Origin of the sequence: Haemophilus sp. oral taxon 851 str. F0397 (genome assembly GCF_000242295.1) — a bacterium.
Lineage (GTDB): Bacteria > Pseudomonadota > Gammaproteobacteria > Enterobacterales > Pasteurellaceae > Haemophilus.
This window is the reverse complement of the sequence record NZ_JH591072.1, coordinates 57,672-115,342: the sequence shown is the minus strand read 5'-3', so window position 1 is coordinate 115,342 and position 57,671 is coordinate 57,672. Positions and strand designations below refer to the sequence as shown.

General features: G+C 38.1%; 53 protein-coding genes, 1 pseudogene and 1 riboswitch (2 of these 55 cut by a window edge). Of the genes and pseudogenes, 35 read left to right on the top strand and 19 right to left on the bottom strand.

Features of this window, described 5'->3' with window-relative positions; genetic code table 11:
- The 5 genes from ileS to HMPREF9096_RS05765 all read left to right on the top strand — a co-directional run.
- Nucleotides 1-900, top strand: the 3' end of a protein-coding gene (gene ileS, locus HMPREF9096_RS05745) for an isoleucine--tRNA ligase (RefSeq protein WP_009500184.1). Its footprint begins 1,926 nt before the window's first position; the window shows 900 of its 2,826 coding nt (coding positions 1,927-2,826); the start codon falls outside the window, past its left edge; the stop codon is at nucleotides 898-900.
- 76 nt (nucleotides 901-976) lie between these two features.
- The gene (locus HMPREF9096_RS05750) at nucleotides 977-2,536 is read left to right on the top strand and encodes a phosphoethanolamine transferase (protein WP_009500183.1); all 1,560 of its coding nucleotides are present in this window, start codon (nucleotides 977-979) and stop codon (nucleotides 2,534-2,536) included.
- A 69-nt stretch (nucleotides 2,537-2,605) separates the two neighbouring features.
- The gene (gene lspA, locus HMPREF9096_RS05755; protein WP_009500182.1) at nucleotides 2,606-3,121 is read left to right on the top strand and encodes a signal peptidase II; all 516 of its coding nucleotides are present in this window, start codon (nucleotides 2,606-2,608) and stop codon (nucleotides 3,119-3,121) included.
- Nucleotides 3,118-4,062: a 4-hydroxy-3-methylbut-2-enyl diphosphate reductase gene (gene ispH / locus HMPREF9096_RS05760; protein ID WP_005634483.1), complete on the top strand. Its 945-nt coding sequence runs from the start codon at nucleotides 3,118-3,120 to the stop codon at nucleotides 4,060-4,062. Before lspA ends, ispH begins: the two co-directional genes overlap by 4 nt.
- 170 nt (nucleotides 4,063-4,232) lie before the next feature.
- On the top strand, nucleotides 4,233-4,580 hold the full coding sequence (locus tag HMPREF9096_RS05765) for a helix-hairpin-helix domain-containing protein (protein WP_009500181.1): 348 nt from the start codon (nucleotides 4,233-4,235) through the stop codon (nucleotides 4,578-4,580).
- Nucleotides 4,581-4,621: 41 nt separating this feature from the next.
- Here the strand turns inward: HMPREF9096_RS05765 and HMPREF9096_RS05770 are convergent, their stop codons facing one another.
- Nucleotides 4,622-4,993, bottom strand: a complete 372-nt coding sequence (locus HMPREF9096_RS05770; protein ID WP_009500180.1) for a DUF305 domain-containing protein — start codon at nucleotides 4,991-4,993, stop codon at nucleotides 4,622-4,624.
- A 107-nt stretch (nucleotides 4,994-5,100) separates the two neighbouring features.
- Between HMPREF9096_RS05770 and HMPREF9096_RS05775 the strand changes: the two genes are divergently transcribed.
- The 5 genes from HMPREF9096_RS05775 (at nucleotide 5,101) to bioB (ending at nucleotide 9,896) form a co-directional block, all read left to right on the top strand.
- Complete coding sequence (locus HMPREF9096_RS05775; RefSeq protein WP_009500179.1) at nucleotides 5,101-5,346, top strand: hypothetical protein; 246 nt, start codon at nucleotides 5,101-5,103, stop codon at nucleotides 5,344-5,346.
- Nucleotides 5,347-5,384: 38 nt separating this feature from the next.
- Nucleotides 5,385-5,472, top strand: a riboswitch (TPP riboswitch).
- A gap of 51 nt (nucleotides 5,473-5,523) precedes the next feature.
- On the top strand, nucleotides 5,524-6,522 hold the full coding sequence (gene thiB / locus HMPREF9096_RS05780) for a thiamine ABC transporter substrate binding subunit (RefSeq protein ID WP_009500178.1): 999 nt from the start codon (nucleotides 5,524-5,526) through the stop codon (nucleotides 6,520-6,522).
- Between the two features lie 4 nt (nucleotides 6,523-6,526).
- Entirely contained in the window at nucleotides 6,527-8,143 is a 1,617-nt protein-coding gene (thiP, locus tag HMPREF9096_RS05785; RefSeq protein ID WP_009500177.1) for a thiamine/thiamine pyrophosphate ABC transporter permease, read from the top strand.
- A complete protein-coding gene (gene thiQ / locus HMPREF9096_RS05790; RefSeq protein WP_032803325.1) occupies nucleotides 8,127-8,762 on the top strand; it encodes a thiamine ABC transporter ATP-binding protein in 636 nt (211 codons plus the stop codon). Before thiP ends, thiQ begins: the two co-directional genes overlap by 17 nt.
- A 132-nt stretch (nucleotides 8,763-8,894) precedes the next feature.
- Nucleotides 8,895-9,896 (top strand): biotin synthase BioB, encoded by a 1,002-nt coding sequence (bioB, locus tag HMPREF9096_RS05795; RefSeq protein ID WP_009500175.1) that lies wholly within the window; start codon nucleotides 8,895-8,897, stop codon nucleotides 9,894-9,896.
- 124 nt (nucleotides 9,897-10,020) lie between these two features.
- Here bioB and tkt read toward each other — a convergent pair whose 3' ends face one another.
- The gene (gene tkt / locus HMPREF9096_RS05800; RefSeq protein ID WP_009500174.1) at nucleotides 10,021-12,018 is read right to left on the bottom strand and encodes a transketolase; all 1,998 of its coding nucleotides are present in this window, start codon (nucleotides 12,016-12,018) and stop codon (nucleotides 10,021-10,023) included.
- Between the two features lie 111 nt (nucleotides 12,019-12,129).
- Nucleotides 12,130-12,768 (bottom strand): YtjB family periplasmic protein, encoded by a 639-nt coding sequence (locus HMPREF9096_RS05805; protein ID WP_009500173.1) that lies wholly within the window; start codon nucleotides 12,766-12,768, stop codon nucleotides 12,130-12,132.
- Nucleotides 12,769-12,824: 56 nt separating this feature from the next.
- Between HMPREF9096_RS05805 and serB the strand changes: the two genes are divergently transcribed.
- From serB to HMPREF9096_RS05825, 4 genes are all read left to right on the top strand, one after another.
- Nucleotides 12,825-13,769 carry a phosphoserine phosphatase gene (gene serB, locus HMPREF9096_RS05810; RefSeq protein ID WP_009500172.1) on the top strand — a complete coding sequence of 315 codons (945 nt, stop codon included), beginning with the start codon at nucleotides 12,825-12,827 and terminating at the stop codon, nucleotides 13,767-13,769.
- 17 nt (nucleotides 13,770-13,786) lie between these two features.
- Nucleotides 13,787-14,278 (top strand): YajQ family cyclic di-GMP-binding protein, encoded by a 492-nt coding sequence (locus tag HMPREF9096_RS05815; protein WP_005629625.1) that lies wholly within the window; start codon nucleotides 13,787-13,789, stop codon nucleotides 14,276-14,278.
- A gap of 295 nt (nucleotides 14,279-14,573) precedes the next feature.
- Nucleotides 14,574-15,521 (top strand): magnesium/cobalt transporter CorA, encoded by a 948-nt coding sequence (gene corA / locus HMPREF9096_RS05820; RefSeq protein ID WP_005629627.1) that lies wholly within the window; start codon nucleotides 14,574-14,576, stop codon nucleotides 15,519-15,521.
- On the top strand, nucleotides 15,521-16,066 hold the full coding sequence (locus tag HMPREF9096_RS05825; RefSeq protein WP_032803324.1) for a YggT family protein: 546 nt from the start codon (nucleotides 15,521-15,523) through the stop codon (nucleotides 16,064-16,066). Before corA ends, HMPREF9096_RS05825 begins: the two co-directional genes overlap by 1 nt.
- Before the next feature lie 84 nt (nucleotides 16,067-16,150).
- On the opposite strand, the gene nrfD is transcribed toward HMPREF9096_RS05825, so the two are convergent.
- The 5 genes from nrfD to HMPREF9096_RS09495 form a co-directional block, all read right to left on the bottom strand.
- On the bottom strand, nucleotides 16,151-17,116 hold the full coding sequence (gene nrfD / locus HMPREF9096_RS05830; RefSeq protein WP_009500169.1) for a cytochrome c nitrite reductase subunit NrfD: 966 nt from the start codon (nucleotides 17,114-17,116) through the stop codon (nucleotides 16,151-16,153).
- Complete coding sequence (gene nrfC, locus HMPREF9096_RS05835; protein ID WP_032803322.1) at nucleotides 17,113-17,790, bottom strand: cytochrome c nitrite reductase Fe-S protein; 678 nt, start codon at nucleotides 17,788-17,790, stop codon at nucleotides 17,113-17,115. Before nrfC ends, nrfD begins: the two co-directional genes overlap by 4 nt.
- Nucleotides 17,787-18,437: a cytochrome c nitrite reductase pentaheme subunit gene (gene nrfB, locus HMPREF9096_RS05840; RefSeq protein ID WP_032803320.1), complete on the bottom strand. Its 651-nt coding sequence runs from the start codon at nucleotides 18,435-18,437 to the stop codon at nucleotides 17,787-17,789. The genes nrfC and nrfB overlap by 4 nt, the downstream gene beginning before the upstream one ends.
- A 76-nt stretch (nucleotides 18,438-18,513) precedes the next feature.
- Nucleotides 18,514-20,040: an ammonia-forming nitrite reductase cytochrome c552 subunit gene (nrfA, locus tag HMPREF9096_RS05845; RefSeq protein WP_009500165.1), complete on the bottom strand. Its 1,527-nt coding sequence runs from the start codon at nucleotides 20,038-20,040 to the stop codon at nucleotides 18,514-18,516.
- A 255-nt stretch (nucleotides 20,041-20,295) separates the two neighbouring features.
- Nucleotides 20,296-20,394: a DUF3418 domain-containing protein gene (locus HMPREF9096_RS09495; protein ID WP_156791780.1), complete on the bottom strand. Its 99-nt coding sequence runs from the start codon at nucleotides 20,392-20,394 to the stop codon at nucleotides 20,296-20,298.
- Nucleotides 20,395-20,441: 47 nt separating this feature from the next.
- On the opposite strand from HMPREF9096_RS09495, the gene HMPREF9096_RS09490 reads away from it, so the two are divergent.
- Nucleotides 20,442-20,585 carry a helix-turn-helix transcriptional regulator gene (locus tag HMPREF9096_RS09490; RefSeq protein WP_083817182.1) on the top strand — a complete coding sequence of 48 codons (144 nt, stop codon included), beginning with the start codon at nucleotides 20,442-20,444 and terminating at the stop codon, nucleotides 20,583-20,585.
- A gap of 183 nt (nucleotides 20,586-20,768) precedes the next feature.
- Here the strand turns inward: HMPREF9096_RS09490 and HMPREF9096_RS05850 are convergent, their stop codons facing one another.
- The 4 genes from HMPREF9096_RS05850 to HMPREF9096_RS05865 are packed head-to-tail and all read right to left on the bottom strand — an operon-like array spanning nucleotide 20,769 to nucleotide 26,984.
- Complete coding sequence (locus HMPREF9096_RS05850) at nucleotides 20,769-22,238, bottom strand: HEPN domain-containing protein (protein ID WP_009500163.1); 1,470 nt, start codon at nucleotides 22,236-22,238, stop codon at nucleotides 20,769-20,771.
- Between the two features lie 7 nt (nucleotides 22,239-22,245).
- Nucleotides 22,246-26,160: an ATP-dependent RNA helicase HrpA gene (gene hrpA, locus HMPREF9096_RS05855; protein WP_009500162.1), complete on the bottom strand. Its 3,915-nt coding sequence runs from the start codon at nucleotides 26,158-26,160 to the stop codon at nucleotides 22,246-22,248.
- Nucleotides 26,157-26,531: a DUF423 domain-containing protein gene (locus tag HMPREF9096_RS05860; RefSeq protein ID WP_009500160.1), complete on the bottom strand. Its 375-nt coding sequence runs from the start codon at nucleotides 26,529-26,531 to the stop codon at nucleotides 26,157-26,159. The genes hrpA and HMPREF9096_RS05860 overlap by 4 nt, the downstream gene beginning before the upstream one ends.
- Entirely contained in the window at nucleotides 26,532-26,984 is a 453-nt protein-coding gene (locus tag HMPREF9096_RS05865) for a DUF441 domain-containing protein (RefSeq protein ID WP_009500159.1), read from the bottom strand. It lies immediately after the preceding gene.
- 251 nt (nucleotides 26,985-27,235) lie between these two features.
- Between HMPREF9096_RS05865 and HMPREF9096_RS05870 the strand changes: the two genes are divergently transcribed.
- The 3 genes from HMPREF9096_RS05870 (at nucleotide 27,236) to HMPREF9096_RS05880 (ending at nucleotide 32,108) form a co-directional block, all read left to right on the top strand.
- Nucleotides 27,236-28,573, top strand: a complete 1,338-nt coding sequence (locus tag HMPREF9096_RS05870; RefSeq protein ID WP_032803318.1) for a hypothetical protein — start codon at nucleotides 27,236-27,238, stop codon at nucleotides 28,571-28,573.
- Between the two features lie 89 nt (nucleotides 28,574-28,662).
- Nucleotides 28,663-30,132, top strand: coding sequence for a surface lipoprotein assembly modifier (locus HMPREF9096_RS05875; RefSeq protein WP_009500157.1), 1,470 nt, complete (start codon nucleotides 28,663-28,665; stop codon nucleotides 30,130-30,132).
- A gap of 125 nt (nucleotides 30,133-30,257) precedes the next feature.
- Complete coding sequence (locus tag HMPREF9096_RS05880) at nucleotides 30,258-32,108, top strand: monovalent cation:proton antiporter-2 (CPA2) family protein (protein WP_009500156.1); 1,851 nt, start codon at nucleotides 30,258-30,260, stop codon at nucleotides 32,106-32,108.
- A gap of 69 nt (nucleotides 32,109-32,177) precedes the next feature.
- Here HMPREF9096_RS05880 and HMPREF9096_RS05885 read toward each other — a convergent pair whose 3' ends face one another.
- A complete protein-coding gene (locus HMPREF9096_RS05885) occupies nucleotides 32,178-32,684 on the bottom strand; it encodes a single-stranded DNA-binding protein (protein ID WP_005638876.1) in 507 nt (168 codons plus the stop codon).
- A 153-nt stretch (nucleotides 32,685-32,837) separates the two neighbouring features.
- On the opposite strand from HMPREF9096_RS05885, the gene uvrA reads away from it, so the two are divergent.
- The 10 genes from uvrA to secF all read left to right on the top strand — a co-directional run bounded on the left by uvrA (nucleotide 32,838) and on the right by secF (nucleotide 43,684).
- Nucleotides 32,838-35,669: an excinuclease ABC subunit UvrA gene (gene uvrA / locus HMPREF9096_RS05890; protein ID WP_009500154.1), complete on the top strand. Its 2,832-nt coding sequence runs from the start codon at nucleotides 32,838-32,840 to the stop codon at nucleotides 35,667-35,669.
- A 154-nt stretch (nucleotides 35,670-35,823) separates the two neighbouring features.
- Complete coding sequence (locus HMPREF9096_RS05895; protein WP_009500153.1) at nucleotides 35,824-36,267, top strand: hypothetical protein; 444 nt, start codon at nucleotides 35,824-35,826, stop codon at nucleotides 36,265-36,267.
- Between the two features lie 203 nt (nucleotides 36,268-36,470).
- Nucleotides 36,471-36,872: a YadA C-terminal domain-containing protein gene (locus tag HMPREF9096_RS09460; RefSeq protein ID WP_050541608.1), complete on the top strand. Its 402-nt coding sequence runs from the start codon at nucleotides 36,471-36,473 to the stop codon at nucleotides 36,870-36,872.
- Between the two features lie 118 nt (nucleotides 36,873-36,990).
- A complete protein-coding gene (gene queA / locus HMPREF9096_RS05900; RefSeq protein WP_009500151.1) occupies nucleotides 36,991-38,082 on the top strand; it encodes a tRNA preQ1(34) S-adenosylmethionine ribosyltransferase-isomerase QueA in 1,092 nt (363 codons plus the stop codon).
- Nucleotides 38,083-38,426: 344 nt separating this feature from the next.
- Entirely contained in the window at nucleotides 38,427-39,575 is a 1,149-nt protein-coding gene (gene tgt, locus HMPREF9096_RS05905; RefSeq protein WP_009500150.1) for a tRNA guanosine(34) transglycosylase Tgt, read from the top strand.
- Between the two features lie 64 nt (nucleotides 39,576-39,639).
- Nucleotides 39,640-40,158: a hemerythrin domain-containing protein gene (locus HMPREF9096_RS05910; protein ID WP_032803317.1), complete on the top strand. Its 519-nt coding sequence runs from the start codon at nucleotides 39,640-39,642 to the stop codon at nucleotides 40,156-40,158.
- On the top strand, nucleotides 40,155-40,376 hold the full coding sequence (locus HMPREF9096_RS05915; protein ID WP_009500147.1) for a sulfurtransferase TusA family protein: 222 nt from the start codon (nucleotides 40,155-40,157) through the stop codon (nucleotides 40,374-40,376). Before HMPREF9096_RS05910 ends, HMPREF9096_RS05915 begins: the two co-directional genes overlap by 4 nt.
- 109 nt (nucleotides 40,377-40,485) lie before the next feature.
- A complete protein-coding gene (yajC, locus tag HMPREF9096_RS05920) occupies nucleotides 40,486-40,779 on the top strand; it encodes a preprotein translocase subunit YajC (protein WP_005631054.1) in 294 nt (97 codons plus the stop codon).
- 69 nt (nucleotides 40,780-40,848) lie between these two features.
- A complete protein-coding gene (secD, locus tag HMPREF9096_RS05925; RefSeq protein WP_032803315.1) occupies nucleotides 40,849-42,699 on the top strand; it encodes a protein translocase subunit SecD in 1,851 nt (616 codons plus the stop codon).
- Nucleotides 42,700-42,709: 10 nt separating this feature from the next.
- Nucleotides 42,710-43,684, top strand: coding sequence for a protein translocase subunit SecF (gene secF / locus HMPREF9096_RS05930; protein WP_009500145.1), 975 nt, complete (start codon nucleotides 42,710-42,712; stop codon nucleotides 43,682-43,684).
- A 98-nt stretch (nucleotides 43,685-43,782) separates the two neighbouring features.
- Here the strand turns inward: secF and HMPREF9096_RS05935 are convergent, their stop codons facing one another.
- The gene (locus tag HMPREF9096_RS05935; RefSeq protein ID WP_009500144.1) at nucleotides 43,783-44,832 is read right to left on the bottom strand and encodes an AI-2E family transporter; all 1,050 of its coding nucleotides are present in this window, start codon (nucleotides 44,830-44,832) and stop codon (nucleotides 43,783-43,785) included.
- Between the two features lie 77 nt (nucleotides 44,833-44,909).
- Between HMPREF9096_RS05935 and arsC the strand changes: the two genes are divergently transcribed.
- The 4 genes and pseudogenes from arsC to HMPREF9096_RS08905 all read left to right on the top strand — a co-directional run.
- Nucleotides 44,910-45,260 carry an arsenate reductase (glutaredoxin) gene (gene arsC / locus HMPREF9096_RS05940; protein WP_009500143.1) on the top strand — a complete coding sequence of 117 codons (351 nt, stop codon included), beginning with the start codon at nucleotides 44,910-44,912 and terminating at the stop codon, nucleotides 45,258-45,260.
- 67 nt (nucleotides 45,261-45,327) lie between these two features.
- Nucleotides 45,328-45,573: an alternative ribosome-rescue factor A gene (locus HMPREF9096_RS05945; protein WP_009500142.1), complete on the top strand. Its 246-nt coding sequence runs from the start codon at nucleotides 45,328-45,330 to the stop codon at nucleotides 45,571-45,573.
- Nucleotides 45,574-45,596: 23 nt separating this feature from the next.
- A complete protein-coding gene (locus HMPREF9096_RS05950; protein WP_009500141.1) occupies nucleotides 45,597-45,893 on the top strand; it encodes a DUF5377 family protein in 297 nt (98 codons plus the stop codon).
- A 40-nt stretch (nucleotides 45,894-45,933) separates the two neighbouring features.
- A pseudogene (locus HMPREF9096_RS08905) lies at nucleotides 45,934-46,296 on the top strand (DUF1440 domain-containing protein); the annotation flags it as partial.
- 82 nt (nucleotides 46,297-46,378) lie between these two features.
- Here the strand turns inward: HMPREF9096_RS08905 and HMPREF9096_RS09295 are convergent.
- The 5 genes from HMPREF9096_RS09295 to pnp all read right to left on the bottom strand — a co-directional run bounded on the left by HMPREF9096_RS09295 (nucleotide 46,379) and on the right by pnp (nucleotide 53,268).
- A complete protein-coding gene (locus HMPREF9096_RS09295) occupies nucleotides 46,379-46,531 on the bottom strand; it encodes a hypothetical protein (RefSeq protein WP_005631066.1) in 153 nt (50 codons plus the stop codon).
- Between the two features lies 1 nt (nucleotide 46,532).
- Nucleotides 46,533-47,984 (bottom strand): membrane-bound lytic murein transglycosylase MltF, encoded by a 1,452-nt coding sequence (mltF, locus tag HMPREF9096_RS05955; protein WP_009500138.1) that lies wholly within the window; start codon nucleotides 47,982-47,984, stop codon nucleotides 46,533-46,535.
- Between the two features lie 169 nt (nucleotides 47,985-48,153).
- Entirely contained in the window at nucleotides 48,154-49,992 is a 1,839-nt protein-coding gene (locus HMPREF9096_RS05960; RefSeq protein ID WP_009500137.1) for a DEAD/DEAH box helicase, read from the bottom strand.
- A gap of 120 nt (nucleotides 49,993-50,112) precedes the next feature.
- Nucleotides 50,113-51,057, bottom strand: a complete 945-nt coding sequence (gene nlpI / locus HMPREF9096_RS05965; RefSeq protein WP_032803314.1) for a lipoprotein NlpI — start codon at nucleotides 51,055-51,057, stop codon at nucleotides 50,113-50,115.
- Between the two features lie 81 nt (nucleotides 51,058-51,138).
- A complete protein-coding gene (gene pnp / locus HMPREF9096_RS05970; RefSeq protein ID WP_009500135.1) occupies nucleotides 51,139-53,268 on the bottom strand; it encodes a polyribonucleotide nucleotidyltransferase in 2,130 nt (709 codons plus the stop codon).
- A 272-nt stretch (nucleotides 53,269-53,540) separates the two neighbouring features.
- Here pnp and HMPREF9096_RS05975 point away from each other — a divergent pair, with 272 nt between their 5' ends.
- The 3 genes from HMPREF9096_RS05975 to HMPREF9096_RS05985 all read left to right on the top strand — a co-directional run.
- A complete protein-coding gene (locus tag HMPREF9096_RS05975; RefSeq protein WP_009500134.1) occupies nucleotides 53,541-54,383 on the top strand; it encodes a glycosyltransferase family 8 protein in 843 nt (280 codons plus the stop codon).
- 75 nt (nucleotides 54,384-54,458) lie between these two features.
- Entirely contained in the window at nucleotides 54,459-54,926 is a 468-nt protein-coding gene (nanQ, locus tag HMPREF9096_RS05980) for an N-acetylneuraminate anomerase (protein WP_009500133.1), read from the top strand.
- A gap of 227 nt (nucleotides 54,927-55,153) precedes the next feature.
- Nucleotides 55,154-57,671: the 5' portion of a site-specific DNA-methyltransferase gene (locus HMPREF9096_RS05985; RefSeq protein WP_009500132.1), read on the top strand. The gene runs 368 nt beyond the window's last position; the window shows 2,518 of its 2,886 coding nt (coding positions 1-2,518); its start codon is at nucleotides 55,154-55,156; its stop codon lies off the right edge, out of view.

The following is a 57,671-nucleotide window of genomic DNA, read 5'->3' as shown; positions in this document are numbered from 1 at the left end:
GATGAAATCTTAAAACGTGCAGCGGATAGCTATCGTCGTATTCGTAACACCGCACGTTTCTTATTAGCGAACTTGAATGGTTTTGATCCAAAACGTGATTTAGTCAAACCAGAAGAAATGATTAGCCTAGATCGTTGGGCGGTGGCTTGTGCATTAGATGCACAAAAAGAAATCAAAGATTCGTACGATAACTATCAATTCCACACTGTGGTACAACGTTTAATGCGTTTCTGTTCTGTGGAAATGGGTTCATTCTATTTAGATATTATCAAAGACCGTCAATACACCACCAAAGCAGACAGCCTTGCTCGTCGTAGTTGTCAAACTGCGTTATGGCATATTGCAGAAGCATTAGTTCGTTGGATGGCACCGATCTTATCTTTCACTGCCGATGAAATTTGGCAACACTTGCCACAAACCGAAAGTGGTCGTGCAGAATTCGTATTTACTGAAGAATTCTATCAAGGATTGTTCGGTTTAGGCGAGAATGAAAAATTAGATGATGCTTACTGGCAACAGCTGATTAAAGTTCGTTCTGAAGTGAACCGCGTATTAGAAGTCGCGCGTAACGATAAAGTAATTGGTGGCGGTTTAGAAGCAGAAGTGACCGTTTATGCGAATGACGAATATCGTGCATTGTTGGAACAATTAGGCAATGAATTACGTTTCGTGTTAATCACCTCAAAAGCAGAAGTGAAAGCATTAGCAGACAAACCTGCAGATGTAGCTGCGGGTGAGTTAGAGGGAATTGCCGTAAGCGTAGCACGTTCTAACGGTGAAAAATGTCCACGTTGCTGGCATTATTCTGACAAAATTGGTGTAAATTCAGAACATCCAACACTTTGTCCACGTTGTGTAGAAAATGTCGTGGGTAATGGTGAAGTGCGCCATTTTGCATAATTAAATTCGTAGTAAAACAGAAAAGTGTGGTTGATTCTAACCGCACTTTTTTACTTTTGTACAAAAGGAAGTAGAGATGATGTTAGGAAAAGAAATGATTCACTCAAAAACAATGTGGTTTTATCTCTTATTGCTTGTTTTCTCCATTTTTACCAATATGGGATTGGGTAATGTATTAAGTGAGAATATTCCCGCTTCAGATTACGCAATTTTATTTGTTATCACGGTGATTTCTTTTTATTTCACCCCTTGGGTTGGGCGAATCTTAATTACTGTATTGTTCCTCAGTGCGCTATTTTATTGTTCTGCTGGTTTTTTCTATGGTATTCCATCTTTGGGTATTATCGCTTCTGTTTATGAAACGAATATTAATGAAACCTTGGAATATTACACAACCATTCCTTTTTGGATATTTTTATTTCAAGCTAGTTATCTCATCCTATTTGTTGCTTTAATGAAATTAAGTTTTCATGTTAAACAACAAGCATTTAAATGGCTAAATACGGGTGTTATCGGCATATTATTAGTTTTTTCTTACAATCAATTTTCTGATTGGAACTATGCGTATAAATTCCGTTTTTATCCCGTTCTTTTCTACTCAGAATTTGATCGTATGAATGATCTGTATTTAGAACAACGAGATTTTCTAAATCAATCCGTTAATGCGCCTTCTCAATGGGATATTCAATCTTTTACGCCAAAATATAAAAATTATATTTTGATTATCGGTGAAAGCATGCGAAAAGATTATATGTCGTTATATGGCTTTCCACTGAAAACTACGCCATTTTTAGAGCGTGTGAAAGGCTCAATTTTTGAAAATTATTATTCTGCAGCACCGAATACGCAACCATCCTTACAACGCACCTTATATCGAGCAGATAAAGGGGAAACGGTTTATACGGATAATATTATTTCTTTAGCCAAAAAAGCGGGCGTGAAAACCTATTGGATTTCTAATCAAGGCAAAATTGGTGAATTTGATACGATGGCCTCTCGTATTGGTCAAAGTGCAGATGAAACGATTTTTATGAAGCCGTTAGGTTATAACTCTAAAAAAGTTTATGACGACGAAATGTTGCCTGTATTAGATAAAGCCTTAAAAGAAAATATTACGAATCCAAAATTAATTGTGATTCATTTAATGGGCTCACATCCAGCCTTTTGCGAGCGTCTTCCTTACGAGGTTAAAGATTATTTTATTAATCAATCTATGTCTTGTTATTTAGAATCGATTAAATATACGGATCAGTTTTTAGAAAAATTAAATTCTCAATTAGTGGCGCAAAATGAACCCTATTCGGTGATTTACTTTTCTGATCACGGGCTTGCTCATTATGAGGATTCTAAGGGTTTATCGTTGCATCCAAATAATCTTTATAAACAAGATTATGAAATTCCTTTCGTTATGTTTTCGAGTGATATCCAAAAGGTAGAAAAAATAAAAACGCCACAATCTGCATTTAATTTTGTTTATGGTTTTGCTGATTGGATGGGGATTAAGGAAAAACATTTACAAGGCATCGATTTCTTCCGTCCTGAAAAACAGGAAATTAAGGTATTCGATTGGAAGAAAGTGGTGAATGTCAAAGAGTTGGCTGATGATCCAGCAAAATTACCAGAAGCCGTTCAGTAAATGAGATCGTGCTTTATCATTTATCGGCTTATGCTAGAATTAGCGGAATTTTTTTAAAAGGGAAATAGTATGTCCAAAAAATCAGGGCTTTCATTTTTATGGTTAAGTGCAGTCGCTTTCGTGGTTGATTTGCTCACTAAATATATTGTGGTACAAAAATTTGATTTGTATGAAAGCGTTAATGTATTGCCTGTTTTCAATCTCACTTATGTTCGCAATTATGGTGCGGCATTTAGTTTCTTAGCGGATCATAGTGGCTGGCAACAATATTTCTTTATTTTGTTAGCATTAGCTATTTCTGGCATGTTGGTTTATTTTTTAGCAAAAAATGATGTTGCACAAAAAATCCAAAATTCTGCTTATGCACTCATTATTGGTGGGGCGTTAGCGAATATGGTGGATCGTGCTTACAATGGTTTCGTCGTGGATTTTTTTGATTTCTACTGGGATATTTACCATTATCCAGTGTTTAATATCGCTGATATTGCCATTTGTATTGGCGCAGGGTTATTAGCATTGGATGCTTTTAAGAACGAAAAGAAAAAAGTACAAGATAAACAAGTAGAAAAGTGCGGTCAGAAATGAAGATAATTTTAGCGAATCCACGAGGATTTTGTGCCGGCGTAGATCGTGCCATTAGTATCGTTGAACTAGCCTTAGAAATTCATGGCGCACCAATTTATGTTCGTCATGAAGTGGTGCATAACCGATTTGTTGTAAACGGATTGCGTGATCGTGGTGCGATCTTTGTGGAAGAATTAAGCGAGGTGCCTGATGGCGCGATCGTGATTTTTTCTGCGCATGGTGTATCTCAAGCCGTTCGACAAGAAGCGAAAGACCGCAATCTCAAAGTATTTGATGCAACCTGTCCTTTGGTAACTAAAGTGCATATGCAGGTTGCACGCGCAAGTAGAAAGGGAACAAAAGCGATTTTGATTGGGCATAAAGGACATCCTGAAGTTGAAGGCACAATGGGGCAGTATAGCAACGAAGATGGCGGGATTTTTCTGATTGAAAAAGTAGAAGATATTGCGCGTTTGCCAATGCAAGAAAATGATGATTTAACCTTTATGACGCAAACAACTTTATCGCTAGATGATACAGCAGAAACCATTGCTGCATTAAAGGAAAAATATCCCGCTATTCAAGGGCCACACAAAAACGATATTTGTTATGCGACAACCAATCGTCAAGAAGCGGTGCGAGAATTGGCTAAATTATCAGATTTGGTATTGGTAGTTGGTTCTAAAAATTCATCAAATTCAAATCGTTTAGCTGAATTGGCTTCTCGTATGGGGGTTAAATCACAGCTTCTTGATGATCCTTCCGATATTCAAGCTGATTGGTTTAATGATGTGAAAACCATTGGGATTACAGCCGGCGCGTCTGCACCCGAAGAATTAGTTCAATCGATTATTTCCCGCTTAAAAGAGTTTGGTGCGAATACCATAGAAGAACTACAAGGTTTAGAAGAAAATATGTTCTTTGAGGTTCCAAAAGAGCTGAGAATAAAAGAAGTTAACTAATCTTAAGGGCTTGTCGTAAATGATAAGCCCTTTGTTTTTTCATTCAAATTAAGAATTTTTGCGATCTGAATCGCAAAAGTGCGGTAAGAATCTTGAGCGTTTTCTTGAAAGCATAAAAAATGGCTGTGTTGATATGCTAGTCAACATGTTCATATTACAAGGAAACCTCTATGAAATTAATGAAAACATTATTTACTTCGGTGGTATTGTGCGGGGCTTTGGGTGCGTCTTCAGCTTTTGCTGAGGAAAAAACTGCGGAGCAGGCTGTTCAACCTGTTGTAGCAACTCAAGCTGAAGCTCAAGTTGCACCGACTACTGTGAGCGATAAATTGAATATCAATACGGCAACCGTTAGTGAAATTCAAAAAGCCTTAACTGGAATTGGTGCGAAAAAAGCAGAAGCGATTGTGCAATATCGTGAAAAACACGGTAATTTCACGAGTGCTGAACAACTATTAGAAGTGCAAGGGATTGGTAAAGCAACACTTGAAAGAAACCGTGCTCGAATCACTTTTTAATTTTAAAACTGCTTATGGATGCCCTGTTTTACAGGGCTTTTTTATTTTTTATTGTGCACTTTAAGCCATTTTTGCATTTGTTCAATTTCCGCTTGTTGTGCGTTAATAATATTCTCAGCAAGCTTACGCATCTCAGGATCTTTTCCGTATTTTAATTCAACTTCCGCCATTTTTACTGCGCCAATATGGTGTGGCAACATACCTGCTGCAAAAGCAACATCAGGATCTTTATATTGCATGGCTGCCATCATGTCTTGATGCATTTGATTCATACCTTGCATTAATTCTTGTTGCATTGCAGAACCTGTCGGCATTGGCATATTCATGTGTGCTTGATGCGGTTGTTCATTAGCTTGGGCATAAATTGAAACTGCAGCAGCGCTAAGTGTGATAAAAGTCATAAGTTTTTTCATGTTTTTCTCCTATGTGATAACTGAATGAGCACGAATCATAAACCTTGACCTAAGGTTAAAGTCAATATTTATTCCGAAAATTTTTGGTGAGATATTAAAATAAGACAATGTTTGATATGAGGAACAGAATTACGAAGCAAAGATTTGTACTTGCCACGGGCAATAAAGGCAAAGTAAAAGAAATGGCAGATGTGTTAGCTGATTTCGGTTTTGAAGTCATTGCTCAGACAGATTTAGGCATTGAAAGCCGAATCGAATCACTTTTTAATTTTAAAACCGCTTATGGATGCCCTGTTTTACAGGGCTTTTTTATTTTTTCAGAAAGAAAATGTAGAAAGTTTATTTCTTTTTAAAAATCCGTTGGCAATCTTAGTAAATTTTAATACACTAAAAAGCCTAGTCGGGGTGCAATATGCTGAGATCATACCCGTGAACCTGAAACAGTTAATACTGACGTAGGAAACTAGGAATACAGCCTTATCTCCTTCCCGTCATTATTGCTGCCTTTTGATATAAATAAGGATGTAATAATGAAACTTCTTAAATTAACCTTAATTTCTACCGCACTTTTTTCCACCGCAGCATTAGCTCAATCACAGCAAAGTGTTAACGTATATAGCTATGATTCTTTCACTTCTGAGTGGGGAGCAGGTCCAAAAGTAAAACAAGATTTTGAAAAAGCGCACCCACAATGCGCTATTAATTTTACCCCTTTTGAAAGTGGTGGTGTGTTGCTCAACCGTGTTCGTTTGGAAGGAAAGAAAACCAAAGCGGATATTGTATTAGGTTTAGATAACTTTGTTTTAGAACAAGCTGAAAAAACAGGTATTTTTACGCCAAATAAAGTAGATTTAACTCAACTTGATCTGCCAACAAAATGGACGAATAAAACATTCTTGCCTTTCGATTTCGGTAACTATGCTTTTGTGTACGATAAAACTAAATTACAAAACCCGCCGAAAAGTTTGAAAGAATTGGTTGAACGCCAAGATATCCGTGTAATTTATCAAGATCCTCGCACCAGCAGTGTGGGTCGTGGTTTATTGGTTTGGATGAATGCAATTTATCCTGCGGACAAAATTCAATCTGCTTGGAAAGAGTTGGATAAGCATACGGTAACAGTGGGTAAAGGTTGGTCGGATACTTACGGTGCATTCTTAAAAGGCGAAGCGGATTTAGTGTTAAGTTACAGTACATCACCACTTTATCACCAACTTTTTGAGAAAAAAGATAATTATGCAGCGACAGATTTTGCGGAAGGGCATATCACTCAAGTGGAATTAGCGGCTCGAGTCGCAAACCATCCAAATCAATGTGCGGATGATTTTATGGCATTTTTAATTTCACCTACGGCACAAAAACATATTGTGACAGCCAATATTATGTTGCCAGTCATTCAAGGTGAAATTGAACCGCACTTTGATGCGCTTAAAGCTCAACAAAAAACTCAAACTCCAATCAATCCAATGGTGAATGCGGAACAATTAAAAAATTGGATTAGCACTTGGCAAACCACATTAACAAAATAGTTTGATGTTGTCGTTATTTCATCATCCACAACTCCGCTCTCGTCATTATGTAGGCGGGGTTGTTGTCATTAGCTTTATTACTCTTTTTTATGGTGGCGCGTTAAGTTCGATCTTTGCATTGGGTGATGAATTACAATGGAAAACTTGGTTCACGGATGATTACCTACAGCATCTGATTCTTTTCAGTTTTGGACAAGCCTTACTTTCTACCGTTTTATCTATTTTTTTTGGTCTGCTCCTCGCTCGAGCATTGTTTTATCAACCATTCTCAGGAAAAAAGTGGCTATTAAAATTAATGTCGTTAACTTTCGTCTTACCTGTTTTAGTAGCAATTTTTGGTTTGATCGGCATTTATGGTTCAAGCGGTTGGTTAGCTAAGTTTGCTAACCTTTTTGGAATACCGTGGCAGGGACATATTTACGGACTCTCGGGTATTTTAATTGCCCATCTTTTTTTCAATATCCCGCTTGCAACGCAACTTTTCTTACAAAGTTTGCAAAGTATTCCTTATCAGCAACGTCAGCTTGCTGCGCAACTCAATTTACAAGGTTGGCAATTCGTTAAATTGGTGGAATGGCCCGTTTTTCGTCAGCAATATTTGCCCACATTCAGCTTGATTTTTATGCTTTGCTTCACCAGTTTTACCGTTGTTCTTACACTAGGCGGAGGACCTCAATATACAACGTTAGAAACCGCAATTTACCAAGCGATTTTATTTGAATTTGATCTGCCAAAAGCAGCACTTTTTGCCATGTTACAATTTGTATTTTGCTTGGTTTTATTTAGCTTAACATCGCGTTTTTCTCCCTATAATCAAAATGGCTTGAGCAATAGTAATCCTTGGTTTGAGAAACCTAAAAGTGCGGTCAAAATTTTCCATGTTTTTGTCTTACTTATTTTTATATTTTTCCTTTTTTCGCCAGTGTTGAATATTCTTGTCAGCGCATTGAGTTCACCAAGTTTGCTCACAGTTTGGCATAATTCTCAACTTTGGCGTGCGTTAGGCTATTCACTTTCTATTGCGCCCTTGTCCGCATTGATTGCATTAATGATGGCGATTGCCTTATTGCTTTTATCACGCCGTTTAGAATGGTTGCATTATCAGAAAATTGCGCAATTTATTATTAATGCAGGAATGGTGATCTTGGCAATCCCGATTTTAGTACTCGCAATGGGGCTATTTTTATTATTACAAGAGCGGGATTTTTCGAATATTGATTTGTTTGTCATTGTTGTATTTTGCAATGCATTAAGTGCAATGCCTTTTGTTTTACGTATTTTGAACGCACCTTTTCATAACAATATGCGTTATTACGAAAATCTGTGTAATAGTCTGGGAATTTTGGGCTGGCAACGTTTTTATCTGATTGAGTGGCAAACTTTACGTGCACCATTGCGCTATTCTTTTGCTTTAGCCTTGGCGCTATCTTTAGGGGATTTTACGGCTATTGCGTTGTTCGGCAATCAAGAGTTTATTTCTCTACCGCACTTGTTATATCAGCAGCTAGGTAATTATCGTAATCAAGATGCAGCTGTAACCGCAGGGATTTTATTATTGCTTTGTGGCATATTGTTTGCCTTTATTCACACACATAGGGATGCAGATGATTTATCTAAATAATGTGATTTTGAACGATAAAACCTTACCGATGTGCTTTAATTTGAGCGTAAATGCTGGTGAGCGTGTCGCAATTATTGGCGAAAGTGGGGCGGGGAAAAGTACGTTATTGAATTTAATCGCTGGATTTGAATTTCCTCATCAAGGAGAAATTTGGTTAAACGATAAAAATCATACTCGTAGTGCACCTTACGAGCGTCCAGTTTCCATGCTATTTCAAGAAAATAATTTATTTCCTCATTTAACCGTACAGCAAAATCTTGCATTGGGTTTAAAACCCTCTTTAAAATTAACCGCTCTTGAGCGGGAAAAAATTGAACAGGTCGCTTGTTCAGTAGGATTGGGTGATTATTTGCAACGTTTACCGAATTCTCTTTCAGGTGGTCAAAAACAACGAGTGGCATTGGCGCGTTGTTTGTTGCGAGATAAACCCATCTTGTTATTAGATGAGCCTTTTTCTGCATTAGATCAGAAACTTCGTGTAGAAATGCTTGCTTTAATTGCCAAACTTTGTAATGAGAAACATCTGACATTGTTACTTGTTACTCACCAACCATCAGAATTAGTTGGTACGATAGATCGAGTATTGCTGGTGGAAAATGGTCAGATAAGTCAATTGTAAAAAGAGACGTAAAATTATATAGATTTTATAACTGATGAATCGATTCAATGGCTATCGATAGCAGCCTATAAACTGAATGAATATGAGATACAAAAATGCGGTAATTATTCACCGTACTTTAAAAGGAAAAATATGTTAACTGAAAAACTACAAATTAACTCCATTACGCCACATCCAAGCGTTGAATATTGGTCTGTTTGCAAAGTTGAGGCGTTATTTGAAACGCCATTTTTGGAATTGGTTTACCGAGCTGCGCAAGTTCATCGCAAGCATTTTAATCCTCGAGCGATTCAGTTATCCACGTTAATGTCTATCAAAACGGGGGGATGCCCTGAAGATTGTGGTTATTGCCCTCAATCAGCCCGTTATCACACGGGGGTACAAAATCAGCAATTATTAGATGTTAATGAGATCGTCGAGAAAGCAAAAATTGCGAAAGCGCGTGGAGCGGGGCGTTTTTGTATGGGCGCAGCTTGGCGAGGCCCTAAGCCAAAAGATATTGAGAAAGTCACAGAAATTATTAAAGCAGTGAAATCGCTTGGTTTAGAAACTTGCGGTACTTTTGGTTTATTGCAAGATGGTATGGCAGAAGATTTAAAAGAAGCTGGTTTGGATTATTACAATCATAATCTTGATACAGCACCAGAACATTATGCAGAAGTGATTGGTACTCGCCGCTTTGATGATCGTCTTAGCACGTTAGGAAAAGTACGCAAAGCTGGATTAAAAGTGTGTTGTGGTGGCATTGTGGGGATGAATGAAACCCGCAAAGAACGGGCTGGATTAATTGCGAGCCTTGCAAATCTTGATCCGCAACCTGAGTCAGTGCCGATTAATCAACTCGTTAAGGTCGAAGGTACACCGTTAGCCGATGCCGAAGAATTAGATTGGACGGAATTTGTGAGAACGATTGCTGTTGCACGTATTACCATGCCAAAAAGTTATGTTCGCCTTTCTGCAGGCCGTAGTGGTATGAGTGAAGAAATGCAAGCGATGTGTTTTATGGCTGGTGCAAATTCGATTTTCTATGGCGATAAATTACTTGTCACAGGTAACCCAGAAGAAGATGGCGATCAGTTATTAATGGCAAAATTAGATTTAGAGCCAGAAAATGCGGAAAATAAAAAGCCGTAGTTTGCGTTAGATAGCTGAGAAATTAAGTATTAATCTAATCTTTTCTTTATTTCTATATCTCATAATAATTTTCAATAGCCAATAAAAAAGCTCCTTGAATGTCAAGGAGCTATTTATATCAATCTTAAAGAATTTCTTTCGCTTTCGCTATTACGTTTTCAACAGTGAAACCAAAGAGTTTGAATAATTGATCAGCAGGTGCAGACTCGCCGAAACTATTCATACCTACTACACGGCCGTTAAATCCAACGTATTTATACCAGAAGTCAGAAATACCCGCTTCAATCGCAATACGTTTGGTTACCGCTGCAGGTAATACTCTTTCACGGTACGCTGCATCTTGTTTATCAAAACGGTTAGTGCTTGGCATAGAAACGACACGTACTTTTTTACCCTCTGCACTTAATGCTTCAGCCGCTTTCACTGCTAATTCCACTTCAGAACCTGTCGCGATGAAAATTAATTCTGGTGTACCTTCGCAGTCTTTTAATACATAAGCACCACGTTTAACTGCATCTAATTGTGCAGAAGTGCGGTCCATTTGTGCTAAGTTTTGACGAGTAAAGATCAACGCACTTGGGCCATCTTGACGCTCAACCGCTTGTTGCCATGCGATGGCTGATTCTACTTGGTCACATGGACGCCATGTTTCAAGATTCGGAATTAAGCGTAGTGATGTAGTTTGCTCAACTGGTTGGTGAGTTGGACCATCTTCACCTAAACCGATCGAGTCGTGAGTATAAACGAATAATGAGCGTTGTTTCATTAATGAAGCCATACGTACTGCGTTGTGTGCATATTCGTAGAACATTAAGAAGGTTGCGCCGTAAGGAATGAAACCGCCGTGCAAGGCAATACCGTTCATAATGGCAGACATACCAAATTCACGAACACCGTAGTTGATGTAGTTACCACCTACGTTTTCATGCGCACGAATAGGTTTAGAACCACTCCATAACGTTAAGTTAGAGCTTGCTAAGTCTGCAGAACCACCTAAGAATTCAGGTAACACATGAGCATATGCTTCGATTGCATTTTGTGATGCTTTACGGCTTGCAATGCTTGCTGGATTTGCTTGTAATTTTTCAATGAACGCTTTAGATTCAGCCGCCCAGTTTGCAGGTAATTCACCGTTTACACGACGTGTAAATTCTGCGGCAAGTTCTGGATATGCTTTAGCATAAGCGGCAAATTTTTCTTCCCAAGATTTTTCGGCTGCAGCGCCTTTCTCTTTTGCAGACCATTCAGCGTAGTATTCAGCTGGAATTTCAAATGGAGCATATTCCCAGCCCAGCGCTTTACGAGTTAAAGCGATTTCTTCATCGCCTAATGGTGCACCGTGACAATCATGTGACGCTGATTTATTTGGTGAACCGAAACCAATGATTGTTTTACAAATAATTAAAGTCGGTTTTTCTTTTTCTGATTGTGCAAGTACAACAGCCTGACGAATTTGTTCAGCATCGTGGCCATCCACATTACGGATTACTTGCCAGCCATAAGCTTCAAAGCGTGAAGCGGTATCATCGCTGAACCAACCATCTACATGACCATCAATCGAAATGTTGTTGTCATCGTAGAATGCGATTAATTTACCAAGGCCTAAGGTTCCCGCTAAAGAGCAGGCTTCGTGAGAAATCCCTTCCATTAAACAGCCATCGCCTAAGAACACGTAAGTGTGGTGATCGACAATTTCATGGTCTTCACGGTTAAATTGGCCCGCTAATGTTTTCTCAGCAATCGCCATCCCCACTGCATTAGTAATACCTTGGCCTAAAGGACCTGTCGTGGTTTCAACACCAGGCGCATAACCATATTCTGGGTGGCCAGGGGTTTTAGAATGTAATTGACGGAATTGTTTTAAATCGTCGATAGAAAGATCATAGCCAGTTAAATGTAAAAGGCTATAAATCAACATAGAACCATGGCCGTTAGAAAGTACAAAACGATCTCGGTCAGCCCATTTAGGATTGCTTGGATTGTGTTTTAAAAAGTCACGCCATAATACTTCAGCAATATCCGCCATCCCCATTGGGGCACCAGGGTGACCAGATTTAGCTTTTTGCACAGCATCCATTGATAAGAAACGAATTGCATTGGCTAATTGTCTACGAGTTGCCATTTTGTTCTCCTGTTATAATTCGCTTTGAAAAAATAATCCTGCGCATTCTACCTTATTTCTGAAGGAAATTTAGCAAAAATCCGCACTCAATTTAATAGTTTGTGACAATAATCAAATTCTACGGCGACGCTGGTGAAAACGCGAGCTACTCGATTTTACTTTCAAATTTACCGCACTTTTTTTCTCTTTGGGTTTGCGGTAAGCCCGTCGATAGTGACTTAAAAAATAATGAATAGAGCTTGCCATCAGCGCGCCAAGTAAAAAGACAATAATGAGTTCACCATATAATTGGTGAAAAATTTGATTAATTTTTGATTGGTTAGATTGCGTATATTGAGCATCAATGGTGACGCGTAAGAATCCTTTAATGCCGCTTTGGGCGTAAAGTGGCTCTACAATTTGTTGGTTATTTTCATCGGGTGAATTGCGCATTTCTCGACTTTGAGCCAGTAATTTTCCTTCGCCATCATATAAGCTCGCATCTAAAATAAAGTCTTCTTTGACTATTTGATCAAGATTGTCCGTTAGTTGCTCTGTTTTAGCATTGTTTGTGAGTAAAACTGAAAATAAATTGGCTTGTTGACGAACCAAAATATGTGAGAGGTTCGCCACTTGGTTTACGCTAGCAAATTGTGAACTTAGCTTAAATTGTTTTACACCAAATAATATAACGCCAAATGCAGCTAGGCTTAGCACAATAATCGTTGCAAGCATGGTTGATTTGATTAGTTTTTCTTTAATTATTTGCACTTTTTCAACTCACATCGGTTAAAATCTTTTCAGTCGCCACAATTTACAGGATTTTTATGCAAATTCAACGTTTCGAAAGCATTACACAAAAATACCCACAATTACCTACCGCACTTTTAGTTAACGAGGAGCCTATACAGAATGGGGAACCTTTTATCTTATACGGCATAAAGTTGGACATGACTAAGCTGGAAAAATTTCAACAAAAGTGCGGTCAAAATTTTCAGATTTTTGATGTTTGGATGGTAGAGCAAAATATTGTCGTCTTATTGAAAGGTCAATGGTTTGTTGATTTCATTAAATTTGCTCATGACGTTGAAGTGGATATTGCTAAATTAGATTTCAGCCCTAAATTGTCTCAAGCTGGATTGTTGGTGATGGATATGGATTCTACCGCTATTCAAATTGAGTGTATTGATGAAATTGCGAAATTAGCGGGAGTCGGTGAACTTGTTTCTGCGATTACTGAAAGTGCAATGCGAGGTGAATTAGATTTCGAGCAAAGTTTGCGTCGTCGAGTTGCTACCTTAAAAGGTGCGCCAGAAAGCATTTTGCAGCAAGTTAGAGAGAATTTACCGCTAATGCCTGGATTAGTTGAAACGATCCAAACTTTACAGAAATATGGTTGGAAAACCGCAATTGCTTCAGGCGGATTTACTTATTTTGCGGATTATTTGAAAGCGTTATTACAGCTTGATTTTGCTGCATCCAATCAATTTGATATTGAGGATGGAAAACTCACTGGTTTAGTCAAAGGTGATGTGGTTGATGCCCAATACAAAGCTAAAACATTACAACGTTTGTTAGAGGAATACGGTCTTGATTCACAACATTCTATTGCTATCGGAGATGGGGCAAATGATTTGGCAATGATGAATGTGGCGGGGCTAGGTGTTGCGTTCCATGCAAAACCTAAAGTGCAACAACAAGCGCAAATTGTGGTAAACTTCGCCGACTTAACCGCACTTTTATGCCTTTTAAGTGCTAATGATCGAATTTAATAAAATGGGAGAAGACTATGCCATCTTTTGATATTGTTTCTGAAATTACTTTACACGAAGTCCGTAATGCAGTGGAAAATGCAAACCGAGTGCTTAGCACGCGTTATGATTTTCGTGGTGTAGAAGCGGTAATTGAATTAAATGAAAAAAATGAAACGATTAAAATCACCACTGAATCTGATTTCCAACTTGAGCAATTAATTGAGATTTTAATTGGATCTTGTATTAAGCGTGGTATTGAGCACAGTTCTTTAGATATTCCTGCAGAAAGCGAACATCACGGTAAACTTTACAGTAAAGAAATCAAACTTAAACAGGGTATTGAAACAGAGATGGCGAAGAAAATTACTAAATTAGTAAAAGATTCTAAAATCAAAGTTCAAACTCAAATTCAAGGTGAGCAAGTACGTGTGACAGGTAAGTCACGCGATGACTTACAGGCCGTCATTCAACTTGTTAAAGGCGCTGAATTAGGCCAACCATTCCAATTTAATAATTTTAGAGACTAGTTTTCAAATAAGGGCGAAATGTTTTCATCGTTTTTTGATAAAACTTGACGAACACCGCTTTCAAGCGTAACATTCGCCCGATTTTTTAACGAGAAGGACACACACTTTGGACAGTCATAGTCGATACCGAATATCGCTTTAGACGCCCGCCTTTTTATTATCGGCGCGCGTTCGCCGGTAAATTTACCGTTGTTTCGGCATCTCTTAACGAAAACTTTGCGATTTTTCACCGCACTTTCGTTTCTTCTTTAATTTGTTCACTGTTAGCTGTTCATAATCCTATAAGGAGTATGAAATGATCAACGCGTTTGCTATCAATGATTCCCGCTTGGTTCGCATTGACGAAGACCAAACTGATCTCAATACTGCCATTTGGCTTGATTTACTTGAGCCGACAGGCGAAGAACGTGAAATGCTACAAGAAGGCTTAGGCCAGAGCTTAGCATCTTTTCTAGAATTGGAAGATATCGAAGCTTCCGCCCGTTTCTTTGAAGATGAAGATGGTTTACACCTTCACTCATTTTTTTATTGCGAAGATGAAGACAATTATGCTGATTTAGCTAGCGTTGCTTTTACTATTCGTGATGGTCGTTTATTTACGTTGCGTGATCGTGAGCTACCGGCATTCCGTTTATATCGTATGCGTTCACGTAGCCAGCGTTTATTAGAATGTAATTCTTATGAAGTTTTACTGGATTTATTTGAAACGAAAATTGAGCAATTAGCGGACGTGATTGAAAATGTTTATGCAGATTTGGAAGAGTTGAGTCGTGTTATTTTAAACGGAAAACAAGATGAAGCCTTTGATGAAGCATTAAATACGCTCACGGAACAAGAAGATACGAGCTCAAAAGTTCGTTTGTGCTTGATGGATACCCAACGAGCATTAGGTTTCTTGGTTCGCAAAACGCGCTTACCAACAAACCAGTTAGAACAAGCACGAGAAATCTTACGAGATATTGAATCTTTGCAACCGCATAATGAATCATTATTCCAAAAAGTAAACTTTTTAATGCAAGCTGCAATGGGTTACATCAATATTGAACAGAACAAAATTATGAAGTTTTTCTCAGTCGTTTCTGTGATGTTCCTTCCTGCAACATTGGTCGCGTCTACCTATGGTATGAATTTTGATTTTATGCCTGAATTACATTTTAAATATGGTTATCCAATGGCAATTGGATTAATGATCGCAGCCGCATTGACACCATATATTTATTTTAGAAGAAAAGGATGGTTATGATGGAATTATCTCAAACCGCATTATTTATCGGATCAATTATTAATCTTTACGCACTTGTATTGATCTTACGAGCTTGGTTACAGTTTGCTCGAGTGGATTATTACAACCCTGTTTCAACATTTGCAGTAAAAATGACTGATCCAGTATTAAAACCTCTGCGTAAAATTGCGCCTACAGTGAAAAATATCGATACTTCTGCTTTACTGCTAATATTTATTATCGGTATATTGAAAGGTATTATTTATTTTGGTTTATCAGTTAATTTTCTCTTAATATTGGGTGTATTAACTGTATTGAAAAGCATTGGTTTGGCAATTTTTTATGTGCTTTTTATTGGCGCTGTTTTAAGTTGGTTTAATCGTGGTAATAGCCCTGTGATTTATGCGTTTTATCAACTTTCAGAACCTCTTTTAAAACCAATCCGTCGATTTTTACCAACATTAGGCATGATTGATTTTTCCCCTATGGTCGTCGTATTTATCTTATTGTTCTTAAATAATCTAATGCTTGATATGTTAGGTGGACTTTGGATGATTGCTGGTTAAAGACCTATAGGTTATTGAATAATAATTGAAACAAGAAAAAAGGCGTATTTATTAATACGCCTTTCTTATACACATAATTCTGATTTATGCTACTGTTAATTGTCCCGCATATAAAACAAAGAAACGTAAACAGAATACCCCAATTAAGTCAAAAATTGACACCAAGATAATAAAGTTACGGTTGTATTTTAAACGGTCATTAACAAACATATTGGCGATTAATGGGATCAAGATACCAATAAAGAATACCCCAATCCAGAATACTGCACCCCAGAAACCAGATAATGCATTATGTAATGCAACTGTTTTTTGGCCACCACCAAAATGTAAGCCAACGAAGAAACACACAAGCAAACCAAGCTCTGTCACCATAATTGGTACTTCAAATTTATGGATGAAGTGCGATTCGTGAGAATCACCTTTTAATTTTCCCGCAATCAAGATAATTAAGAAGGTTGCGGCAATACCAGATGATGTACCAGAAGCTAAGAATAATGCTGGTAATACAGGGTTATTCAACATTGGATAGCTGATCAATGCAGAAAGTAAGAACCCTGTGTATGCACCAAGCACCGCAGCCAATATGAAAAGAATAACTTCAACTGGACTTGCAATACGTTCTGCAATACCGATGAGTTTCATCACAAATTGCAGTTTTGGCATAAAGCGATTAATTAATGCTTCGATTTCTTTTTTGAAAATCACCACTCCCCAAATCACTAAAAACAACATATAGATTTGGAATAGCATGACCCCCATCGACATTACGGAGTTAAATTGATAGTTAAACATCAATTTCCAGAATGTCCAAGGTCGAGCCAAGTGGAAAATTAATAGCGTTAAACCAATTAATGTTGGCACAGACCCTAAAATTACCCCAGATCGAATAATCCAGTTTTGGCTTAGATTTTCTATTTTATTGCTGCGTTTATACGCAATTGCTAACTGTACCGCACCAGATGAGATCCCCAATAAGAACAAGTAGATCGCAATGGTAGAATCCCACACTAAATTAGGCGTATGAAATGGAACTGGATAATCTAATGTCATCTTCTAGGCTCCCCATGTTGGAATGGAATGTGGTACAAGTTTGGTTGTGTACCTAACTCCACTTTAGTGCGATAAACCGGTTTTTCTTTCACTTTACGTGAAACTGCACTCATCGGATCATTCATATCCCCAAAGGTTAATGCTTTGGTTGGGCAAGCTTCCACACAAGCCGGTTGTTTACCATTAGCTAAATTTGTATCGCGGCAGAAGTTACATTTATCTGCGGTACGATGTACTGGATGAATAAAACGTACACGATATGGGCAAACTGCTATACAGTATTGGCAGCCTACGCATAAATCTTTATGTACATCTACAATGCCGGTCTCTTTATCAATAAAAGATGCACCAGTTGGACAAACTGCTACACAAGGTGCATTTGTACAATGTTGGCAAGATTGACGGAAGAACGCATATTCCTGATTTGGAAATTCACCATAAGGTTCACTGCGTAGAATCTCTAAGCGAGAAACGCCTTCTGGCACTTGGTTTACATCACGGCATGCATCCATACAGGCTGTACAGCCGATACACGAATTTTCATCGTGTACCATTGCGTAACGTTTAGGTTTATCCGCCTTGTCTTCTTTAGAAAAAGAAGGTAAAGATGTTCCCGTCATAAGGATCACTGCCCCCATGCCGGAAACAAAGTTTCGGCGTGAGCAGGCTGTCATTTTTTATCCTTTTGTTCGGTTAGTTTATCTTGTTCAGCTTTACGTTTTTGTTGTTCACCATGACAATCTACGCAAAGTTTAACGCGTTGTTTTGGTTGAATACCTTTCATTGCGTCTTCTTTAGGGTGAAGCGTATGGCAACTTGCACAAGGCAATTTCATTGCGTGTACATCATGCGCCCATAGTTTTTCACGAAGCTTGTCAGGTTGGTGACAAGCAAAACAAACTTGGTTTTGTTCTTGAACCGAATACATCGGTTTTTTATTACCGAAAATATCCCCTTCAAAACGCATAACATCTTTAGCACCACGACGGTGGTTTTCAGAAACGTTACCGTGACAGCTTACACAAGTAATTGCTTTACCGTTATTTGGATTTTTTTTATCTAAGTGTGCACCATGGAATTTACCAAAGTGGAGTTCGCCACCAGACTGATCTACAGTTTGGTTTTTATCTACTTTGTCGAATTTATGGCATTTAGCACAATATTGATTTGGATCGCGTTGGTTATCTAATTGCGGTTCATAAGTAAAATGATCCGCAGGTTTTTGTGCATCATCAGCATGAGCCAAAAATGGCACTACTACAAATGCCGCACTTAACGCTAACGCTTTTGCAGATTTGTTGATTAAAGAAGTTAAATTCATTTGGGTTACCTCAAATTTGACCTTGAAAATCACCGCACTTTCCAGTTTGCACTTAAAAGTGCGGTGGATTTTTCATTTATTTTTGTGCTGGTGGATCAACTAATAAGCCTTTTTCTTTAGCTTGTTGTTCCCATTGTGGTACCACAGTTTTTAAGAATTCTTCTTTAGCTTTGCGTTCTTTTTCGATATCAATACCCATTACTTTCCATGCTTTATCAGCTGTTGAAATATCTGGGATTTGAACTGGAGTTTTCACACCGTGTTTGGTTAAGATTGCTGCAAGTTTAGTACGAGCATCAGCCGCTTTATCTAAGCCAGAGCCTAATACACGAAGCATTACTTCAGGTGCGTGCATATGGCCACCGTGGCTCGCTGCAGCATAATCCCAACGCCATTGAGCATGACGAATATCCATTAATGCCGCTTCCATTTCTTCTTTAGTTGCACCTGCATCCCAAGCAGCTTTCGCTTCAAAGTGAGCTTTAACAACTTGCTCTTCTAAACGACCCATTACATCTTTCACTTCTTTTTTACGTGAAGTGACGATATCGCGTAATTTTTCTTTGCTTTGATCGTGACAGTTTGCACAAGTGCGGTCAAATGCATCGAATGGATTTTGAATTTGGTGATCAGTATAAACTTTACCGTCTTTACCTTGTACTTTTGGCATGTGACAGTCTACACAAGTTACACCGTTTTTACCGTGCATACCTAAAGACCAAATTTCAAAGTCAGGGTGTTGCGCTTTTAACATTGGTGCTTTAGAAAGGCTATGAGTCCAGTCAGAGAAACCAATATCATCATAATATTTTTCAATATCATCCACAGTTTGACCATTATTCCAAGGGAAAGTCACTTGTTTAATGTCGCCTGCAAAGTAGTATTCTACGTGGCAGTTTGCACAGATTTCTGCACGTTTTTCGGTACGTTCTGCCGTGTTAAAACTTAAGTTAGGTGTGGTTTTGCCTTCTGCTTTTGCTTTAGCTTGAACTGCATTATTTAAGTGATCTAATGCACGTAGCACATGCGGACGAGCAATACGTAATGCAGGTTTACCTTCTGCAAAATCTTTAGAAGTCGTATCGTGACAGTCAGCACAACCGATTGAGTTCACGATTTCTGGACCACCTTTTGCCCATTTCGCATTGAAATAATCTTTTTCACCCCATTCCGCGATTAAACGTGGAACATCAGGCCCTTTACATGTCCAACATGCCATTGGTTGTGGACCATCATTTGCCGTTTTGGGTGCACCAGTACGTAGAATGCTACGAACATCAGTGACCGCATAAAAGTGACCACGCGGTGCATTGTATTCTTTTGCAAATGCATAACCGCCCCAAAGAACGATTAGGCGTGGATTTTCTTCATCGGCATAAATAATTTTTTCGCCTTTGCCATTTGCGGTTGAACGCCAGCTGTTATATTGATTTGGATATTTTTCTGCAAACTTTTCATTTACAGATTCAATTTTCAAATCTGGTTTTACTGGTTCAACAGGTTGTTCTACTGGCTTATAAACCATATCAGCTACCGCTGAGTTAAATAAGCTTAAACTCGCGAAAGACGCTGCCACAATGAGGCTTTTTTTGAATGCGTTCACGATAATCACTCCATTTGTTGTAATAAAAGGGTTAGGTTAAATAGAAAGTTGAGAATTATTCTTAATACCACATAAAATGTGTGGATATAGATTCACTCGCGCGTAAGATATCAAAAGAAAAAAGTTTTTCCACTCGTATAACTAAAAAATGTGAGATTGATCAACATTATTTCTCAAAATACTTACAAAGAGGTATTTGGTGTTTTGAATAAATTAAGGCGGTTTATACCGCCTTAATTTTGAGTATTATTATCATTAATATTGAGTAATAATATTTGCTATTCTTTTATCCGATATTTGATATTTTGTTCCCAGCTGTTGAGCAAATAAACTGATTTTTAATTTTTCTATCACGTATTAAATTTATTCGTTAGATCATTAAATTACGCCAAGAGTAGCAAATCACCCAAAAAGGTTTAGCAGAAAAAAACGGCATCGACCAAAGTGCTATTAGCCGTATTGAGTCAGGTAACCACAACCCGTCGCTTGCCTTTTTACAACGTATTGTAGAAAGATTGGGGAAGAAGGTTTATGTGGAGTTTTGATAAGCAAAAGTACGGTGAATTTTGAACGTTTTTTTTGAGCTTGAAAAACGTTTGAAAATCTACCGCACTTTTAAAAACAGAACAATGGTTCAAGCGTCCTCGCTTGGACCGCTAAGCACAAGCATGGACGCTTGCTCTATCATGGGGGCTCATTATTATAAGGAAACGTTTAGTATCTAGAAATCATTTATAATAATTTTTCAATAAAAATTTAGTATTTCTTAATAGTTTCCCTATTTTGTTATGCGACTTTGAAAGCATGACACAAAAGTGTTTATCTGTTAAACCAATAAATTTTAAAACTTGAATTAATAATATCAGTTCTAATAATGAGCTTAATGCGATTAATTTCTTCGCCCTATCTATGTTTGTCTTTTTCATTGATGGATCATAATGAGTATAATAATTTCGATACCTAACTATATCACTAACAAACTTTCCAAATTTTTTATCCGAAAAATCAAGTTTTATTGAGTGATAATCGTATGAGTGATTATTTAATATATTCCTTGTATCATCCAGCAAGTCAGTTAATCTCGCTTTAAAACTTATTTCATTACCATACTTTAGTCTTGGTTCTAACCAGGTCAGATACTCTTTAGGACAACAAGCCCTTAGCTCATTACACATCGTCTCATAATCAACCTCTGGATATTCCTTACGATCATTTATTCGTCTATGTAACGCTTCTACGCTTTGAGCCATCCATAAAAAATTAATTTCAGAATATTTACTATTAATTATTTTATAAGTTCCATATAACTCAATACTAGGAGCAATTTTCTCAAATCTAGTCATCCAATTTGAGAAAAGTTTAACTTCCTCATTTAGTTTAATTACATCATTTAGACTAAAATTAATATCATGCCAACTTAAAGAAACCTGCTCTTTTAATAGTAAATCTCCTTGAAAAATAAAACGAGAATAACTACGTTTTTCCTTATTAAGATGTATTGCATTCATTGAATTGATACATGTTTCTTCACCCAATAAGAGTGTCATTAATGATAAAAATCTGTGTAAATAGCTCCATAACTCATCTATGCTAAATATGCCTACTTTTTTATTTATTTCTATATAAGGAGATTCTGATACTTTAGCATTTACAATCACAGGCCAACCTGTCCAACTATAAGAAAATACAACTGAAATAATTACAATATCGTCTTGATATAAAATAATATCATTCCGCATATTACAAATTATAGAAACTTTATTACTTTCTCTACATTGTTCTATGTTAAAAATATCGTTATTGATTACCCATAAATCAAGATTATCAATGCCAAAACGAATTCCATTAATTGCTATATCCTTTCCGCTTTGTAAGGCTTTTATCTCATTATCAAAAATATCATCGTTTAATTTTAATAAAGAGTAATTAAAAACTATGCTCACATCTCCATAACTAAATCCAGGCTGTGAAACAATAAAACAATCAGTAAAAATACAATTATTATTTGTATGAAGATTTCCAATCAGATTAAATTGTTCTCCTAAGTTGCAAGGCAATAACGAAGGATTAACCATAGAGAGAATAATTTTTCCTTTTCCTCCATTAAGAATCTCTAGCTGACCAAAGAAATCTGAAGATAGACCATCTTTAGTTATAAATCTAAATCTGCCAGATTCTGTAATTTCTTCTAATCTCATTGCTTATCTACCCCAATTGTGAAATCAAATTCAAAACCCGTTTATCCGACACCTGATACTTCGTGCCTAATTGCTGTGCAAATAAACTCACACGCAATTCTTCAATCATATAGCGAATTTCTGCCACTTCATCAGAAATTGGTTTAGATTTCGGCAGTTTAGCCAGTAATTGTTGGTAAGCCTGTTGTACTTGTTCCACACGCAGCATTGCAGCACGGTCTCGATTTACATCTTGAGCCAGTTTATCAATACGTTTATCAACGGCTTGCAGATAACGCTGTAAATCTGGTAGACGATCGTAACCGCTCTTTTGCACAAAACCTTGATACACCAAGCCTGAAAGTTGTGATTTGATGTCGGACAATGCGAATGCCATAGTGAAATCCATTTTGCCTTTTAAACGTTGGTTTAAGGCATGGTTAAGGGAGAGAATTTGCTCCACTTTCTGTGCAATATCTACGGTCACTTCGTTAAGGTTTTCTCGAACGAAATCTCGCAATTTTTCAAAGCCAGCTTCATCCCAAACAAAACCGCCAAAATCGGCAATCAGTTTATCCACAGCACAAGCGATACAGTCATCAATTAAATCCAACACACGACCAAACGGGGTAAAATACAGCCCTAATTTAGCCTTATTCGGCAATTTTTCATGCAAATATTTAATCGGTGACGGTACATTGAGCAACAATAAGCGACGCAAACCTTGCTGCATCGCCACCGCTTGCTCAAATTCTGTTTCAAATAGTTTAATACCTACTGCATCTTTTTCATCTACGATGGCAGGGAACGCTTTGACGCTAAAACCACGTTGTTTTTGTTCGTAACATTGTGGTAAATCTGCAAAACTCCAAATATGTAGCCCGCTTTGCTCAATGCCATCATCTGCCACAGCAGAAATGCTTTCCTGCACACGATCTTTTAAGTTGAATTTCAGCTCGTCCAAATTCATGGATTCGGCAATTTTCTTGCCGTTTTCATCCACTACGCGGAACGTCATTTTCAAATGACTTGGAATTTGTTCCCAATTCCAATGTTCCGCTTCTACAGTAACGCCCGTCATACGACGTAATTCATAAATCAGGGTATCCAATAATGGCTTTTCCAACGGCACGGCTCGACTTAAAAAAGCTTGAGCATAATTAGGTGCCGGCACGAAGTTACGGCGATAAGATTTCGGCAACGATTTAATCAGCGCAATCACCAATTCTTCACGCAAGCCTGGAATTTGCCAGTCAAAACCCGTCATTTCCACTTGATTGAGCAACGGCAACGGAATATGCACGGTCACCCCGTCCGCATCGGTACCCGGTTCAAATTGATAAGTTAATTTGAGTTTTAAATTGCCTTGATGCCAGAAATTTGGGAAGTCTAACTTGCTCACTTGCTCCGCATCATCATTAATCAAGAATGAACGTTCAAAATGAAGCAATTCAGGATCTTTTTGCTGCGCCTTTTTCCACCAGGTATCAAAATGTTTTTGGGAAACTACTTCCGTGCCAATACGCTGATCGTAAAATTCAAAAAGCGTACGATCATCCACCAAAATATCGCGGCGGCGACTTTTGTGTTCCAACTCTTCTACTTCTCGAACGAGTCGTTGATTTTCTTTGAAGAATTTATGCTTGGTATTCCAATCCCCTTCCACTAAGGCAGATTGAATAAAGATCTCGCGGCTCACCGCTGGATCAATAGCACCGTAATTCACTGGTCGAGCAGCTACAATCGGCACACCGTAAAGCGTGACTTTCTCATCAGCAATCACGGCGCCACGAGATTTCGACCAACGTGGTTCGGAATAGGATTTTTTAATTACATGCTCAGCAAGTGGCTCAATCCATTCTGGCTCGATTTCCGCTACCATGCGCCCCCAAAGTTTGGAGGTTTCCACTAACTCTACCGCCATCACCCATTTCGGTTGTTTTTTGAAAAGCACAGAATTGGGGAAAATTGCAAAATGGGCATTACGTGCGCCAAGATATTGTTGTTTCTCCGCTTCTTTTAAACCGATATGAGAAAGCAAACCGCTTAAAAGTGCGGTATGAATTTGCTGATATTCGGCTTTTTCGGAATTAATCGGCAAGCCCATTTCACGCACGGCAAGGCGAATTTGTTGATAAATATCCTGCCATTCGCGAATGCGCAGATAATTTAAAAAATCCTTTTGGCACTGACGGCGGAATTGGTTTTTCGTCAATGCTTTTTGCTGTTCTTGCACATAATTCCAGAGATTCAAGAACGCCAAGAAATCTGATTTTTTATCGGCAAAGCGACGATGTTTTTCATCGGAAGCCTGCTGTTTTTCTGTTGGACGTTCACGCGGATCTTGGATGGATAACGCCGAAACAATAATCATCACTTCATAAACGCTGCCAAAATCGACCGCACTTAGAAGCATCTTGGCAAGGCGCGGATCGACCGGGAGTTGAGCTAATTGACGGCCTACTGCCGTTAATTGACGTTTCTCGCCTGCTTTGGTGCGAACCATTTCAAACGCACCCAATTCTTCCAACAGTTTTATCCCATCTTGAATATGGCGTTTATCTGGCGCATCCACAAATGGGAACGCTTCAATATCATCCAAACCCAATGCCGTCATTTGCAAAATAACGGAGGCTAAATTGGTGCGTAAAATTTCAGGATCGGTAAACTCCGGACGAGAATTAAAATCCTCTTCCGAATATAAACGAATACAAATCCCTTCACTTACACGACCACAACGGCCTTTACGTTGATTAGCAGATGCCTGTGAGATAGGTTCAATTGGTAAACGTTGTACTTTGGTACGATAGCTATAACGGGAAATACGCGCTGTACCTGGGTCAATCACATATTTAATGCCCGGTACGGTCAATGAAGTTTCCGCGACGTTGGTCGCTAATACAATACGATTTAAACCACTTGGATGGAAAATTTTATTTTGTTCTTGCGCAGAAAGACGCGCAAAGAGCGGTAGAATTTCCGTATGTTTTAGATTTTGTTTTTGTAAAGCTTCGGCGGTATCGCGAATTTCACGCTCACCGTTCATAAAGATCAAGATATCGCCCCGACCTTCTGCTTGCAGTTCATCTACCGCATTGAGAATGCCTTGCAGCTGATCTTGGTCGTCTTCTTCTACTACAGGACGATAACGCACTTCAACAGGATAGGTTCTGCCCGAGACTTCAATAATCGGGGCATTGTTGAAATGTTTGGAAAAACGTTCCACATCAATGGTCGCGGAAGTGATGATAAGTTTTAAATCACGACGACGTGGTAAAAGCTGTTTCAGATAACCGAGAATAAAATCGTTGTTTAGACTTCTTTCGTGGGCTTCATCGATAATCAAACAAGAATATTGATTGAGAAAACGATCGTTTTGAATTTCTGCTAACAGGATCCCGTCAGTCATCAATTTGATTTGTGTATCATCACTGATTTGATCGTTAAAACGAACCTTATAACCAACTAAACTGCCAAGCTCCGTTTCCAGTTCTTCCGCAATACGCGCCGCCACCGAACGAGCAGCAATACGGCGTGGTTGAGTATGACCAATCATGCCTAAATTGCCGAAACCTAATTCCAAACACATTTTCGGCAATTGGGTGGTTTTACCTGAACCGGTTTCCCCTGCCACCACAATGACCTGATGCTCAGAAAGCAGTTTTTGAATTTCTGCTTTGCGTTGGCTAACGGGCAGGTTTTCTGGAAAAATGATGGGATTTTGCACCGCACTTTTCCGTTGTTCTACACGTAATCTTGCTTGTTCAATTTGCTGTTGGATTTCAGCAGCAACGGCTTGTTGAGCCTCTTGGCTTTTAATTTTTCCAATACCATGAATGCGGGCGGATAAGCGACGTTGATCCACCAGCATGATGTCATTTAATTGAGAAAAAAGAGATTGCTGTAAAGGTGTTAATGCGTGTTTTACCGATCTGTTTTTCATAGCGATCTATTTTTGAAACTTCCGTAAGCTAAGCTAATCCATCCGATTAAAAATAAAGTCCCGCCAATAGGCGTAATCCACACAATTACATTGCTCACTCCGAAAGCGAGTGCGTATAAACTTCCACTAAATAATAAGGTTCCAATTAACCAAGAAGACATGGATAATCGGGCGAATTTGTTGTCACATAAAGCAGATAATGCAACGACAAGTACTGTAATAGTATGGAACATTTGATATTTTAAACCCGTATCAATCCATGATAATGCTTTGGCTTCTAATATATAGCTTAAGCCATGAGCTGCAAATGCGCCTAGTGCGACACAGAAGAAACCGCTTAAAGCAGCAAGGGTGAGGTATTTGTTTTTCATTTAAATTTTTCCTAAAAGTAAAGCTAATATACCTGCAGCAATAAGTGGGCCAACGGGAATTCCACCTAAAAATGCTACACCAATAATTGTGCCGATAAGCAAGCCAGTGACTAAAATCGGTTGTTCGCCCATTAAGGGCACACCTTTGCCTGCAAGCCATGCCACAAGCACACCAACGGAAATGGAAAGTGCCATTTTCCAACTAAGAAAACCCGATAAATCAGGCAACTGAATTTTTCCTGAAACTAAGGGGCTTAAAACCCCAACGGTTAAAATAATGATACCAATTTTAACGCCATATTTTTCGAGCAAAGGAATGTGTGAAGATAAAAAAGTTTGCTGCATGATAAGCAATACGGCAGCAGAAATGGTAATTGCGTTGTTATGACTGAGTAACCCGAGAATAATTAAAATCACCAGTAACAAGGCGATCATATTGAATTGTAATGACATACTTGAAAAGTGCAGTGAAAAAATTTTAAGGGACATTCTATCATGAAAATACATGGAATGACTGTACATGCCATTTATTTAGAAAATTGTATTTAGAATCAACAAATGTTAATAATTTTCATTTGTCTTTTTTTTTTTTTTGTTTATCATGCTGGGTGTTTTTATTGAAATTCATTGTTAATGAGGCATCATGTAGTCAGTATGATTTCAATGAAAGCGTTAGTCTATATCTTTATATTAAAGGAAAAGTTATGAAACCAACGTTAAAAACAACCGCATTAGCGATGTGTATTGCACTAAGTTTGACTGCTTGTAAATCTACTTCAAATTCTGGAGATGCTCGTCCAACACCAGTTCAACCAGCAGCAACTCAACCAGCAGAAGAAAAACACAATGAACCACAAGCAGCACCAGGTGTAAGCACTCCGGTTGCTGACCAAGGTACTTCATCTACTGGTTCACAACCACAACCAGGAGCAGATTCAAATGGACACAATGCAGATGTATCACCAGCGCCTGGCACTGCGGAAAGCCATACTGTAGAAACTCATCCTGAGGGCGAAACAGGCAGCCACACCGATACAGCTCACCAAGACGAGCCGCATTCTAACGAAACAGTAGTTCAACCGAAACCACCTATTTCAAGTGAACCAGCACGTTCAGAAGATACACATGCTGCGGAAAATACAGGTGCAACCACTGGTAAAGAAGAAAAACCAGCAGGCACTGCAGAAACTCAGCCTGTTTCTCCAGCTCCAGCAGAAGACCATACTGAATCACCAGCAGTGACTCCGTCACAACCATCAACAGGTACTGATGCAGGTACACAACCAAGTGCACCAGTAAATTCTGGTAGTTCTTCTGAATCTTCTGTACCCGCACACAGTGAACCATCTGCACCAGCAGATAACATGCATACTGAGGCAGGCGCATCGCCAACAGTAGGTGCAGGTGAGCACCATGATGAAACCAACCATGCAACTGAGCAACCGCAAGGCACACCAGCTCAGCCACCGGTTGCACCAGAACGTCATGATGAAGCAACCCATAACACAGAAGGAAACCCATCAGTGAGTGGAACAACTGAAACTCAACCAGCGGCATCTTCATACGATGATCTTAAAAAGCTGTATCGAGATGTAGTAGATGGTAAATCTAGCGATTTAGTTGATGCAATTTATAAAGGTAAAGTATTTGCAAAAGTTAAGCTTAGTAACACTGACGAGGAAAGATACGCACAAACGACGACAGATGAAGACGGTGATGTTACACTTAATGTTCAAAAAAATTCTTCTGATAAATTTAAAATGTCGGGAACTATCAATAGTAAAACCGTAGGTAGCATTCAGTTGGGAGAAAAAGAGATTATAGAAAATAAAGTGAAAGATGGTCATGTAGATTTTGGGGATGATGCTGACGGTAAGTATTCTGCTACTATTTCAGAAAATGGTGATATAGTTGGACGTGTGGAGTATAATTCTAGACGCGCAATAGAGGATGGTTTTTATCCAAGCTTTGAAGGCAAAGATGGAACAAAATATCTTTTTGGCTATGAAGCCTTTTTTGATGCAACCAAACAACCTAAATAATCGTTATAAAACAATATTTGGCGGATTTTTGTCCGCCATTTTTCAACTTATTGTTTGTTTATAAATATTTACTTAAAGTTACTCATTTTATGAAAAGTATTGCTTTCTTTTTTACTGCACTTTTCCCCGCTCTTGCTTTAGCAGAAACAACGGCACTAGATATTCGTCAAACACCAATTAAAACCGAACTTGAACCACAAATTAATGTCGCCAAACTTGAAAAACGCGAACAAAATTTACCGCCCTTAGGCACAGAGCAAGTCGAACAAATTCAAATTACCCTTGAGCAACTTAAACAAAACCCCGCTTTAACCCACAAATTATTAACCCGTGCCATTTACGCACGCAATCCAGAAATGATAAAAAAATTGCTGGAAATTTACCGCACTTTTCCAAATCGTGACCCGATTATGGAACGCTTTGCGGAAGGAAAATTGGCTGCGATAACGGAAAACTATACTGTAGCTATTGATAAATATCGCGAAATTTTAGCCAAAAATCCAAATTTAAACCCTGTACGAATTGAACTGGCTATCGCTTTATTCAATCAAAAACAAGACGGTGCTGCTAAAGACCAATTTGAAAAAGCACAAACCGCAGAGGATTTACCGCCTCAAGTTAAGCGTTTAATGGATGCTTATTTAGAGGCTTTAAAAGAACGTGATAGCTGGAATGTGGACTTTTCTTTTAATTATGTACGTGATACCAATGTCAACAATGTCGGCGAGGGTAAAACGGTCGCATTAAATAATGGTGGCACCTTAACACGTTCCGAATCGATGATGCCACAAACAGCACACGGTTTGGCGTATTCACTCGATATTTCGAGAGATTTCAATTTATGGAGCTCTAATTACCTCACGGTGGGCAATGAGTTTGGGGGAAAGAGCTACTGGGATAATCATAAATTTGATGATATTTCCAACCGCACTTTTGTTGGCTATGCACATAAAACCGCAAAGCAAAATTTCCGTATTAAACCTTTTTATGAAAAACGTTGGTATGGCGGCGAAAGTTACCGTTGGTCTAATGGGGCAAGGGTGGAATTTTCTCGTTGGTTAAGTCCAAACTGGCAACTTTTTACGGCGGGAGAGTTTTCAAAACAACGTTATTTAGACAGTACATCACAAAACGGTAATAACAAACTGATTTCCGCAACCTTACTGTGGGCAAGAACTCCGAAACAGTTTTTCTACTTCGGTTCTGATTTCATGGCAGAAAGAACGAAGGTTCGTCAATATGGTTCAGACAGTAAAAGCTTACGTTTAGGTTGGGGGCAAGAATGGAATTGGGGCATTTCCTCACGTCTCGGCTTATCCATAATGAAACGTGAATTTAAAGATATTGCCAAACTTGGTAATCTCAATTTGTTTTCTTTTGGAAAACGTCGAGAAGATAAAATTTACGGCATAAATTTATCCCTATGGAAACGCGATTGGCATATTTGGGGAATTACACCAAAACTCCAATTAAGCTGGCGTAAACAAGATAGCAATATCCCAGAAATGTATTCTTACACACAGAAGAATGTGAATATGTTGTTTGAAAAGACATTCTGAGTTAATTAATTGAACTTAGGTTTATCCATTTCTAAAGTGAGCATAATATGAGATATGCTCACTTTTTTATTTAAAGGAAACTAGTTAGAATACAATTATATTCCATTTCATCATTGGAGCTATTAATGTCCCATCTTGCCGATTCAGATCTGATTAAAACCGTAATTTTGCTTGCGTCGAGCGTGACTATTGTACCGTTATTTAAACGCCTAGGGCTTGGTAGTGTGCTTGGGTATTTGGTAGCAGGTTGTATGATTGGTCCTTCAGTGTTCGGTGTTATTCAAGAACCGGCTTCAGTCGTGCATTTGGCTGAATTGGGTGTCGTGATGTTCTTGTTCATTATTGGGCTTGAAATGCACCCTGAACGGCTTTGGTCTATGAAAAAAGCAATTTTTGGTCGGGGCTTGTTGCAAGTTGGGGGTTGTGGTGTATTGCTTACTTTTGCGGGGATTTATTTACTTGATTTACCGAAAGAAGTTGCATTTATAGCCGGCATGGGATTTACACTTTCTTCAACCGCGATAGTGATGCAAACTCTAGAAGAGCGTTGCATTACCAGCACATCTAAAGGTCAGCGAATTATTTCGACTTTAATTTTTGAAGATATTGCTATTGTGCCATTATTGGCATCAGTGGCGTTTCTTGCGCCTCATTCTGAAGAAAGCACTCATACCGATTGGATGTCAATTGGCATCGCATTAGGTGCGGTAATCGGCTTGATTGTTGCGGGCAAATGGCTAATGAATCCATTATTCCGATTAATTTCTAAAGCACATATTCGCGAGATGATGACAGCGGCTGCTTTATTAGTTGTACTTGGCGCAGCATTAGCCATGGAAATAGGTGGACTTTCAATGGCAATGGGGGCATTTGTAGCGGGCGTTATGCTGTCAGAGTCTTCGTTCCGCCATCAATTAGAAGCGGATATCGAGCCATTTCGTGGTTTATTGCTTGGTCTGTTTTTTATGGGCGTGGGTATGTCATTGGATTTGAGCTTAGTGTTTAATCACTGGTTATTACTACTCGGAATTGTATTCCTTTATATTATTGGCAAAGGACTTTCTGTGTATGTTGTTGCTCGAATCACTCGCTTAGAACATAGAGAGGCTGTGGGAAGAATGTCACTTTTAGCGCACGGTGGTGAATTTGCTTTCGTACTTTTCTCTGCCGCAACAACAGCGGGCGTAATGAGCAACCATGAAAACGCCACTTTTACTGCTGCGGTAATTATTTCCATGTTGTTTTCTCCATTTATTACACAAATTACTCGCAAATTAGCGCAATGTGGAGAGAGAAAATCAGCGAATCAACCAGATACGAGCGATCTGTCACCTATTGATGATTTAGAAGATAATGTGCTTGTAATTGGTTTTGGTCGTTTTAGTCAAATTGTATGTCAAACATTATTAATCCGTGGCATCAGCGTTTCAGTGATTGATCGTAATATAGAAAATATCCGTGCTGCGGCAAAATTTGGTTTTAAAGTCTATTATGGTGATGGTATTCGTTTGGATGTACTTTACGCCGCGGGAATTGAAAAAGCTAAATGTGTGGTGATTGGTATTAATGATACAGATCGCATTGAAACGATTGTGAGCCAACTTAAAGGGGCTTATCCAAACTTGCCGATTTTAACCCGCACTTATGATAGAAAAACGACAGTAAGCCTAATTAAGCAAGATGTGGATTTTATTGTGCGTGAAACTTTTGAATCCGCCATAGCCCTTAGCCAAGCAACATTGATGAAACTTGGCATTGATAAGATCGAGGCTGATGAAGTCATTAAAGAAGTGCGAGCATTGGATCAAGAACGCCTAAATGAGGAAGTTCTACATGGTTTTTCTAATGAAATCTTAAAAAAATATTGGACGCCAAAACCATTCATTAAACCTCATGTCGATGCTCAGGCATTAAATGATGAAACAGCAGGAATATTGATTGAGGAATCTGAAGAAACGTTAAATAATAATTCTTAAAATTCTTTCAATACATTTCAACTAAAAAAGGAAGCAAATTGCTTCCTTTTTGTTTTGAGTCCGTTTGAATTAGAACGGAATATCGTCATCAAATCCGTCCATTGGTGGCTCAGCCTGTGGTGCAGCTTGTTGTGGCGCTGGACGAGATGATTGATAACTACCACCATTGTTAGTTTGACGAGCTTGGTAAGAGGGTTGTGGTGCAGCGCCCATATCACTAGGGTAACCACCTGCGTTTTGATTGCGCGCACCAAGCATTTGCATTACATCGCCTTGAATTTCTGTGGTGTAACGATCTTGACCATTTTGATCTTGCCATTTACGCGTTTTTAGACGACCTTCCACATATACTTGAGAGCCTTTGCGTAAATATTCACCGCAAATCTCCGCTTGACGACGATAGAATACAATGCGGTGCCATTCCGTTACTTCGCGGCGCTCGCCAGTATTGCGGTCGTTCCAGCTTTCACTCGTCGCTACGCTAATATTTGCTACAGCATCGCCATTTGGCATGGTACGAATTTCCGGATCATTGCCTAGATGACCCACAATAATGACTTTATTAACTCCAGCCATAAAAAAACCTCATTTTTTATCTTAAAAAGTGCGGTTATTTTGCCTGAAATTTTTCAAAAGATCTATATATTTTAACTGGATATTTGCACAGATGTTAAAATATGCGATAATGATCGCAGAATCTAAACTTATTTCATCCTTTTGAGTTATTTTATGGAAAATATCGATATTCGCGGGGCTAGAACCCATAACCTGAAAAATATTAATTTAACTATTCCACGCAATAAACTTGTGGTGATCACTGGGCTTTCAGGTTCGGGAAAATCCTCTTTAGCGTTTGATACACTTTATGCAGAAGGGCAGCGCCGCTATGTTGAATCTCTTTCAGCGTATGCGCGTCAATTTTTATCTTTAATGGAAAAGCCTGATGTGGATTCTATTGAGGGACTTTCCCCTGCGATTTCGATTGAACAAAAATCTACCTCACACAATCCACGTTCTACGGTAGGAACAATTACGGAAATTTATGATTATTTACGTTTATTGTTTGCTCGAGTAGGTGAACCTCGTTGTCCAGATCATGATGTTCCATTAACTGCACAAACGATTAGTCAAATGGTGGATAAAGTATTAAGTTTGCCAGAAGACAGCAAGATGATGTTACTTGCACCAGTTGTCAAAAATCGAAAAGGTGAACACGTTAAGATTTTAGAAAATATTGCTGCGCAAGGTTATATTCGAGCACGTATTGATGGCGAAATTTGTGATTTATCTGATCCGCCCAAATTAGAGTTACAGAAAAAACATACTATTGAAGTAGTGGTTGATCGCTTTAAAGTGCGCTCAGATTTAGCAACACGTTTAGCGGAGTCTTTTGAAACCGCATTAGAGCTTTCAGGTGGCACCGCGATTGTGGCAGATATGGATAATCCTAAAGCGGAAGAATTAGTTTTTTCGGCAAATTTTGCTTGTCCGCATTGTGGTTATTCTGTGCCAGAATTAGAACCTCGTTTATTTTCCTTTAATAACCCTGCTGGAGCTTGTCCTACTTGTGATGGTTTGGGGATGCAACAATATTTTGATGAAGATCGTGTGGTGCAAAATCCAACTATTTCCCTTGCCGGTGGTGCGGTGAAAGGTTGGGATCGTCGTAATTTCTATTATTATCAAATGCTCACCTCATTGGCGAAACATTATAATTTTGATGTTGAAGCCCCTTATGAATCTTTGCCAAAGAAAATTCAACACATCATTATGCATGGCTCAGGTAAAGAGGAAATTGAATTCCAATATATGAATGATCGTGGCGATGTGGTTATTCGCAAGCATCCTTTTGAAGGTATTTTGAATAATATGGCTCGCCGATATAAAGAAACGGAATCAATGTCGGTGCGAGAAGAATTAGCGAAAAATATTAGCAATCGACCTTGTGCAGACTGTGGCGGATCTCGTTTACGACCAGAAGCGCGGAATGTGTATATCGGAAAAACGAATTTACCGATGATCGCAGAAAAAAGTATTGGTGAATCGCTCGAATTTTTCACCGCACTTTCTTTAACAGGTCAAAAAGCACAAATTGCGGAAAAAATTCTTAAAGAAATCCGCGAGCGTTTGCAGTTCTTAGTGAACGTTGGTTTGAATTATCTTTCTCTTTCTCGTTCAGCTGAAACCCTTTCAGGTGGTGAAGCACAACGTATTCGCCTTGCTAGCCAAATTGGTGCGGGGCTTGTTGGTGTAATGTATGTATTAGATGAACCTTCAATTGGCTTGCACCAACGTGATAATGAACGCTTACTTAACACGTTAATTCATCTGCGTAATCTTGGTAATACGGTAATTGTTGTGGAACACGATGAAGATGCAATTCGTGCGGCTGACCATATTATTGATATTGGGCCTGGTGCTGGCGTGCATGGCGGACAAGTTATTGCGCAAGGAAACGCTGATGAAATTATGCTGAATCCAAATTCCATCACAGGAAAATTCTTATCAGGCGCAGATAAAATTGAAATTCCTAAAAAACGCACCGCACTTGATAAGAAAAAATGGCTCAAACTTAAAGGGGCATCAGGGAATAACTTAAAAAATGTGAATTTAGATATTCCCGTTGGTTTGTTTACTTGTGTAACTGGTGTATCAGGCTCAGGAAAATCAACACTTATTAATGATACTTTATTTCCACTTGCGCAAAATGCATTAAATAGAGCTGAAAAAACCGATTATGCACCTTATCAGTCTATCGAGGGATTAGAGCATTTCGATAAAGTTATTGATATTAACCAAAGCCCGATTGGACGCACGCCACGTTCAAATCCAGCCACTTATACAGGCTTATTTACCCCGATTCGTGAACTTTTTGCTGGGGTGCCAGAGGCACGTGCGCGTGGTTATAATCCTGGACGTTTTAGCTTCAACGTACGAGGTGGACGCTGTGAGGCTTGTCAGGGTGATGGTGTACTCAAAGTTGAAATGCACTTTTTACCCGATGTTTATGTCCCTTGCGACCAATGTAAAGGTAAACGTTATAATCGCGAAACCTTAGAAATTCGTTACAAAGGTAAAACAATTCATCAAGTTTTAGATATGACGGTGGAAGAGGCTCGTGAGTTTTTTGATGCGATTCCAATGATTGCAAGAAAATTACAAACCTTGATGGATGTGGGATTATCCTATATTCGATTAGGTCAATCTTCCACAACACTTTCAGGCGGTGAAGCGCAGCGCGTTAAGCTAGCGACTGAGCTTTCTAAACGTGATACGGGTAAAACCTTGTATATCCTAGATGAACCGACAACCGGTTTGCATTTTGCTGACATTAAGCAATTACTTGAAGTACTGCATCGATTACGTGACCAAGGAAATACTATTGTCGTCATTGAACACAATCTTGATGTGATTAAAACGGCAGACTGGATTGTCGATCTTGGTCCCGAAGGGGGAAGCGGTGGCGGACAAATTATTGCTACTGGCACGCCTGAAGAAGTAGCTAAAGTCGAAGGATCTCATACTGCCAGATTCCTCAAACCGATTTTAGAAAAACATTAAAAAATTACCGCACTTTTAGTATAAAAAGTCGTAAAATGACAATTAGAATTTAGTTCCATGTTAATAGATTTTTTGATTTAACATTGGGAACTTTATTTAATTAAACGTATCTAAGTAGCGCCTCAGATTGGGGCTTAATTAAGAGGATTTAATAATGAACTTCACTAAAGTTTTACCGGCATTTGCTGCCGCTATTGTATTATCTGCATGTGCAAAAGATGCGCCAATAATGGAAAATGCATCGACTCAAATGACTGCTCAAACTGCGTCAACTATCACTGACAAAACAGTAGTTTATTCTTGCAACAAAAAAACTGTGACTGCAGTGTATCAATTTGAAAACCAAGAACCCGTTGCGGCAATGGTTAGTTTAGGTAACAAAATTATTGCAAAAGATTTTGCTCGTGATAAATCCCAAAAGGATTTTACAAGTTTCACTTCTGGTGACTATGTTTGGAATGTAGATAGTGGTTTAACTTTAGATAAATTTGATTCTGTTGTGCCAGTGAATTTAATTCAAAAAGGCAAAACTAGCGATAAGATCATCATCAAAAACTGTGATGTAAACGCAAAAGCAACTAAAAAAGCAAATTTATAATTCATCAAAATGGCTAGCATAATTGCTAGCCATTTTTTATTGCCAAAAGCTAAGAAGATATTAGGAATAAAAAGCCCATAAAGATGAGTATTTTGTGTTTTTTTATTTAAAAAGTATTAGAATATGTAGTTGAGAGTTCCCTGGTGTAAGATTGTAGAGAATTTTGGTTATGTAATCGAAAAATAAAGAAAATGGAGTTTCTTATGAAATCACAACTTATCAAACTATCTTTAATATCACTTATTTCTTTGGCAATGTTCTCTGGAAATGCGTTTGGATATGCTACCAATAATCGTAATGTTGAGAACGTTAATCTACCTCTCTTCCCACCGCAAAAACATGAAGCTTTAGTAAAACGACATAATGCATTAGAAAGTAGAGTTGATAGAGGTTTAGCACAGCAAGCTGCCTTAGCTGGTTTATTTCAACCCTACAATATAAAACATTTTAATGTTACAGCTGCTGTTGGCGGGTATGGACCTAAGCATGCTATTGCAGTGGGAACTGGATATCGATTTAATGAGAAATTTGCTGCAAAAGTAGGGATTGCCTTGAGTGAACACAATTCTTCAGCCTATAATGCCGCAGTTGATTTTGAATGGTAATTAGACTTTATAATAGAAAATCTAGCCATTTTTTACTGGCTAGATTTTTTATTTTTATTTAGCTTTGTCTTAAGCCAAACTAGATTTACTACCTATTTTATTTAACCTAAACTTTATTATGCGTGTTTCAGATTTTAATTTCGATTTACCTGATGAACTTATTGCTCGCTATCCAAAAGAGGATAGAGCATCTTGCCGTTTATTGCATTTGAATGGGGAAAATGGGGCTGTAATTGACCGCACTTTTTCAGATGTATTGGATTTAATTGATGAAGGCGATTTATTGATTTTCAATAATACTCGCGTCATTCCTGCAAGAATGTTTGGGCGTAAAGCCAGCGGTGGTAAAATTGAAGTTTTAGTTGAACGCATGTTAGATGAGCATCGTTTCTTAGCGCATATTCGTTCATCAAAATCACCAAAAGAAGGGGCTGAATTATTTTTAGGTGAAGATAAATTAGGCGAAAATAATGGAATTAAAGCGGTAATGACAGCACGTCATGGTGCATTGTTTGAAGTGGAATTAAGTGATAAATCAACCGCTCTTTTAGATGTGTTGCAAGCCATTGGACATATGCCATTGCCGCCTTATATCGATCGTCCCGATGAAGAAGCCGATCAAGAATGTTATCAAACGGTTTATAGTAAAGTCCCAGGAGCTGTAGCAGCACCAACAGCAGGCTTACATTTTGATGAACCTTTACTTGAAAAACTTAAAGATAAAGGTGTCAATTTTGAATTTGTCACATTGCATGTGGGCGCGGGAACATTTCAGCCTGTTCGTGTCGAAAATATTGAAGATCATGTGATGCATGCAGAATATGTAGAAGTTTCTCAAGAAGTTTGCAATGCAATTATTGCAACAAAGAAAGCGGGTAAACGTGTTATTGCCGTGGGAACCACTTCTGTTCGTTCTATTGAAAGTGCGGCGCTTTCTGCGGAAGAATTTGGCAATCCAGATTTAATTGAGCCTTATTTTTCTGATACCTCTATTTTTATTTATCCTGGTAAAAAATTCCGAGTAGTAGATTGTTTAATTACTAATTTCCACTTACCTGAAAGCACATTGATAATGTTAGTTTCAGCTTTTGCTGGTTATAAAAATACAATGAATGCGTATAAGCATGCAGTGCAAGAAAAATATCGTTTCTTTAGTTATGGCGATGCGATGTTTATTAATAAAAATTCTAATGTGAGAGGATTGGAATAAGTTGTTTGACTTGTAATTAGTCAGCACCTACAATAGAGAATAAGAGATAGCGGTAACCATCCCTTGTCGGCATCAACTACTAATAGCCAGTGCTACTTTTCAATAACAGGCAAAGTAGAATAATGATGACCAACTTAATCATAAATTTAGTCATATTTTTATCCTTAGTATGATTAACAAACTCAGGATCTACGAAATAGCCCGACAGCGGCAACTGGCGGACTATCTTAGTAGATCCGCCTCTGCTCAAAGAGCATTGGAAATATGATAGCACAAAGCCTGTATTTTTTAACAGGCTTTTTTGTTGAAAAAAATCTTCGAACTGTTTATTCGTTGGAGCAAAAATGAAGTATGAATTAGATAAAACAAGCGGCAATGCTCGTCGTGGTCGCTTGGTATTTGAACGTCCACAAGGCACGTTCAGTGTAGAAACCCCTGCGTTTATGCCAGTGGGTACTTATGGCACCGTGAAAGGCATGACGCCAGAAGAAGTGCGTGCGACAGGTGCAGAAATTTTACTGGGTAACACCTTCCATTTATGGCTTCGTCCTGGACAGGAAGTGATGCGTAAACACGGTGATTTACATGACTTTATGCAATGGCATCGCCCGATTTTGACTGACAGTGGCGGTTTCCAAGTATTTAGTTTAGGTAAATTACGTAAAATCACTGAAGAAGGTGTGAAATTCCAAAACCCAATTAACGGTGAGCGCATTTTCCTTTCACCTGAAAAATCCATGGAAATTCAATATGATTTAGGTTCTGACATCGTGATGATTTTCGATGAATGTACGCCTTATCCAGCGACTTTCGATTATGCGAAAAAATCCATGGAAATGTCTCTTCGTTGGGCAAAACGTAGCCGCGATCGCTTTGATGAATTAGGCAATAAAAATGCGCTATTCGGTATTATCCAAGGCGGCGTATTTGAAGAATTACGTAAAGTCTCATTGGAAGGCTTAGTGAATATCGGCTTTGACGGTTATGCAGTGGGCGGTTTAGCGGTAGGCGAACCAAAAGAAGACATGCACCGTATCTTAGAATATATCTGCCCACAAATTCCCGCTGATAAACCACGTTATTTAATGGGCGTGGGGAAACCAGAAGATTTAGTGGAAGGCGTGCGTCGCGGCATTGATATGTTTGACTGCGTGATGCCAACCCGTAACGCACGTAATGGTCATTTATTTGTGACTGACGGCATTGTTAAAATCCGTAATGCAAAATATCGCGATGATACCAGCCCATTGGATCCTGAATGTGATTGCTACACCTGTAAAAACTACACCAAAGCCTATTTATATCATTTAGATAAATGCGGTGAAATTTTAGGTGCACGCTTAAATACCATTCACAATTTACGCTATTATCAACGTTTAATGGCGGAAATTCGTCAAGCTATCGAAGAAGATCGTTTTGATGATTTTGTGGTGGAGTTTTATGCTCGCATGGGCAAACCTGTCCCACCATTACAATTAGTAGATAAATCATAATTGATGAAAGTGCGGTAGAAAAATGAAATGTTTTTTGACCGCACTTTTTAACAAAGGAAACCTTATGCAAATTCTTGAACCTCAACAATTCGCCACCTGGAATGAACCTATTGAAATGCTTTATGCCTGTCATAGCAAGGTAAAACGTTTTTGTCGTCAGTTAAGCATTTTGCCTGATTATCTAGAAAAACACGGCTATACTCAGGCTGTATTAAATGATGTTGAGCAAATTTTAACTTATTTCAATCGTGCCGCACCGTTACATCATGAGGATGAAGAATTAGATTTTTTTCCTCAATTAGTCAAAGTGGCTCCGCAAGCACAAAGCTCCATTGATGAATTAGAAAAACAGCACGAATATTTGCATGAAAATTGGAATGCATTATCTGTGCAGTTAGAAGAGCTTATTTCTGAACAACGTCAAAATATTGATGAACATTTAATTGAACGCTTTATTCAAGGTTATGATCGTCATATTGCGTTAGAAGAACCATTATTTGAAATGGGGCGTGAATGCTTAAGTGCAGATATTTTGGCTGAAATGGGCAAGAGCATGAGTGCTCGTCGTCAAGTTAAAGAATGAAATATCAGCTTAATTTAACTGCACTTCGATGTCCAATTCCTCTTTTAAGTGCCAAAAAAGCCTTAAAAAATTTGGATAAAAATGATGAGCTAATGTTGATCTTAAACCTTGAAAGTGCGGTGGAAAATTTTTCTATTTTTGCAGAAGAAAATTCTGTTTCCTTGGTCGAGCAATATTATGCTTCGGAAAGAGAATTTATCGTTATCTTGAAAAAATAAAATTAATCGCCATAACGTAGGATATTGGGCGTGGTTCACCTTTCCCAATGAGCCAATTTATGGTATTTTAAGCGCAATTTTTAACTTAAATTAACAAGGAAAACATACAATGGAAGCACAAAACCCGATGTCCACGTTATTTATTTTCGTGATCTTTGGTTTAATTTTTTACTTTATGATTTATCGCCCGCAAGCTAAACGCAATAAAGAACATAAAAAATTGATGTCTGAGCTTGCAAAAGGTACTGAAGTTTTAACTGCTGGTGGTTTAATCGGCAAAATAACTAAAGTAACCGAAGGTAGTGATAGCATCGTGATTGCGTTAAACGACACGACAGAAATTACGATTAATCGTAACTACATTGTGAGCGTTCTTCCTAAAGGTTCATTAAAATCACTTTAAGAGTAACGTTAAATTATTTTTCAGAGCCACGAATTGTGGCTCTGTGCGTTAGAAAAGAAAAGGAAAACTATGTTAAACCGTTATCCATTATGGAAGAATTTGATGGTGATTTTTATTGTAGCCATCGGGATTTTATATTCTCTTCCTAATATTTATGGTGAAGATCCTGCGGTGCAAATTTCCGGTACGCGCGGTCAAGAAGCGAATACTAGCGTGCTTGGACAAGTTCAAGATGTGCTTAAAACCAATAATCTTCCAACCAAATCTGTCGTGCTTGAGAACGGCTCAATTCTAGCTCGTTTCACTAATACCGATGATCAACTCCTCGCTAAAGATAAAATTGCTGAACGTCTTGGTAATAATTACACCACTGCATTAAACCTAGCTCCTGCCACTCCAACTTGGTTAAGCATGTTTGGTGCTAACCCAATGAAATGGGGATTAGACTTACGCGGTGGGGTTCGTTTTTTGATGGAAGTTGATATGAATGCTGCACTTGTAAAACGCCAAGAGCAATTACAAGACAGTTTACGTAACGAACTTCGCAAAGAAAAAATTCAATATACGGCAATTAAAAATACTGAGCATTTTGGCACTTCTGTCACATTGGCCGATGCAAGTCAACGCTCCAAAGCGGAACGTATTATTCATCAGTTGCATCCAACCTTAGATATAACAGAGTTGGATAACGATAGTATCAATTTAGGTCTTTCAACTTCAGCATTAAATGAAGCTCGCGACTTAGCAATTGAACAAAACTTAACGATTTTGCGTAAACGTGTTGCTGAATTAGGGGTGTCTGAGGCTGTCATTCAACGTCAAGGCGCTGAACGTATTGTAATTGAATTACCAGGTGTTCAAGATACTGCTCGCGCAAAAGAAATTTTAGGAGCAACTGCAACGCTTGAGTTTCGTATCGTAAATCAAAATGTTACGGCCGATGCAATTTCTCGTAATATGTTACCAGCTGATTCGGAAGTTAAATATGATCGCCAAGGTCATCCTGTCGCATTATTTAAACGTGCGGTATTAGGTGGTGAGCATATCATTAATTCAAGTTCTGGTTTGGATCAGCATTCAAGTACCCCGCAAGTGAGTGTAACCTTGGATGGTGAAGGTGGTGAGATTATGTCTCAAACCACCAAAAAATATTACAAGAAACCAATGGCGACTCTTTACGTTGAATATAAAGATAACGGCAAAAAAGACGAAAATGGTAAAACTATTTTAGAAAAACATGAGGAAGTGATTAATGTGGCGACGATCCAAGGTCGTTTCAGTTCTAACTTCCAAATTACTGGTGTTGATAGTATCGCGGAAGCGCACAATCTTTCTACCTTATTGAAATCTGGGGCATTAATTGCACCAATTCAAATTGTTGAAGAACGTACAATTGGCCCATCTTTAGGGGCACAAAATGTGGAGCAAGGGATTAATGCGAGCTTTTGGGGACTCATCGCTGTGATTGTCTTTATGCTGTTCTACTACAAAATGTTCGGTATTATCGCAAGTTTTGCTTTGGTCATTAATATTGTGTTGTTAGTGGGTTTAATGTCTATTTTACCTGGTGCGACACTTTCTATGCCAGGGATTGCCGGTATTGTATTAACCTTAGGTATGTCGGTGGATGCAAACGTGTTGATTTTTGAGCGTATTAAAGAAGAAATTCGTAATGGTCGTCCAATTCAACAAGCAATCAATGAAGGTTACAACGGGGCGTTTACTTCTATTTTTGATGCAAACTTAACGACAATTTTAACCGCTATTATCTTGTATGCAGTGGGGACAGGTCCAATCCAAGGATTTGCGATTACGCTTTCACTTGGTGTGGCAATTTCAATGTTTACCGCAATTACAGGAACACGCGCATTAGTTAATGCACTTTATGGCGGCAAACAACTTAAGAAATTATCAATTTAGGTAGGGAACGATGAAAATTTTTGCAAAAGATAAAGACGGACATTTTATCCGTGAAATCAATGGGATTAAACTCCCGTTCCCATTGACCGAATTTATGAAACTGCGTAAATGGGGCTATGTTTTTTCCGCACTTTTAATGGCCATTTCGCTATTTTTTATCGTATCAAAAGGCTTTAACTGGGGATTGGATTTTACTGGTGGGGTTGTTTTTGATACCCATTTTTCACAATCTGCAGATTTAGAGAAAATCCGTGGTAAGCTCCATCAAAATGGTATTGAAAGTCCAATTGTGCAGACAACAGGTTCTGTTCAAGATGTCATGATTCGTTTACCAGCTACGGATAATGATTCAGCTATTGGCGATCGCGTAAAAGGAATGCTTCAAGAAGTAGATTCTGGCATTAAGATTCGTAGTGTTGAATTCGTTGGACCAAACGTAGGGGAAGAGTTGGCTCAAGGCGCGGTGTATGCGACATTAGCGACATTAGCGATGATGCTAGTTTATGTAGGCTCTCGCTTTGAATGGCGTTTAGGTTTCGGCGGTATTGCCTCCCTTGCGCATGACGTAATTATTACTCTTGGTGTGTTTTCAGCGTTACAAATAGAAATTGATTTAACCTTCGTTGCAGCGATTTTATCTGTTGTGGGTTATTCTATTAACGATAGTATCGTGGTCTTTGACCGTGTGCGTGAAAACTTCAGAAAAATAAGACGTCTAGATACGATTGATATTATTGATGTTTCTCTAACGCAAACTTTATCAAGAACCATCATGACCTCTGCGACAACATTAATTGTTGTTATTGCATTGTTCTTTTTTGGTGGTCCATCAATTCATAACTTCTCTTTAGCATTACTTGTGGGTATTGGATTTGGTACATATTCTTCAATCTTTATTGCAATCGCAATTGCATACGATGTTGGATTACGCCGTGAACATATGATCCCGCCTAAAGTAGATAAGGAAATTGACGAATTACCTTAGTTAAATTCTATTCTTAGAATAAACTTCAATGAAAAATAGTTAACCAAAAATTTATGGTTAACTATTTTTTTATTTGTATCACTTTTTAATTTAGACTTTTAATCTTGAGGTAAGGCATTTATAACGGCTTTCACTAAAGTCGCTAAGGGAATGGCAAAGAATACGCCCCAAAATCCCCATAAACCGCCAAAAATTAATACTGAAATAATAATAATCAATGGATGCAAATTCACAGCTTCAGAAAATAAATAAGGGACGAGTAAGTTTCCATCTAAGATCTGACTCACAGCAAAAGCGATGATGATATACCAAAATGTTGGGCTGATTCCAAACTGGAATAGAGCAACTAATGCAACAGGAATCGTGACAATTACCGCGCCAATATAAGGGACGAGAACTGAAAGCCCCACTGCAAAAGCCAATAAGAGCGGGTAATTTAGTCCGAATATTAAGAAAATAATGTAGGTGATGAGCGTGACAATCAGAATTTCTAACAATTTTCCATGAATGTAGTTGGAAATTTGCTGTTGCATTTCTTTCCATACTTTGAAAGCCAAGTTTCTATTTTTTGGTAAGAAACGGCTCACGCCTTGTAAAAGTTCTGATTTATCCTTCAACATAAAAAACATCATTAACGGTACTAAAAAGGCATAAATCCCTAAAGAAACCAAGTTCATAATAGAGGCTAAAGAAAGTTTTACAGCAGATTCACCAAAACCAAGGATTTTTTCTCGCACAGAATTGAAAATAGAATCTACCATTGAATAGTCGATGAGTTCAGGATAATGCTCTGGTAAGTTTAGTAACCATTCATTGAGCTTATTAAACATTGCGGGCAAATCACTTAATAAGGAAATAGTTTGATTCCATAGCATTGGCATAAGGATTAAAAAGAAGATTGTCGCTAGTCCAATAAAGCTACCAAAAATGATGATTGTGGCTAGCATTCTTGGGCATTTTAAATGTTGATGTAAAAAATTGATCGGCATTTCTAGTAAATAGGATAACACTAGAGCAATCAACAAAGGCGCGATTAAATCTCCAAAAAAATAAATGGAGATAAAACCAAATAATAATATTGCTAATAGTCCCATTGCTTGTGGATCGCTTAAGCGACGCGAGTACCAGCTTTTCAACATTTCTAGCATAATTTCTTTTCCTGTAAGTATTTTTCGCCATTATAAGTTAAAATTTATAGTGTTTATAGCTACTAAGAGGAAATCCTATGTCTGTCATTATTTATCACAACCCTCGTTGTTCAAAAAGTCGTGAAACGCTAGCATTATTAGAAAATCAAGGTGTTCAGCCAATCGTTGAATTGTATTTGCAAAAGCAGTATTCCATTGATGAATTACAAAGTATTGCCCAAAAATTAGGAATTGATGATGTGCGTCAAATGATGCGTACGAAAGATGAACTATATAAAAGTTTAAATTTAGACAATTTAGAGCTCTCTCAAGCTGAATTATTAAAAGCCATGAGTGAACATTCAGCGCTTATTGAACGCCCAATTGTGATCAATGGTAATCAAGCTAAAATCGGGCGTCCGCCAGAAAGTATACTTGAGATTTTGTAATTTAAACGTTTGCGCGTATAATACTCCAGCCGTGGAAATCCTTCCGCGGCTTTTTTGAGGAAAAATTATGGCAAAGCAACAAAAAAGTGCGGTTGAAAATGAAACCGTTTATGAGCACACTCGAGGAGTGATCAAAGATAATGCAGTGATGGCATTATTACATGACAAGCTATTTCGTCAGCGTATTGAGAAAAAACGTAAAGGGAAAGGGAGTTACCAACGTAAAGCAAAACACGCAGGGAAAATGTTTGAAAAGCCCGATTATAAATTTTTTGATTACAGAAACTTTATAATCGGGTTTTTCTTAGGCTAAAAATAGTAAAAAGGAGTATAACAATGTCAAATCAGCCTCAAGTCCTATTTAATAATACATGGAATGTACGTATTAGCGATCCTGGTGAAGAGGGGGCTAAAAGCCATTTTTTTGAAACTATCTACCTAACTTTAACAGCATATTTTGAAGAAAATAGAGTACGTTATGAGTTTGTTCGTAAAGTAGAAGATCAAATAAAAATGCAACGCTCTTTTACAGAACTAAATGAGTTATTCAAATTTCTGGGTGATTATTTCGATCCCGTTTTTATTGGATTATTAGGCGTGAAAATTGGGAATCTTGGTGTGAAATCAGAATAATAACTTGACTAATCCATAAAGTATTTTAGCACGCCACCTATATTTAGGTATTAATCCAACTGATGCTGCATTTACCTTTGCGGATCATGCATTCAATTGGATTGGTGTTACCCATATGATCTTTTCTTTAGTTTTTGCGATTGGTTATTGCTTAGTCGCAGAACGTTTTCCAAAAATCAAATTTTGGCAAGGTATTGGAGCAGGGATTATTGCTAATATTTGCGTGCACTATATTACTTTCCCAGCACTAGGTTTAACCCCACCAGTTGCAGAATGGCCACTATATGAACATATTTCAGAATTAGTTGGTCATATTTTCTGGTTCTGGACTATTGAGGTTATTCGTCGCGATTTACGTAATCGCTTAACTGGCGAGCCAGATGCAGAGATTCCTTTAGCTTAAGCTAAACAGTATAAATTTTGATAAGAAATGGGTTAAGACTAATAAGTTTTAACCCGTTTTTTATTGGATAGAGATGCTTTAATTAACAACAAATTTCTTGTACGACAAATTGTAATGAATGTCTCGCAAATTGCTGTTGTTTACGGTGTTTCAAGCGTCTTAAACGTAGGTTACGTGATAAAGAGGTTTGTTGTAAATTGGTTTTCTTTTTAAGAAAAGTTTTGCGTTTTAACATTTTATTTATCCTTTTTTTCTTTTATTTCTTCTGAATTTTTGACCGCACTTTCGTTGTTGGCATTATCATTTGTTGTTTGATTTTCTTGGACTCGATGATAATTCACAATGCTATTCATATAGCGGCGAATATTTTCTACATATTGATGGGCTTCATAGCCTCGAGCATAGCCGTATTTCAGTTGGGAATAATAGCGTTTTTCTGCTAATAAAGGCAGATTTTTTTTCACATCGAGCCAATTATCTGGATTTCCTCCAAGATTTTTAGTTAAACGACGCGCATCAATTAAGTGGCCTAGTCCCATGTTATAGGCGGCTAAGGCAAACCAAATTCTTTCTTCTTTTTCAATGGTTTCTGGAATTTGACTAATCAGCCAGTGTAAATATTCTGATCCCGCTTTAATGCTTTGTTCAGGATCTGTTCTATCGCTGATTTTCATATGTTGTGCGGTATCTTTCGTCAGCATCATTATGCCACGCACGCCCGTAGGTGATGTTGCATCTGGATTCCAATGAGACTCTTGATAAGCGACTGCTGCGAGTAATCGCCAATCTAATTCCCCTTTGTATTTTTCAAAGAGCGGTGAGAATTGTGGCAGGGTATTTTCAATTGCGTTCATATAAGAGCGCGTATCCACGTAATCAAATTGTGAAATATGCCCTAAATATTTTTCTTTTAAATTATCTACTAGCCCTGTTTCTTGTGCATTATTCATAAAATTGAGTAAGGCAGCTTGCAGATCATTGTAGGCATTATTCGGTAAATACCAGTGAATGTTTGCTTCATCAGTAATATCAAAGGCAATGGAGAGTTCTGGTTTGATTTGTTGAATCGCAGCGATATCAATGGAATTAGCAATGACGTAAGGAATTTTTCCTTCAGACAGATGCAGCAATAGTTCTTCTTGAGTAAACGCTTGATTTCTTTTCCAAGTTAATTGTGGATATTGTTTTTGTAATTCTTTTAGTTTTTCTTCCAATGATGAATTGTTAGCGATATAAATTTCTTTCTTGATGTCTCCTAGATTTTTAGGGCGTTGTTCATCTTTTCGATAAGCTAATTGCCATGAAGCGGAATGATATGCTGGGCCAATTTGGAAACGTTCTGCATTCTTAGGATGATATAAAAGGTGAGCGGCAGCTAAATCAATATTATGTTTATCTAGCTCATTAAATAATTGTTCTTGATTATCGAAAGTTTTAATTTCGAGTTCTACACTTAATGAATCAGCAAATGCTTTAGCCAATTCATATTCAAAGCCTCGTTCGCCGTCTTTATTTATAAAATAAGAAATAGGGTTGTTCATTGCGCCCACAATGAGTGAACCTCGTTCTTGAATTGCTGTATAGTGGTTTTCTTCAGCATGGCGTAGAAATTGCCATGGGAATACCATATCAATAGCCCAAAGCAATAAAGCTAAGGCAGTAATAATACGTAAAAAGAGACCTTTCAATGATTTTTCCTATATAAAAAGCTTGTGGGATTGTAGCCAGAATTTAGGCAATAGACAATAAAAAGCCCCTTGAGGTTCAAGGGGCTAAGTTTTGTTCACCGAGTAGTGCTAAATTTTAAATAATGCAAAAACATTAGGAAATAGCGCTATTCTTTATATTGCAAGGATCTTATCCTCGGCGATCACGGCGTGGTTTATCGCTAAAAGAGCGGTTACTTTTTTCATTAAATTTACGATTTCCACGATTGTCACCACCGCGTTCATTACGTCCGCGTTCTCCACGGAAATCGCCACCACGGCCTTTACGTTTACCATTAAAATCATCGCCGCCACGTGAACTATCAGACTTCACAGCACCTAAGAAAGACATTTGCATTTGTTTATTCAATACACGTGTTTTACCGAATTGTTGAAGTAGTTCTTTCGGCATACCTTGTGGCAATTCAACGGTCGTGTAGTCATCATAAAGTTTGATATGACCAATATAGCGGCTATTGATATCACCTTCGTTAGCAATTGCACCCACGATATGGCGAACTTCTACGCCATCAGCACGACCCACTTCAATACGATATAAATCCATTGGTTGTGGATTTCCGTAGCCTTTACGTTCGCCACGACGTTCAGCTGAACGTGGATTTTCACGGCGATCACCTCGTTCATTACGTTCACGACGACGTTTTTCCATTGGCGGATCTGGAGGAAGAATTAATTTTTGTTTGCCTTGAAGCAGCATCAACATTGCTGCAGCAATATCTTCTTGATCCTGATCGGCTGTAAATAAGTCTTCTAATAAACTACGATATTGCTCTAAATCGTGATGCTCGAGTTGTTTCGTAATTTTTGCGACGAATTTTTTGCGGCGGCATTCTTGTAACACAAGATGATTTGGCAATTCTACTTCATTGATACCTTTTTTCATTAGGTGTTCAATATTACGCAATAAACGACGCTCGCGAGGTTCAACAAACAATAAAGCACGACCAGAACGACCTGCACGACCAGTACGGCCAATTCGGTGCACATAAGATTCTGCATCAAGTGGAATGTCGTAGTTCACCACAAGGCTGATGCGTTCAATATCAATACCGCGTGCGGCCACATCGGTTGCCACAACAATATCTAAACTGCCGTTACGTAAGCGATCGAGGGTTTGTTCGCGGAGTTGTTGTGTCATATCACCATTAAGTGCGGCAGAACGGAAACCATTTTTCTCAAGTAGTTCTGTAATGTCTAAAGTGCCGGTTTTAGTGCGAGCAAAGATAATCGCGGCATCAAAATCTTCCACTTCTAAGAAACGAAGAAGGGCTTCATTTTTACGCACGCCGTGCACATACCAACAATTTTGATCGATATCTGGGGCATTTTCGTTATTAACTTTGATCTTCACTTCTTTCGGATCATTCATAAAACGTTTCGTAATACGACGGATCGGTTCAGGCATTGTTGCAGAGAATAATGCAGTTTGGTGATTTTCTGGTAATTCTGCCATGACGGTTTCTACATCATCAATGAAACCCATGCGTAGCATTTCATCTGCTTCATCTAATACAATAAAACGAAGTTCTGAAAGATTTAATGTTCCGCGACGAATATGGTCAAGAATACGACCAGGTGTACCCACAACCACTTGTGCGCCTTGTTTTAATGCACGAAGTTGGATGTCATAACGTTGCCCACCGTATAAGGTAACAATTCGGGTACCATGCGCATATTTAACAAATTGTTCACACGCATCGGCAACTTGAATAGCAAGTTCGCGAGTAGGTGCCATAACTAACATTTGTGGATGTTTTTCACTTGGATCGATTTGCGCTAATAAAGGCAGTGCAAAAGCAGCGGTTTTACCACTACCCGTTTGTGCCATACCTAGCACATCATTGCCACTGAGCAAATGTGGGATACAAGCTTGTTGAATTGGAGAAGGGGTTTCAAAACCTAAGTCAGAAACAGCTTTTAAAATGAACTCAGGTAAGCCTAAGTCATTAAAAGTAATTTTGTCAGTCATTAAAATACTCGAATATAAATAAGGAAAGCTCAAAGAGGCCTTCGGTTTATTAAGTTGAGCAGAGCGAATAAATTTTTCTATTCGTTCTACTACAAAGAGCGGTGAGTTTTTGATTGATTTTTAGAAAACAATCGCTTTTGTTACCGCTCTTTTCTCTTCTTTTTCGTCTTCTGTTTGAACCGGTTTTAATTCCATTAGTTCAAACGCAGCAAAACGATACTCAACAAAGTTATAAACCTGATTTGCCATAGCTAGTTTAAATAAAGCTGCCGCTTCATCTACTAGCCCTACATTGAGTTTTTGTTTTGCTAGATAAAAATAGGTTTCTGTGAGAATTTCAGCGTATTGTTGTGAATTTTCAGCAAATTTACTCGCACGTTGTTGTAATTCTTCTACAGAGATGTGTCCTAAGTAATATTGAACGATGTGTGTACCCCAGAAGTCCTCTGATAGCCCTTTTGCTCGTTCAACAAGGTTTGTTTGGGCTTCTTGTGGTTTTAATTTTTGTTCGTTCAAATATAGCCATAAGACACGATAGGGATCTTTTGTATCGGCTTGGTAGAACTGTAAGAAATCTTGCTGAGCAAGATGGTAGCGCCCTACATAATAAAAATTTAAACCACGATTAAGGTGGGTATAGTCATAACTTGAATCTAATTCAAACACCGTATTGAATGCTTCCAATGCGCCGTCGTAATCTTCTTCAAGCAATAAATAAAGCCCTAAGTAATTGTACACAGATGCCATTTTAGGCTGTAATGCAAGGGCTTGAGTAAAATCGTAACGAGCAAGTCCCCATAACCCAAGGGAATCATAGAGTACGCCACGTTCAAAATGTAACGATGCACGTTCTTCATTACTCATTTTTCCAACGAGTAGTACTTGGCTTAATCGCACGATCATCACTTCTTGTTCAAAGTGAGTATTCGGATTTTGTTCAGCCAATACGACATGATTTTTAGACACAAAACCGCCCCTAGACTGAACACAGCCTGCAAGGAGTAAAATCGCACATAAGCTAAATAAATAGACTATAAAATGGCGAGATAAGCGAAAACACCGCATTTGCTTTCTTTATGCCTAAAAGTTGGAAAACAACAAAACTTGGCAGCAGTTGCTACCAAGTTTTGATTCGATATTCCAAGATTATTCCTGTTCTTCTACAGAATCTTCTTGGTTAATTTCAGTTTCTTGTTTTGGAGTCAAGTCTTTCATTGTTAAACGAATACGACCTTGACGATCGATTTCAACAACTTTTACATTTACTTCTTGGCCCACTTGGAGGTAATCGCTAACTTTTTCTACGCGCTCTTCAGCAATTTGAGAAATATGAACTAAACCTTCTTTATTTCCAACGATTGCTACGAATGCACCAAAATCAGCAAGGCGAGTCACTTTACCTTTGTAAATTGCGCCAGCTTCAACTTCTGCAACGATTTCTTCAATACGTGCCATCACATTTTTCGCTGCACTGTTATCTACTGCGGCGATTTTCACTGTACCATCATCATCGATATCGATAGAAGTACCGGTTTCTTCAGTTAATGCACGGATAGTTGCACCACCTTTACCGATAACATCTTTGATTTTCTTCGGATCAATTTTCATGGTGTGAATACGCGGCGCATAATCGGAGATATCCGCGCGTGGAGCCGGGATTGCTTGTTCCATTACGCCAAGAATATGCATGCGTGCACTTTTTGCTTGGTTTAATGCAATTTGCATGATTTCAGGGGTGATACCTTCAATTTTGATGTCCATTTGAAGTGCAGTTACACCTTCACGTGTACCAGCCACTTTAAAGTCCATATCACCTAAGTGGTCTTCATCACCTAAAATATCTGAAAGAACCACGAATTTCTCTTCTTCTTTCACTAAGCCCATTGCGATACCTGCAACAGCGGCTTTGATTGGAACGCCCGCATCCATTAATGCTAAAGATGCACCACATACAGACGCCATAGAAGAAGAACCGTTAGATTCAGTGATTTCAGATACAACACGCACTACATACGGGAATTCAGCAAGGCTTGGCATAACTGCTGCTACCCCACGTTTTGCTAAACGACCGTGACCGATTTCACGACGTTTTGGCGAGCCGATCATACCGGTTTCACCTACAGAATATGGAGGGAAGTTGTAGTGGAATAAGAAGTGATCTTGACGTTCACCCGTTAATTCATCAATGATTTGTGCATCACGTTCAGTACCTAACGTTGCAACGGCTAATGCTTGTGTTTCACCACGGGTGAAAATTGCAGAACCGTGAGTACGTGGTAATACACCAGTGCAAATATCTAATGCACGAACAGTATCAACGGTACGACCATCAATACGAGGTTCGCCTGCAATGATGCGGCCACGAACGATTTGGCTTTCAAGTGCGGTGAAAATATCCACGATTTTACCTTCGCTGATTTCTTCATCTTCAGCTGTGATTTGTGCAATCACATCTGCTTTAATCGCATCGATTTGTTCGTAACGTAATTGTTTTTCAGTAATGCGGTATGCATCGCCTAAACGTGCTTCAGCAATCGCTTTTACTTTGTTGATTAAATCTGTATTTGGTTGTGGCGCAACCCAATCCCAACGTGGTTTGCCCGCTTCTTTTGCAAATTCTTTGATTGCTTCAACTACAACTTGTTGTTGTTGATGACCGAATACGACTGCCGCTAACATTTGTTCTTCAGTTAAAATGTCTGCTTCTGATTCAACCATTAATACTGCTTTGTCAGTACCTGCAACCACTAAGTCTAAACGGCTTTGTTTTTGTTCAGCCATAGTTGGGTTTAATACGAATTGGTTGTCGATGAAACCAACACGTGCCGCACCGATAGGGCCATTGAAAGGTACACCAGATAAGGTTAATGCTGCAGAAGCACCGATCATTGCCACTAAGTCTGGGCTGATTTGTGGGTTTACAGAAACTACAGTTGCCACAACTTGGATTTCATTGAAGAAACCTTCTGGGAATAATGGACGAATTGGACGGTCGATTAAACGTGCAATTAAGGTTTCGCCCTCAGATGGACGACCTTCACGTTTGAAAAAACCACCAGGGATTTTACCCGCCGCATAAGTACGCTCTTGGTAGTTTACGGTTAATGGGAAGAAGTCTTGACCTTCTTTCACATCTTTTTTAGCAACAACAGTCACGAATACCGTGGTATCGTCCATGCTTGCCATAACCGCTGCAGTTGCTTGACGTGCAATCGCGCCGGTTTCTAGAGTAACGGTGTGTTGACCGTATTTAAATTGTTTAACAATTGGATTCACAATGTTTTCCTTAAAATTTATATTAAAAACAATGCCTTATTTTCCAGATTGCGACTAGCAAAAGAAATCTTTTGTAAAAATAACCGCACTTTCGAGCGCTTAAAATTGCTTTTGATAGCCGCACGCTAATGTAGAAAATAAAGCCCGAGCATTATACAGGATGTTTTGCCTTAATGGGTAACTTTATTTCACATTGTCAACTTGTTATGATTGTGTCACTTTTATTTTGCTCTAAAAAAGTTGATTATGACTCCTCAAATTAGATTCCCCTTATGAAATATAGTGTAATTATGGCTAGTGATGCCAACTATCTTCCTTATGTAGAAATTACACTGAAATCTTTATTAATGCACCATGAAAATCTCTCTGTTTTTATTTTACATACAGGAGATATTTCTGAGTCGTGGCAAAATGATCTTCAACCTTATTTTGCTAAACGCTATTCAACATTACAATTAGTTCATATAGATAAATCAGAATTAGATTATTTTAGTACAAATAATTATATTACTTCTGCTACTTATTTAAGATTTTATATTGATCGCTTACTTCATTATAGTGATATTCCTTATTGGATTTATCTTGATTGTGATATTGTAATTAATGGCAATATTACGCTTCCTTTTGAATATTTAGATTTCTCTCGTCATACAATAGCAGCAGTTTTAGATCCTTATGTAACTTGCATTGGTCATCCCTACAAAGATAAGGATTATTTCAATGCTGGTGTTTTATATTTTAATATGGATAAGTATCAATTAGGAATTTCATCATTTTCTAAAGAATTAATTGCATTACATACCCAATTAAAAGAAAGTTTAATTTACGGCGATCAAGATCTTCTAAATTACTATTTTAAAGATCAGTGGATTCCATTAGATAAGCGTTATAATTTCCAATTAGATCATATGATTTCAATTAATAATCTTGATATTTCTCCTGTTATTTTTCATTTTACAGGTCCTCATAAGCCTCTTGATAATATTTTTTCTGAAAATGCTTGTGTTAATGCCGTAATTTCATTGTTTAGACTTTATGCTTCAATAAGTTGGCAAGATATTTGCTCTCTTCCGCTCGGCACTATAAGAGCTAATTGGATTAATCAAGAGAGATGATGTAATCGGTGGCTTTATTTCATTTAACCGACTTGGTATCATAGTGTAACTTTTATCCACTATAAGGAAAATTCTATGATTATTAGCAGCTTAACCAACCCAAATTTTAAAGTTGGTTTACCAAAAGTGATTGCTGAAGTATGTGATTATTTGAATACGTTAGATTTGAATGCGTTAGAAAATGGTCGCCATGATATTAACGATCAAATTTATATGAACGTAATGGAACCAGAAACTGCAGAACCAAGCAGCAAAAAAGCAGAATTACATCATGAATACTTAGATGTTCAGGTGTTAATCCGCGGTACAGAAAATATAGAAGTTGGCGCTAATTATCCTGATTTGTCTAAGTATGAATCTTACAACGAAGCGGATGATTATCAACTTTGTGCAGATATTGATGATAAATTTACCGTCACAATGAAGCCAAAAATGTTCGCTGTATTCTATCCTTATGAACCACATAAACCTTGCTGTGTAGTAAATGGAAAAACAGAAAAAATCAAAAAATTAGTCGTAAAAGTACCTGTTAAATTAATTTAACTGTCGAAAAAAGAGCGATTAAATTAGGTATTAAGTGATAGCTTTATAAAGAACGTTTAACTAAATTTTACAAAAATCCTTATTGGGTCAATTAACCATAAGGATTTTTTTATGGTGAAAGTTGTATAACTGTTATTGAACAGAACAAGTAAAATGATTTTTGTATTTATAAACTGTACCTATTTTAGTAAAATTTGTTCAATATTTCTTTTCAAAGGAACCTTACAATGACACCACAGCTTGCTCAACTTATCGCTAAATTACAAGAAATTTTTCAAATAAATCAACCTGATTTAGATTTCGGTATTTATCGCATTCTTAATTCACGCCAAACGCAAATCAACGACTTCCTAGAAAAAACGTTACCAAACAAAATAAATGCGGCATTAAATGGTAATTTTGAACAAGCAAATAACGTTTGCAACCATCTCTATACATTCTTTTCACGCTATTACGACCAAGGCGATTTTATCAGCCAACGCCGCTACAAAGGCGACACTTACGCCATTCCCTATGCCGGCGAAGAAGTGATGTTGCACTGGGCGAATAAAGACCAGTACTACACCAAATCAGGCGAAAGTTTCAGTAATTATGCGTTTACATTAGAAAATGGCAAAAAAGTACAATTTCGCCTAGTGGAAGCCGACACTGCAAAAGACAACCGCAAAGACAACGACCAAACCCGAGTATTTGCCTTAATTGAGCCAAAAATCAAAACCGAAACGGACGAAAATGGCGAGGAAATTCAAACCGATATTCGCCCAATCGAAGAAAATGGCGATTTACTTACAATTCGTTTTGAATACAAAGCGGTAAATAAAAAAGAAAAACAATCGGATTACATCACGCAAGCGGTGGAAAAAATCCAAAACTTTGCAATTTCTGATGAATTTCAAGGAATTTTCAAAGCAATGCCAACGGAGAAAAATAAAAATCGTACGCTTCTTGAAAAATATCTCACCGACTACACCGCTAAAAATACCGCTGATTATTTTATTCACAAAAACCTCGGCAAATTTTTAAATCAAGAGCTAGATTTTTATATCAAAAATGAAGTGATGAACTTGGATAACATTCAAGACAGCACTGATTTTTCACATATTGAGCAAAACCTCCAAACGATTAAAACGATAAAAACAGTAGCAAAAGAAATTATCGCCTTCCTTGCTCAATTAGAAGATTTCCAAAAGAAATTGTGGTTGAAAAAGAAATTTGTCGCAGGTTGCCATTATCTGATTACGCTCGATCATTTAACCGAAGCTCAAATACAGGCTACATTAGATAATCCAAAACAAACCACGCAATGGCAAGCCCTATTTAACGTGAATATAAGCGGTCTAAATGCGGCAGAACTTTGCAAAAATTATCCGCACTTGGTGGTGGATACGTCTTTATTTGAACTGAAATTCCAAGCTGATATATTAAATAATCTGCATGATTTAGATGAGAAAACGAATGGCTTACTGATTCATTCGGATAATTTCCAAGCCCTCAATTTATTGCAGGAAAGATATAAAGAACAGGTGAAATGTATTTATATTGATCCGCCGTATAATACGGGCTCAGATAACGATTTTATCTATAAAGATAATTATCAACATTCATCTTGGGCGGCAATGATGTCTAGCCGTTTTGAATTAGCACGAGATTTAATTCAAGATAATTCAGGCATTTGGGTTAGTACAGATGATGGTGAGTATGCTCGTTTACAAATTTTAATGGCAGATAGCTTTGGAAATGATAATTTTGTTGGCGATATTATTTGGAATAGCCGAAAATCAATGTCTAGCGACGCTTTAATTTCAGGGGCAATCAATCACACAACATTTTTTGCGAAAAATAAAGTTGTGTTAGACAAAAATAAAAGCAAATTCAGGCTTCCTGAAACAAAGGACGGCTTTGAAAATCCTGACAATGATCCTCGTGGGGCGTGGAAATTAGATCCTATGGATGCTGCAGAAATTCGCGAAAATTTAAGTTATGGTATTACAAATCCAAATACAGGCGAAACATTTTATCCGCCAGAAGGGCGACATTGGCGATTTGAAGAAAGTACAGTTTTAGATTATTTAAAAGATGGCAGAATTTTATTTGGGAAAACAGGGAAAGGAAAACCTGCATTTAAACGCTTTTATGAAGATGCCAAGGAAAAAGGTAAAACTACCAATACTCTTTGGGACGATGTAGGAACGACAACGAATGGCACAAAATTACTTCACGCTTTATTTAACAATACTATTCCTAAGGAAAAATTAAATAAAATCAAGCCAAAACCTATTGAATTCATGCAGAAAATTTTTCAATTACATAATGAAAAATTACCTGTTTATATGGACTACTTCGCAGGTTCTGGCACTACCGCCCATGCTGTAATTAACCTTAACCGAGAAGACAACGGCAACCGCAAATATATCTTGGTAGAACAAGGCGAGTATTTTGACAGTGTACTTAAACCACGCGTGCAAAAAGTGATTTTTGCTAAAGACTGGAAAGACGGCAAACCGCAAGCAGATAACGGGGAATTTGGTGGTGTGTCACAAATCGTCAAAGTACTAAAACTTGAAAGCTACGAAGATACACTCAACAACCTAGAGTTAAAACAGCCAGCAAGCGATTTATTCGCCCAAAACGAGGCGTTACAGAACGACTATTTATTGCACTATATGCTAGACGTAGAAAGTCGTGATTCACTGCTTAATACGCAACATTTTACTAAACCGTTTGATTATCAACTTAATATCGCCA

What these genes read in the sequence shown, in the direction of transcription:
- HMPREF9096_RS05750 (WP_009500183.1), top strand. Translation starts at nt 977, where the DNA reads ATGATGTTAGGAAAAGAAATGATTCACTCAAAAACAATGTGGTTTTAT.
- lspA (WP_009500182.1), top strand. Translation starts at nt 2,606, where the DNA reads ATGTCCAAAAAATCAGGGCTTTCATTTTTATGGTTAAGTGCAGTCGCT.
- ispH (WP_005634483.1), top strand. Translation starts at nt 3,118, where the DNA reads ATGAAGATAATTTTAGCGAATCCACGAGGATTTTGTGCCGGCGTAGAT.
- HMPREF9096_RS05765 (WP_009500181.1), top strand. Translation starts at nt 4,233, where the DNA reads ATGAAATTAATGAAAACATTATTTACTTCGGTGGTATTGTGCGGGGCT.
- HMPREF9096_RS05770 (WP_009500180.1), bottom strand. Translation starts at nt 4,993, where the DNA reads ATGAAAAAACTTATGACTTTTATCACACTTAGCGCTGCTGCAGTTTCA.
- HMPREF9096_RS05775 (WP_009500179.1), top strand. Translation starts at nt 5,101, where the DNA reads ATGTTTGATATGAGGAACAGAATTACGAAGCAAAGATTTGTACTTGCC.
- thiB (WP_009500178.1), top strand. Translation starts at nt 5,524, where the DNA reads ATGAAACTTCTTAAATTAACCTTAATTTCTACCGCACTTTTTTCCACC.
- thiP (WP_009500177.1), top strand. Translation starts at nt 6,527, where the DNA reads ATGTTGTCGTTATTTCATCATCCACAACTCCGCTCTCGTCATTATGTA.
- thiQ (WP_032803325.1), top strand. Translation starts at nt 8,127, where the DNA reads ATGATTTATCTAAATAATGTGATTTTGAACGATAAAACCTTACCGATG.
- bioB (WP_009500175.1), top strand. Translation starts at nt 8,895, where the DNA reads ATGTTAACTGAAAAACTACAAATTAACTCCATTACGCCACATCCAAGC.
- tkt (WP_009500174.1), bottom strand. Translation starts at nt 12,018, where the DNA reads ATGGCAACTCGTAGACAATTAGCCAATGCAATTCGTTTCTTATCAATG.
- serB (WP_009500172.1), top strand. Translation starts at nt 12,825, where the DNA reads ATGCAAATTCAACGTTTCGAAAGCATTACACAAAAATACCCACAATTA.
- HMPREF9096_RS05815 (WP_005629625.1), top strand. Translation starts at nt 13,787, where the DNA reads ATGCCATCTTTTGATATTGTTTCTGAAATTACTTTACACGAAGTCCGT.
- corA (WP_005629627.1), top strand. Translation starts at nt 14,574, where the DNA reads ATGATCAACGCGTTTGCTATCAATGATTCCCGCTTGGTTCGCATTGAC.
- HMPREF9096_RS05825 (WP_032803324.1), top strand. Translation starts at nt 15,521, where the DNA reads ATGGAATTATCTCAAACCGCATTATTTATCGGATCAATTATTAATCTT.
- nrfD (WP_009500169.1), bottom strand. Translation starts at nt 17,116, where the DNA reads ATGACATTAGATTATCCAGTTCCATTTCATACGCCTAATTTAGTGTGG.
- nrfC (WP_032803322.1), bottom strand. Translation starts at nt 17,790, where the DNA reads ATGACAGCCTGCTCACGCCGAAACTTTGTTTCCGGCATGGGGGCAGTG.
- nrfB (WP_032803320.1), bottom strand. Translation starts at nt 18,437, where the DNA reads ATGAATTTAACTTCTTTAATCAACAAATCTGCAAAAGCGTTAGCGTTA.
- HMPREF9096_RS05850 (WP_009500163.1), bottom strand. Translation starts at nt 22,238, where the DNA reads ATGAGATTAGAAGAAATTACAGAATCTGGCAGATTTAGATTTATAACT.
- hrpA (WP_009500162.1), bottom strand. Translation starts at nt 26,160, where the DNA reads ATGAAAAACAGATCGGTAAAACACGCATTAACACCTTTACAGCAATCT.
- HMPREF9096_RS05860 (WP_009500160.1), bottom strand. Translation starts at nt 26,531, where the DNA reads ATGAAAAACAAATACCTCACCCTTGCTGCTTTAAGCGGTTTCTTCTGT.
- HMPREF9096_RS05865 (WP_009500159.1), bottom strand. Translation starts at nt 26,984, where the DNA reads ATGTCATTACAATTCAATATGATCGCCTTGTTACTGGTGATTTTAATT.
- HMPREF9096_RS05870 (WP_032803318.1), top strand. Translation starts at nt 27,236, where the DNA reads ATGAAACCAACGTTAAAAACAACCGCATTAGCGATGTGTATTGCACTA.
- HMPREF9096_RS05875 (WP_009500157.1), top strand. Translation starts at nt 28,663, where the DNA reads ATGAAAAGTATTGCTTTCTTTTTTACTGCACTTTTCCCCGCTCTTGCT.
- HMPREF9096_RS05880 (WP_009500156.1), top strand. Translation starts at nt 30,258, where the DNA reads ATGTCCCATCTTGCCGATTCAGATCTGATTAAAACCGTAATTTTGCTT.
- HMPREF9096_RS05885 (WP_005638876.1), bottom strand. Translation starts at nt 32,684, where the DNA reads ATGGCTGGAGTTAATAAAGTCATTATTGTGGGTCATCTAGGCAATGAT.
- uvrA (WP_009500154.1), top strand. Translation starts at nt 32,838, where the DNA reads ATGGAAAATATCGATATTCGCGGGGCTAGAACCCATAACCTGAAAAAT.
- HMPREF9096_RS05895 (WP_009500153.1), top strand. Translation starts at nt 35,824, where the DNA reads ATGAACTTCACTAAAGTTTTACCGGCATTTGCTGCCGCTATTGTATTA.
- HMPREF9096_RS09460 (WP_050541608.1), top strand. Translation starts at nt 36,471, where the DNA reads ATGAAATCACAACTTATCAAACTATCTTTAATATCACTTATTTCTTTG.
- queA (WP_009500151.1), top strand. Translation starts at nt 36,991, where the DNA reads ATGCGTGTTTCAGATTTTAATTTCGATTTACCTGATGAACTTATTGCT.
- tgt (WP_009500150.1), top strand. Translation starts at nt 38,427, where the DNA reads ATGAAGTATGAATTAGATAAAACAAGCGGCAATGCTCGTCGTGGTCGC.
- HMPREF9096_RS05910 (WP_032803317.1), top strand. Translation starts at nt 39,640, where the DNA reads ATGCAAATTCTTGAACCTCAACAATTCGCCACCTGGAATGAACCTATT.
- HMPREF9096_RS05915 (WP_009500147.1), top strand. Translation starts at nt 40,155, where the DNA reads ATGAAATATCAGCTTAATTTAACTGCACTTCGATGTCCAATTCCTCTT.
- yajC (WP_005631054.1), top strand. Translation starts at nt 40,486, where the DNA reads ATGGAAGCACAAAACCCGATGTCCACGTTATTTATTTTCGTGATCTTT.
- secD (WP_032803315.1), top strand. Translation starts at nt 40,849, where the DNA reads ATGTTAAACCGTTATCCATTATGGAAGAATTTGATGGTGATTTTTATT.
- secF (WP_009500145.1), top strand. Translation starts at nt 42,710, where the DNA reads ATGAAAATTTTTGCAAAAGATAAAGACGGACATTTTATCCGTGAAATC.
- HMPREF9096_RS05935 (WP_009500144.1), bottom strand. Translation starts at nt 44,832, where the DNA reads ATGCTAGAAATGTTGAAAAGCTGGTACTCGCGTCGCTTAAGCGATCCA.
- arsC (WP_009500143.1), top strand. Translation starts at nt 44,910, where the DNA reads ATGTCTGTCATTATTTATCACAACCCTCGTTGTTCAAAAAGTCGTGAA.
- HMPREF9096_RS05945 (WP_009500142.1), top strand. Translation starts at nt 45,328, where the DNA reads ATGGCAAAGCAACAAAAAAGTGCGGTTGAAAATGAAACCGTTTATGAG.
- HMPREF9096_RS05950 (WP_009500141.1), top strand. Translation starts at nt 45,597, where the DNA reads ATGTCAAATCAGCCTCAAGTCCTATTTAATAATACATGGAATGTACGT.
- HMPREF9096_RS09295 (WP_005631066.1), bottom strand. Translation starts at nt 46,531, where the DNA reads ATGTTAAAACGCAAAACTTTTCTTAAAAAGAAAACCAATTTACAACAA.
- HMPREF9096_RS05960 (WP_009500137.1), bottom strand. Translation starts at nt 49,992, where the DNA reads ATGACTGACAAAATTACTTTTAATGACTTAGGCTTACCTGAGTTCATT.
- nlpI (WP_032803314.1), bottom strand. Translation starts at nt 51,057, where the DNA reads ATGCGGTGTTTTCGCTTATCTCGCCATTTTATAGTCTATTTATTTAGC.
- HMPREF9096_RS05975 (WP_009500134.1), top strand. Translation starts at nt 53,541, where the DNA reads ATGAAATATAGTGTAATTATGGCTAGTGATGCCAACTATCTTCCTTAT.
- nanQ (WP_009500133.1), top strand. Translation starts at nt 54,459, where the DNA reads ATGATTATTAGCAGCTTAACCAACCCAAATTTTAAAGTTGGTTTACCA.